Raw genomic sequence first — 57,671 nt, 5'->3', positions numbered from 1 at the left:
CCGTAGCTGGTAGAATACGCCCGCTAATCGTTTTGGCTGAATTAGTGATCGGCTAAGACACCTTTTAAATTTTATTTTTGGAGTTACTATGTCACTAAGCAATCAAGAAAAGATCGATATCATCGCAAAATTCGCACGTGCAGAAGGCGACACTGGTTCACCTGAAGTACAAGTTGCACTTCTTACTTTTGATATCAACAAGCTTCAAGGTCACTTTGCTGATCACAAGCATGACTTCCACTCACGTCGTGGTCTGCTTCGTAAAGTAAGCACTCGCCGTAAACTGCTTGATTACCTTAAAGGTAAAGACATTGCACGTTATACTGCGTTAATCCAAGAACTTGGCCTACGTCGCTAAGAACTAGATTACATAGAAAGGAGCTTTATAGCTCCTTTTTTTGTGCCTGAAATTTCTCACTCTCTCTGTCCACAACAATTAATTCTCTTGAAATATCAAATAAAAGCCACATAGTTAGTGACAGCAAAGCACACTTTTTAGCGCGCCTATTATCACCACTTTTATCTAGGGACTAAGCTCGCAATTTTGCATTACTTTGTTATATACTATGCGCGTAGATAAAAAGGTTTATCTACGCTTATTCACATCATTGCCAATTGTAGTACTTAATTGATTTCCAACTGAATACAATTATGTACTGTAATTGGTACTTTGATGGCAACTTATTAGAACACATTTAAGGAACATTTTAAGTGCAAGCAATTATTAAAGAATTTCAACTAGGTCAACATACAGTTACCCTAGAAACCGGTGCAATCGCTCGTCAAGCAGACGGCGCAGTACTAGCAAGTATTGGCGACACATCAGTATTAGTTACTGTTGTTGGTAAGCGTGAAGCACAACCTGGCCAAGATTTTTTCCCACTAACAGTTAACTACCAAGAGCGTATGTACGCTGCAGGTCGTATCCCTGGTGGTTTCTTAAAGCGTGAAGGTCGTCCTAACGACGGTGAAACACTTATTGCACGTCTTATTGACCGTCCAATTCGTCCACTTTTTCCAAATGGTTTTGTAAACGAAGTACAAGTTATTGCTACTGTTGTTTCTGTTAACCCTGAAATTCAACCTGATATGGTTGCGATGATCGGTACTTCAGCAGCACTTGCTATCTCTGGTATCCCATTCAGTGGTCCAATTGGTGCAGCGCGCGTTGGTTACATCAACGGCGAATACGTACTTAACCCAACGCTAAAAGAGCTTGAAGAAAGCCAACTTGATTTAGTTGTTGCTGGTACTGATAACGCAGTACTTATGGTTGAATCAGAAGCTGACGTACTTGCAGAAGACGTTATGCTAGGTGCGGTTGTATATGGTCATGAGCAATCTCAAGCTATCATCAACGCAATCAACGAATTCAAAGCAGAAGCTGGCAAGCCTACATGGGATTGGGCAGCACCTGAAAAGAACGTTGCTTTAGAAGATAAAGTAGCAGCAATCGCAGCTGATAAAGTAGGCGAAGCTTACCGCATCACTGATAAAGTGGCTCGTAAAGAAGCACTTGGCGTAGCTAAAGACGAAGTTGTTGCTGTATTAACAGCTGAGCTTGCTGAAGGCGAGTCACTAGACAAGCAAGAAGTTGGCAAAGTATTTGGTTCTCTTGAGAAGAAAATCGTACGTGGGCGCATCACTGCTGGCGAAAAACGTATCGATGGTCGTGAACCAGATATGATCCGTGCACTTGACGTAATGACTGGCGTATTGCCACGTACTCACGGTTCTGCAATCTTTACGCGTGGTGAAACACAAGCACTGGTAACAGCTACACTTGGTACAGAACGTGATTCACAGTTAATCGATGATTTAACTGGCACGCACAAAAACCACTTTATGCTTAACTATAACTTCCCTCCGTTCTGCGTAGGTGAAACAGGTTTTGTAGGTTCTCCTAAGCGTCGTGAAATCGGCCACGGTAACCTAGCTAAGCGCGGTATCCAAGCTGTAATGCCTACATTGACTGAGTTCCCTTACTCAATCCGTGTTGTATCTGAGATCACTGAATCAAATGGTTCATCTTCAATGGCATCAGTATGTGGTACTTCACTTGCACTTATGAATGCGGGTGTGCCAATTAAAGCATCTGTTGCGGGTATCGCGATGGGTCTAGTTAAAGAAGACGAAAAATTCGTAGTTCTTTCTGACATCTTAGGTGATGAAGATCACTTAGGTGACATGGACTTTAAAGTAGCTGGTACTGCTGCAGGTATCACTGCACTACAGATGGATATCAAGATTGAAGGTATCACACAAGAAATCATGCAAATTGCGCTTAAACAAGCAAAAGCTGCACGTTTACACATCTTAGGTGTGATGGACGAAGCGATTTCTGCACCATCTGAAGAGCTTTCAATGTTTGCTCCACGTATCTACACTATGAAGATACCACAGAAGAAAATCGCAGAAGTTATCGGTAAAGGCGGCGCAACTATTCGTCAACTTACTGAAGAAACAGGTACTACGATTGAAATCGGTGATGACGGTACAATCAAAATTGCAGCAACAGACGGTGAAAGCGCAGCAAATGCAATTAGCCGCATTGAGCAATTAACAGCTGAACTAGAAGTAGGTACTATCTACGAAGGTAAAGTTGTACGTATCGTTGATTTCGGTGCGTTTGTAAACATTCTTCCTGGTAAAGATGGCCTAGTGCATATCTCTCAGATCAGTACTGAGCGCGTAAATAACGTGACAGATCACCTATCTGAAGGTCAAGAAGTTAAAGTTAAAGTACTAGAAGTAGACCGTCAAGGTCGTGTACGTTTAAGTATCAAAGAAGCAATGGAATCAGCAGCTGCCGCAGCTGATGCACCAACTGACGCTTAATTGTTGATATTTAATCCAGATATTCTCTGGATAATATAAAAAGGGGCTGTATAGCCTCTTTTTTTATGCTTTAATGAAACCTCTTTGGATAGCACTTGTCCTATCAGTTTGCTACTTATCTTGGTATAAAGGATTTTAATGATACTTAAACACATAGCCTTGGCATCGTTTGCTATTCTGTCTTTAAGCGCCTGTCAATCTACTTCGCAAGCACAACCGACTGCGATTGTGAATGTGCCTTTCACTGCGCCTTTAGCGTCTGATTTTCGTAGTGAAATAGCGATAGCTCGTTATTCTGAATTATTAAATCGTGCTGATCTAGCGCCAGATCAACAAGCAAAATTATTTTATGACCGTGGCGTATTATTTGATAGTTTAGGTATGTCTACCTTGGCGCGGATTGATTTTAATCGTGCTGTGCAATTGAAGCCCGATTTAGCCGAAGTGTATAACTTTTTAGGTATTCACCATACCTTGATGCAACAATTTGAAAAAGCCTATGAATTTTTTGATTCAGCGTTAGAACTCAATGAGCAACACGAATATGCCTACTTAAATCGTGGTATTGCTCTTTACTATGGCGATAGAGCAAATCTTGCAGCGGCTGATCTTAAAGAGTTTTTATCACGTTCGCCAAGTGATCCTTACCGGGTATTATGGCTTTATCTAGCGCAAGCAAGCGCTGATCCTGTGCAAGCTATAGCAAACTTAAAAGCCAACGCACAAGGGCTGGATGATAGCCAATGGGCGTATAGTTTAATATCACTTTATTTGGGCGATATGAGCGAGCAGAGCTTTTTAACAAGTCTTGCCGATGGTGTTAAAACTGAACAAGAATATGCGCAGCGGCTATGCGAAGCTTACTTTTATTTAGCTAAAATATATCAAGCTAAAGGGCTTGATTATCAAGCCGCAGATTTCTTTCGTTTAGCACTTGCCACCAATGTGCATGAGTTTGTGGAATATAAATATGCCCGTTTAGAGCTTGAGTTAATGGCTGGTGAAAACGACAGTTAAATTATTTATTAGCGTTGTTGTTATGCTGAGTTTGGGATATTTACCAAGCTCAGTTAATCAGCATCGCGATATTGCCTTTTGGCATGTAAAACATACCCCAGATTCTATTCTTATTAGTTATTATCGTTTTATTGACGATTTTAATGCTCAGCTTAATTCATTGACTGATGCTACCTTATACTTATTAGCTATAAATGCTGTTACAGATGCACAATTTGCTTGGGCACTGCGGTTACTAACAAATGATCAAGCACAATCGGCTTTACCTTTTTGGCGTGTTAGCGTGGCTCAGCAAAGTGTTGATAAGCGCCGCAGACTCAGTGCATTGTTACTGCAATCAGAACGTTGGGATGATTTAACATCACTGGCAGAGCAACACCTGTTGCCTGCAAGTCATGCGGCAGAACAATTAAAATTACACCATGGCGCCACACCGGCGAGTATTGACCAAAGCTTTGCCAGTCATGAGGGATTTTTATTATCCTTTTCACAGCTGCAAGCGCAACCGCAGTGTCAGTTTAATGTGTTGATGATGACAGATCATCGCCAAGGTTTAGCAAAACTTAATGCATTTAAAATTCGTTATCAACAACACCCCCAACCGAGCTCAGGCAGTTTTTGTTTTAGTAAGCCGATTTATTTAGGGGACTCCATAAACTGCCAACAACAGCCGCAACATGCCGCTAAATGTGATTGGCAGCCTTTAGCTCACAATAAAGCTTGGCCAACGGGCTTTGATTTTATAGTGATGATGACCGCAACTGGCTCAGGCAATGTGCAAGGTGGCATAATGCACTTAAACTCGGCGAGTTATTACGGTTTATTTTTACATGAGCTGATGCACTTTAACGGCTTTGAAGATGAGTATCCATTACCCGCAGCGAAGCAGGCGTGGTTATGTAATCAAAAAGGCTTGGTGGCGCCGAACCTTTTTATTGCCAATGATCTTACACCACCGGCTGGCTGGCAGCTAAGTGATAGCTGTCAAACACCAATTAAAGCATATAAACCAAGTCATAACTGGTCAATAATGCAATATCAACAAATCCCTTTGTCAGTGCATTATCAACAATTATGGTTGCAACAAATTACTGATCCGAGCTATCAACCACTACGATTTAGCGACTATTTTCAGCAATTTAAAGCACCTATGAACTTTATAAACAAAATGACAAAAAAAAATATTGAGGGATAAAGTTGTAAATAATATGCTGTCAGCACTAAAATAGTACAAAATAACAGCAGGTAGAAGGGCTTACTATAGACAAAATCGTCGCTGATCAGTATAACTATATACCTATAAAGCGTTTATTGAAGCTAAAATTAAAACCATCCGAAATGACCAGTACTAAACTAAAACTAACTAGCAGTGTATTGATACTCTTATGACTTCAAAAGGTTTCTCTCTATGACTTTGCTCTGGATACCCCTGTTATCCTTAATTGGCAGTGTTATTTCTTCCTGCACCGGCAAATTGACTCGTAATCAATCTACGAGCTTAACTATGCTAGCGCCTTTATGCGCCTTAGCAATTGCGATTTATCACACGCCAGCGGTTTTAGCGGGTGAGACAATTCGCTTTACCACACAATGGATACCAGCGCTGGGTATGGAGCTGGCTTTTCGCCTAGATGGCTTAAGCTTATTGTTTATCTTTATGATCTTAGGGATCGGGTTGCTGGTTATTTTTTATACCCGTTATTACCTAAGTAATAATGACTCGATGCCAAAATTATACTGTTACTTAATGCTGTTTATGACTGCAATGCTAGGTATTGTGATGTCGAATAACGTGATTCAACTATGGCTGTTTTGGGAATTAACCAGTATTAGCTCATTTTTGTTAATCAGTTTTTGGTGGCATAAATCAGAGGCCCGCAAAGGGGCACGTATGGCATTAGCAGTCACTGGAGCCGGCGGATTAGCTCTACTAGGCGGCTTACTACTGCTTGGTGATATTGTTGGTAGCTATGATCTAGACGTTATCTTAGCTAGCAAAACATTGATCCAGTCACATGACTTATACGAAGTTGCATTAGTGTTGGTATTGCTAGGTGCATTTACTAAATCAGCTCAATTCCCATTTCATTTTTGGTTACCGCACGCAATGGCAGCCCCAACGCCAGTGAGTGCCTATTTGCATTCAGCGACTATGGTAAAAGCCGGTATCTTCCTACTTGCACGTTTTTATCCAGCGTTAGCTGGAACAGATATCTGGTTTATTTTGGTTGCCATGACCGGCTTAACAACGTTATTGGTCGGCGCCTACATCGCTTTATTTAAGCATGATTTAAAAGGGCTTCTGGCGTATTCAACCATTAGCCATTTAGGTTTGATCACTTTATTACTTGGGTTAGATACTGAACTTGCCACAGTAGCGGCAATATTTCATATTATCAACCATGCAACGTTTAAAGCGTCATTATTTATGGCCACCGGTATTATTGACCATGAAACTGGTACGCGAGATATGCGTAAGCTCAATGGTATGTGGCGATTTATGCCTTATACAGCGACACTGGCAATGGTTGCTGCAGCGGCAATGGCTGGGGTGCCGCTATTAAATGGTTTCTTGTCAAAAGAAATGTTTTTTGCAGAAACCTTACATCAACAAATACTTGGTTCTATGTCGTGGCTTATTCCTGTATTAGCAACTCTAGCGGCTGCTTTTTCTGTAGCATATTCGGCACGCTTTATTCACGATGTATTCTTTAATGGCGACCCAATCAATTTACCAAAAACACCGCATGAGCCTCCTCGCTATATGCGTGTGCCAATCGAAATACTAGTTGTGTTGTGTTTACTAGTCGGTATGTTTCCAAACTTTGTGGTTGATGGTATTTTGTCAGCGGCGTCGCTAGCAGTTCTTGGGGAAGCGACACCACAGTTTAAACTGTCAATTTGGCATGGTTTTAATTTACCATTGCTTATGAGTGCGATGGCTGTCGTGGGCGGTGTATTTATATATATTCAGCGTAAGCACTTATTTAAGTTTCAAGCATCACTACCTCCATTAAATGCTAAAAAAACCTTTGAGCGGTTTGTCTATGCGATCATTAAGTGGAGTCAAGAAAAAATCAGCAGCACCGAAAATGGTTCTCTGCAACGTTACATTGTTGTGATGTTGGGGGTCGTATTGTTGTGTGCTGGTTGGCCATTGTTTGAAATGAACGCTTTGGCGGGTACTGCGCCACGTACGCCGATCGATTTTCATAATGCCATTGGTGCAGGTTTAATGATCATCGGTGCCATTAGCACTGTGATTTGGCATCGCTCACGGATGGTATCGTTATTGATGATATCAATCGTAGGGTTAATGGTTTCAGTGGCATTTACTCGCTTCTCAGCGCCCGATTTAGCGCTTACACAGTTAACCGTAGAGGTAGTGACAGTCATTTTATTAATGCTGGCATTATTCTTCTTACCGCAACGCACACCTAAAGAGTCGAGTTCATTACGTATTTTACGTGATTTAGGGATTGCCTCAGCAGTGGGGGTGGTTATTGCCAGTATTTGTTATGCATTATTAACGCGTCCGCTTGAGTCAATTTCAGATTTCTTTATCGCCAATGCAAAAACTGGCGGAGGCGGTACCAATGTCGTAAACGTTATTTTGGTTGATTTCAGGGGCTTTGATACCCTAGGGGAAATCACGGTACTGGGGATTGCAGCGTTAGGTATTTATAAAGTATTAACTAATTTACCATTGTTTATGCCAGCCAGCGACAGTGAAGGTCGCCCTTGGGCGCGAGAACGTCATCCACTGTTATTAGCCAGTATTTCACAAAGTTTATTGCCATTGGCGTTATTAGTCTCTGCGTATATCTTTTTGCGCGGTCATAACTTACCTGGTGGGGGCTTTATTGCCGGGTTAGTCACTGCAATTGCCTTTATTTTGCAGTATATGGCTCATGGTTCAATTTGGATCTCTGAGCGCTTTGATGTGAACTATCGAAAGATCATTGCCTCGGGTATCGCCATTGCAATGTTAACAGGGCTAGGAAGTTGGGCATTTGGACGACCGTTTTTAACCACTTGGTTTGAATATTTTGATGTGCCATTTATCGGCAAAGTAGAACTGGCCAGTGCCATCGTATTTGATTTAGGTGTTTACATGACCGTAGTCGGCGCGACCTTAATGATACTCGCAAGCCTAGGTAAGTTAACCGCAGATACACCTAAGAAAGAGGTAAATATTTAATGGAACTGTTATACGCATCATGCGTTGGTGTATTGGTGACTTGTGGGGTGTACTTGATCCTAAGAGCACGGACTTTTCCGGTAGTATTAGGGTTAACGATGCTGTCATACGCAGTGAACTTATTTTTATTCTCTGCGGGGCGCTTAACTATTAATAAAGCCGTCGTGCTTGGTACAGGCACTGACTATGCCGATCCGCTGCCGCAAGCTTTAGTTTTGACTGCCATTGTAATTGGTTTTGCAATGACCGCCTTTGTCGTGATTTTGGCAATTCGTGGTCGTGCTGATTTAGGCAATGATCATGTAGATGGTCACTTAGGTAAAATTGAACACAAGGAGCACAAATGATCCAGCATCTAGCTTCTTGGCCAATTTTATTACCTATGCTTGCCGGCATTATTTTACTGTTACCTCCCTGTGGGAAAAGTATTCCTATTCGTCGTGTTGCCTCTGTAGTCATGGCATTATTAAACACTTTCGTCAGTGCGCTATTATTATGGCAAGTTTTCCAGTCAGGCATTATTGTGTATGCCATCGGCGGCTGGCAAGCCCCATTTGGGATCGTGCTGGTTGCTGATTTAGTGTCAGTCCTACTGGTGTTGCTAACGTCATTTCTAGGTTTGGCTGTTACTGTTTACAGCTGTATGGGAGATGATGAAAAAGGGGGCTTTTTTCATCCTTTAGTACACTTTTTGGTACTGGGTGTTAACGGTGCGTTTTTAACAGGGGATTTATTCAACCTGTTTGTATTTTTTGAAGTGCTGTTAATTGCTTCCTACTCATTACTAATGCATGACGGTGATAAACACAAAACGCGATCAGCCATTCAATACGTGAGTTTAAACCTGATTGGATCGAGTGTTTTTTTGATTGCACTGGGTATTTTATATGGTGTATTAGGCACCTTGAATATTGCCGATATGGCACAAAAAGTGTCGCAGTTACAGGGCGATGACGTCTACCTTGCAAAAATTGGTGGGTTATTACTGCTGGTTGTTTTTGCGCTAAAAGGCGCATTGTTACCACTGCACTTATGGTTACCCAATACTTACGCTAGTGCAATGCCTGTGGTGGCAGCGTTATTCGCAATTATGACTAAAATGGGTGTATACGCAATGCTGCGTGTCTATACCGTTATCTTTGGTGATGAAGCAGGGCAACTTGCACACATGGCACAACCATGGTTGTGGGGCTTGGCCGTTGCAACTATTATAGTTGGCTCCATTGGTGTTGTTGCCGCGCAAGATTTACGTAAGCTCACTGCTAATTTAGTGATTGTATCGGTGGGGACGTTAGTCGCCTTAGTCGCATTACAAAACATTAATGCCACAGCGGCGCTGTTGTATTACTTAGTGCATTCAACCTTAGTGTGCGCGGCCTTATTTTTAGTGGCCGACCTGATTGCTCATCAGCGTGGTAAAGTTGCGGATCGTTTTGCGCCAGGACGCGGCGTAGCGCAACCATACTTATTAGGCACGTGCTTTATTATTGCTGCTTTAGCTGTAGTCGGCATGCCACCACTGTCAGGGTTTATTGGTAAAGTGTGGATTTTAAAAACCACCTTAGATAGCGAAAAAGCATTGCTATTTTGGCCTGTTTACTTGCTTGCCAGCTTTGCATTATTGGTCGCATTATCTCGAGCGGGTACTACCTTGTTTTGGGAACGCAAACACCAAGACTGTGAACCGACTGAAGGAGTAAAAGCGCATCCATTGCAGATCACGGCAATAATTGCTTTATTAGTTTGTTCGCCTTTGTTAGTGATCTTTGGCGGCGCAGTAAGTGAATATATGATTGCTGCTGCTACGCAATTGCATGATATTACCGGTGGTATCAATACGGTACTTGGAGGGGGCTTATAATGCGTTTAGAATCACGTTTTCGTTGGTTACCAACACCTTTTCGTAGTGCATTATTGTTTGTCGTATGGCTGCTACTTAATAACAGCGTATCGGCAGGTCATATAGTGTTGGCTGTGATATTCGCTATTTTAATTCCTTTAGTCAGTTTTCCATTTCGCGAACCGCAACCGCTTATTATTAAGCCCGGTTTAGCGCTAAAGCAGTTAATTATCGTGATGTACGACATTATTACCGCCAATATGCAAGTCGCATTGCTTATTCTTGGGCCAGTTAAAAAACTGCGTCCCGCGTTTGTAAAAGTACCAATAGAGCTCAGCCATGCTATGCCTATAACTATTTTGGCAAGCACAGTATCGCTCACACCGGGCACCGTAAGTGCAGAGGTATATCCGATACCTGAATCTCTCGCTGAGGGTGAGCAACCAACGCAGCGTTATTTGCTTATTCATGTATTAGATTTAGATGACGAACAAGCATTGATCGACACCATTAAACAACGTTACGAAGCACCTCTTAAGGAGATATTTCAATGTTAGAAACGGTCTTTTTAATTGTTTTTGCAATGATTGGTTTATCGTTACTGCTTAACTTATGGCGTTTGGTGGTAGGCCCTTCGGTACCTGACCGCATTTTAGCGCTAGATACTATGTATATTAATACCATAGCGTTAATTATTTTATACGGTATGAGTATGGGCACAGGGTTGTATTTTGAAGCTGCACTGTTAATCGCGATGCTTGGCTTTGTAAGTACAGTAGCTGTATGTAAGTACTTGTTACGTGGCGACATCATCGAATAAAGGGTAATAACATGATCAGTGAATGGATAGTTTCTATATTATTATTAATCGGTGGTGCATTTATATTAATAGGCTCGATAGGCCTTATCAAAATGCCGGACTTTTTTATGCGTCTGCATGGTCCTACAAAAGCTACAACCCTTGGCATGGCTGGAATGCTAATCGCCGCGATGGTATTTTTTAGTAACACGCAAGATGGCGTTAGTGTCAAAGAATTATTGATCTCAATTTTCTTATTGATCACCGCACCGATCAGCGGTTACATGCTAATAAAATCAGCAATACACCATAAACTAAAAGCCAAAGACGGCACCAAAGGTTTGGATAACATCGAAGACGATTAATTTTTTGAAGATTGAAGATTGAAGATTAATATCAGCCCGTTAAGTTACTTTAACGGGCTTTTTATTCACGGTTTTTATTTGTACACTCAAACCTATCATCAACTGCCATCACTTATAAATGCTAAAACATAAAAAACTTATTATCGCGTGCTTGCTGATATTATTGCCGTTGCTAGATAGTTTATTTATACCAACGGCTTTTGGGCTGCAATGGCATAATGCAAAAAGCATGTATTTACTCAGTGCTTATATGATGCCGATTAAATTAATATTGGTGACTATCGGTGGCTTTTTGTTAGCAAGCCACGGTCATCCCCATCATGACGAGCCCCGAGTTTGGTATGCTAAATTATTTGATATCAGCTTTTTTATATTGGCAGGGATCCAATTTATTGTCCTAGCAATCATTAGTGCATTGTATCTAGTGGTTGGCACTCAAGCCGACGACTACCGGCAACAGGGGAATATTAGTGTGTATACCTCGGATGTTGGCGCGTTTGGCAAAGCAACGCATTATTTTTCTTATCAATGCACTGATAAAAATGGCTTTTATACTTTAACACCGATAGCCACCCTCGATTGGTTAGGGTCGTTCACATTTAGTGAAAAAGCGAATACCTTAATCATCAAGCATGACGATCACAGTGGTAAAGGCGAACAAATTAAACCAATAGATATCAGTGGATTTGGCTGTAAATACTGAGTTGTACCCAGCAACTTTGGGAAAAGTTGCTGGATGAAACGGCCTACTAGTTAGAGTTCTGATTATTTTATCTGTATCTCGACATCTTGCCCTGTTTGTAAACGTTCAGCACCACGCACAGCCACGTTATCTCCTGCATTTAAACCGTTATCTGCAATTGGCGAGACTTCGACAAGTGGCCCTTTTCCACTGCCAACGGTTACAGGAATTTTTATCGCTTGACTTTTCGCATCAATTTTAACCACATGTATGCCTTGCTTACGGATGATTAACGCATCTCGATTTACCAATAATACCGGATTTTTGCTGGTCAATGGCACGGTTACATCAACAAGTTGGCCAATTGCCCAAGCGTGTTGTGCATCTGCTTGTAAATTGGCGCGTATTTCAACTGTCTGAGAGCGTGGATCTGTAGATGGAATTACCGCAGTTATTATTGCTGCAGCTGTTTCTGGTTGCGATAAGTCACCCGCTTTAATGGGAAGTTCGATGCCTGTTCGTAAATATTTTAAGTATCTAACGGGTACATATATACGTACTTCTAAATGATGAATATCAAGTAGCGTAAGTAACTCATCAGCACGGTTTATTTCACGACCTGCGCGCTTAAAGCGCTCGCTTACAACGCCAGCAAATGGCGCACGAATAGTTGCTCTTGTTAGTTTGTCATCGATTACTTTAAGTTCGATCTTCGCAAGTGCTATGTCAGAGCGAGCCAGATCGTGCTTATTTTGCACTTCGTCTACTTGGCTTAGTGCGGCGCTGCTAGATTTTTCTAACTCTTTTAAGCGTTTTAGGTCTTGTTGATATAAACGTAAATTAATATTAGCGCGATTGAGCATTTCTTCTTGGCGTGCTTTATCTAATTCTAAAGGTAAGGTATCCATACGAACTAAAATATCATTTTTCTTGATCACGCTGCCAGGCTCGGCAACATAGATAAGACGGCCACTAATACCTGCTGTTAAAGTAACATCGTCTTTGCCAAACAGCGTACCATTAACTTCTATTTCACTGGTTAACGGCGCTTTAGTGACCTGTGCAACAGTCACAGGAATAACGGCAAAAACAGGTGCTATAAATAAACAGTTACATAGGATGAAAGACTGCATGGCTAGTTTAATTCTATTCATGATTAGGTTCTCTATACTCATTGGCTTGTAGCTAAACTTTTTGCTGTATTGTTTACTGATTTATTATTTGACGCAGGCGGTGTGCTTCGGCCTAGCTGTAACAAACTAGGCATTAAAATGAGAGTGAACAACGCACTGATCGCCATACCACCGACTATAACGGTTGCAAGCCCTCTGTAAATTTCAGAGCCTACACCTGGCATTAGCATCAATGGCAGCATGCCAAATAAGCTCGTAAGTGTACTTAAGTAAACAGGCCTTGCCCTTAGTAATATCGCTTGTTTGACCGCCGCCTCACGACTTAAACCTGATGTCATCGCTACCTTAGTTTGATCCACTAATAATATGGCATTGTTAACTACTAACCCTAACAAAATGATAAACCCTATCATGGTGAGCAAATCAAGCGATTGAAAAGTAAATAGGTTTAAAATAAACAGCGCTAATACGCCACCAGCAATGGCTAGAGGCATAACCAGTAAAACCAACGCACTGTCTTTTGCGGATTTAAACAGTGCTGTCATTAATAAAAATAAAATAAACAACGCCAACACAAAATTCAGCGCCATTTCGGTCATCGCCGAATTCATTTTTTGTGCGTTGCCAGCCAATATTGCTCCCGCATTACTTGGCAGGCTAGCTCTGACTTTAGGCATTACCTGTTCGCTTAAAATTGCTTGCGCTTGTTGTAAGCTCATATCAGCAGGTGGAGTTACGACTATGCTCACTGTACGGCGACCATTTACCCGACGTAACTGAGTGGGTCCCACAGTACGTTCAATGTTGGCAAGCTCGCCAAGGCTTTGTATACCTGCTTGTGGGGTAACAATCGGCAGTGCTTTTAGTTCTTCTGGGGTTTGCCAAGGAATGCCTCGTAAAATGACATTCATGCGTTCATTACCATCAAAATATTCATTCACAAATAAACCACCAGTATATGCTTGTACTGCTTGCGATACATCTCGACGAGTCAGGCCTGCTTGGGTAATACGGCGATCATTAGGTGTTAGTCTAAGTTCAGGTTCAGCCATATCAAGACGAGGCTGTGGCTGGGCGGTAGCATCTGGTAGAACTTCATTGACGGCGTTTAGTGCAATTTGTGCTGCATTAACTAAGTCATCCATGTTCGGCCCGGTTAGGTCAATATTGATATCGCGGCCATCACCACCGTTTGCAACTTGGATCATTGAACCACGAAAGAAAAATACTTGCGTGTCGGGTAAATCAATAAAAATCTCTTCTTTGGCTACTTTCATTAACTCTTCGACTCGTTGTGGATCGGCTGAGTAAATAAAGCCACCTGCATTTGAGCCAAAAGCATAAAAATTAAAATCTTTAATGCTAGGTTCTTTTTCGCCATTGAAGTAGGGCATGAGTCGTTTTTTAACTCTGAGTAAGAGCTCTTCTTCCATAAATTGCACATTCCCACCTGGTGGCGTGACCAAATTGAAAAAGAAGCCATCAGTAGGCGCGCGTGGCATAAAATCGGTTTTCGGTAGCATAGTTAATGTTGCTATCACTGAGCCGCCAAGTAATACGATAATCCACATAATTTGCTTAACGCGAGTGTTCGTTAACTTCATAATAAAATTACTGAGCTTTTGCCAATAGTAATGATATGGGTCCGCTTTGATTTGCGCATCGGGCCATAGATGATTCGCTAATGGGATAAGTGTAATTGCGCATATCATTGATGTGATAACCGCTACAGAGAGTGTCAGTGCTAAATCAGAAAACAATTGCCCTTCAATACCAGCCATAAATAAAATAGGTAAAAATATTGCAACACTCGTTGTTGTTGATGCAAATAACGCCCCAGTAACTTGGGCCGCTCCTTTAAGCGCCGCTTTTTTATTATCTAGGCCTTCAGCGCGAAGCCTGGCGATATTTTCTTGTACTATAATAGCCGCATCTAACACTAAGCCAACAGCAAATGCCAGACCCGCGAGTGATATAACATTTAGACTACGGTCAAAAACATTAAGCGCTAAAAATGCCACCATCAATGAGATTGGAATAGTCGCTGCAATCACTAAAGTAGCTTTCAGGCCTCTAAAAAATAACCATAAAATTAAGCAAGACAAAATAACGCCAAGGCCTAAGTTACTTTTAACTAACGACAGTGCATTGCGTATATGCACCGAGGCATCAAAACTAAGCTCAATAGAGAGTCCATTCGCTGCCAGCGGCCCTTCATTTAGCTCTTTTATTGCTAGATTAATATCGTCAAGTAACGCAACCGTATTGGCTTTATTAGCGCGAGAAATACGGATGTAGTAGGCTGGTTTTCCATTACGTCCACTCATACCTAAGCGGTCAGAGTAAGTCCGTTCAACACTGGCTATATCGCCTAAATAAATAGGCCTATCATCTGAGTAACCAACGCGCATTTGTGCCATGCTAGATAAGTCATATTGTCCCGTAAAACGCACTGTATATTGGCGCCTACCTACATTAGCTAAGCCACCTGAAGTATCTCGTGAACTGGCAAGTACGTTACTAATTTTATCTAGGCTTATTCCTAAGGCTGCTGCTTTATGCGGATCAAACGTAATACGCAATTCTTTCGGGCGTTCACTGGCCAGATCCACCCGCGCAACACCTGGAATTTGCGCTAATCGTGGTTCGATAAACTCATCAATTTGTTTTTGAAACTGCGACATATCAAAATCTAAACTATCCGATTGATAATCTTTAGGTGTGATCAGTAAGGTTGCTGCCGCCTCACCATTATTTCCGCCAGCGAATACAACAGGGTCGAATGCGTCTAAAGGTAAAGGGGGAGCTTGATTAAGGCTGGTTAATACATCAAGCATGGCTTGTTGCATATTTTGGCCAACAGCAAAGGTTAGCGTAATAGCGCCATTGCCTCGGTTGATATTGGTATTTACTTCTAATGCGCCAGGTGTATTTTTAACTGCATTTTCAATGGGCTCAATGATAACCGATTCAATCTCTTCGGGTGCAGCTTGTCGCCAACCAGAGAAAATTGTAATTTGCGGTTGTTCAATATCAGGGGTTAATTGAATCGGCAACTTAAAAATGCTTAATATGCCAAACAACATAATTAGCACCAAGATAACAATGACACTCGCAGGGTTTTTTAGCGAACTACGTGTCAGGTTCATTGTGTGTCTTCCAATATTTGTTTTTGTGCATTGTAGTGATATGTAAAAAAAGCGCCACTATCATAAATAGAATGTATGTCAAAAAGTAACCAAGAAACCACTAAATCAGCCAAAAGAGGCAATTTTGTAATAACTTGTAACACTTTAAGTATAAATTCGGTGGCACTTTTTTAAGCGATCATTTTTAAGTTGTTTTGAGTTAGACTTACCAACAATATTTTTAATCGATAAAATGTTGTTTAAAAAGCAAGGAGCTTATTATGAAAAAGCATGAGCTGATTGACCAAGATGGACAAGCCGACTTTGGTATTTTTCCAGATGGAGTAGATGACATCAATTACTTGGATTTTGACCTGCGTAGTACTATGGGTAAATCCAGAAGTACGCTTTTTAAAAAGTTAAGCTTTAATCAATTTCAATTTATTAGTTTGAGTTGTGAGCAGTTAATTATTGGTTTAGCGATCGTTGATTTAAAAATTGCGAGTCACTGTTTTGTATATGTATACGACCCACAAACGACAGAATTCGATGAAGTCAGTTTTATCAGCTTACTGGCTTTAAATACGTGTATTGATAGCACACCAAACACCGGGCAAGCGACTTTTCGAAAAGGGCGTAACAGCGTAACTATTAATACAACCGCTAAGCCGCAAATACGCTCGGTAGAGGTAAATTTAAAGTCCGGGCTGAAAATTAGTGCCTGTATTGATGAATCGATAAATTATAACCCGCTTGCGGTGTGTGTTCGTGCCGGTTTTACAGGCTTTCATTTTACCCAAAAAACTGCCGCATTACCCTGTACTGGAACACTTCAGTGGCGTGGTAACAAATATGTATTTGAAGAGCTTAAAATACTGGCAAGTGTTGATTGGAGCGCGGGTTTCATGCGTCGCGAAACCTTTTGGAACTGGGGGAGTTTAGCCTGCACATTAGCTGATGGCCGCCGCTTAGGTTTAAATTTAAGTGCGGGGGTTATTGAAACAGGTTTTACCGAAAACGCCTTGTGGCTCGATGGCACGCTTTATAAAATTGATATGGTCGATTTTCAATTTGAGCGCTATGGTAATGCTAAAGCAACGAGTAAATGGCGGCTGCGTTCAAACGACGGTATCATCAATTTATACTTCGAACCAATAGGTAAACGCCAAGATAAAACCAACTTAATTATTATCGCGACTAACTTCACTCAACACTTCGGCCGTTACTATGGTGAAATAACTCTTGCAGACGAAGTTATCACACTTAACGGCGAATGGGGATTTACCGAAGACCACTATGCGAAGTGGTAAAGAGTACTTAATACCAATCGACTTAAATATTTAACCACCCTAGCGAGCTAAATAAAGCGCTAACTGCGTTATAATTTTTTCAAGTAGAACAACTGCATGTCAAAATTTATGCCTTGTTATCACTCCATTTATCTGTCGCTATAAATGGTCAGTAACTTTACACGATTGGTATAACCTGACTATCGTTTAAAAATGAACTTAACATCTATCCCAAGATCAGCTCGTTGCCGCGTCACTAAATTCAATCGATTTGTTTAACGACTATAGTGCTTAATGCACTGTGTGATAAACCAAATCGAATCTTGTATTAGGTAAACACCGACAGCACCCAACGTGAGTAAAGTCGCGGCAGCTTGCAACAGCAAATGCTGCGACACATGCTTCGCCAGCAAGCCGTTGTTAAGGTAACTCCCCAGCAGTGAGCCTAGTCCCAAAAAAATCCCACTGTAACCAAATTGCTCAGGCGTGAACCCCAGCGCTGCGAAATTAAATCCGCCCAGTTGGTAATAAGAAAAAAGGGAGATGTTGTAAAGTGCCACCAACAATTACCACTGACACTTTTTAACTAACTCAAACCAAGAACGAGTAAACTTTTTAGGGAGGATTTTCTTTGGTGGTACGATAGGGACTTCGAGCTTTTTAGCAAAGTAACGGTGTACAAAGGTTTTCATTTGATCGCTTTCTAATTGCTCGTAAGCTATTTGCAATTGTGCTATGTCCTTTCGGCTAACATAATTTCCTTTAAGTTTTTTAAAACGCATTTCCAGCCACAGTAATAAAGCTTGTTTAGCCTCATTGGGAAAGGCATGGGTTAAAGTGGATGTGGGTCCGTATAACCTTTCAAAGTTTATTGTTTGATCTTGGATCAAAAATACCATTAACAGATTTAATCCTGCAGAAATTTGTCCCGCTCGCTTGTCAATAATTTGATAACGGCTTAAGGCACTACGAAAATAATGTTCAGCTTCTGGGATTTTATTCTCATCAAGTGCCAAATAGCCCAAGTTACTTTCTATCATGGCGACAACATTAGGGAGGTTTAAACGCACCGTGAAATTATAGCTTTCGGCATATAGGTTACGCGCTTCGTCATTGTTATTTTGTGCCATAGCGACCAGTGCCATACTGTTGGTAAGCGTCAAGCGTTGACGATCATTTTCAGCGTATTTATAACCACATTGAAAACTTAGTTGGGCATCGTCTAAATACTCTGCATAGCGTAGCCAAATACCTAACGCACTCATAATAGACGTTATTCTCTTTTTGAAATAAGGGGCTTGCTGCTGACTAAATATCGCATCTACAGACTGATGAAGGCGGTCAAATTGGCTGGTCGGAACGGCTGCTCGGGCGTTAATAAGATGCCAACGAATAAATAACTCAGGTGAAACTTTATCGATATCGTCAAGATTTTCAAGAATAATAATAGATTGCGCTGGGTTGACCACAAGGTAGTCTTCAGCTTCGTTTAACTTATTTTCAAAAGTGCTTAGTTCAGTAGCAAAAGCTTGCTGAAAACCAAGTAACAGGAACCAACATATAACGAAAAGCCGTAACAACTTGATCTCAATTACTTAATGATGTGATTGATAATTATAGTTGCCGCAGTCATACAAATCAAAGCTAATAAACCAGAATAAGTTCTCAGCTATCAAGTATGTTGTATTTAAAGGTGATATTTATCATAAAAGAGAAAATAACACAGATAGAAAAAGCCCTAGATCTATATAGATTTAGGGCTTTCATTTATTTACTGTTAATGTCAATCAGCTTATTGTTTAGAACTTTTCAGCTCTCTATTATTCGTCTATCGATCTCAATAATGCATTAATCCCTACTTTTTCGCGGGTTTGCTGATCTACTTTTTTCACGATAATTGCAGCGTACAAGCTGTGAGTACCGTCTTTTGATGGCAGTGCGCCTGGAACAACCACTGCACCTGCTGGTACGCGGCCGTAGTGGATCTCGCCAGTTTCGCGGTCGTAAATGCGAGTACTTTGGCTGATGTAAACACCCATTGAAATAACAGCGCCTTCTTCAACGATCACGCCTTCTACAATTTCAGAGCGTGCACCAATAAAACAGTTATCTTCAATGATAGTAGGATTGGCTTGTAATGGCTCTAAAACGCCACCTATGCCAACACCTCCTGACAAGTGTACGTTCTTACCAATTTGTGCACACGAGCCTACAGTGGCCCATGTATCAACCATAGTGCCATCATCAACGTAAGCACCAATGTTTACATATGATGGCATCAATACTACATTTTTACCGACAAAGCTGCCTTTACGGGCAACAGCGTTTGGTACAACGCGCATGCCACCTTGCTGAAATTGCTCCGGTGTATAGTCGCTAAATTTCAGTGGTACTTTGTCATAAAACTGGTTTACGCCGTCGTTCATTGGTTGATTGTCACGAATACGAAACGACAGTAACACGGCTTTTTTTAGCCATTGATGGACAACCCACTCACCACTTATTTTTTCAGCAACGCGTGCGGCACCACTGTCAAGTAGCTCAAGTACATCGATTATGGCTTGTTTTACATCACTAGGTACTGTGCTCGGACTGATGCTATCACGGTTATCCCAGGCGTTTTCAATGGTGGTTTTTAAATCTGACATAAGATCCTCTTATTCGGTTTCTGCGTTGAGTTTTTTACGCAATGCTTGATGAATTTTTGCTTGTTCTTCGTCGGTAAGAGCTTGGTATTCGTTATTCGATACCACGAAGAAATCTTCTGCACGTTCACCTACGGTGGTGATCCGCGCGGCGTGTATATGTAATAAATGGGCTTGAAACACTTCGGCAATTTTGGTTAATAAGCCAGGAATATCTACCGCTTGAATTTCGATTAAGCTGCGGTCTTTACGCGGGTGAGGGCGCAGGATAATTTTTGGTTTAATATTAAAATCTTTAAAGCGTTGTGAGCGATTCTTTTTAAAGCGAATTTTCTTTTTCGGATCAGCAAGCGCTTGATCAAGGCCGCGTTTGATTGACTGCGCTTGAGCGCTGGCAATCGGGTCGCCACTGACTTCAAGTACTACAAAGCTAAACAGCACATAGCCGTCGCGAGTGGTGAGCACTTGAGCATGTTGAATTTGCGCTTTTTTAGAGCCGATCACACTTACTAAACGGGCAAATAAACCGCCGGAGTAGGGGCTATAAACAAAAATCTGTGTACCGCCGTGCATGGCTGTATTTGATACCGCAACACTGGGTTGGCTTAAATCAACGCAGTTTAGTAAATGTTCGGTGTGCCATGATAGTTGTTGTTCACTAAAGGCCGTAAAGTAATTTGCTTTAAAACGGCTCCAAATTAAATCAATCTGATTTTCATCATAGCCATTGTTGATTAACCGTTGTTTGGCTTGATGCTTTTTATCGCGAATTTGGTCGCGCTGATCCATAGGATTTTCAAGGCCTAACCGTAACGCCCTTTGAGTATGCAGGTAAAGCTCACGCAACAAGGTGTTTTTCCAATCATTCCACAAGTTGTCGTTAGTGGCGCGAATATCTGCGACGGTTAAGCAGTATAGATAATCAAGTTGTCGTTCGGTTTTAACTCGAGTAGCAAAGTCTTTGATCACATCTGGGTCATTAATATCTTTACGCTGTGCAGTTACAGACATAAGTAAATGGTTACTAACTAGCCAAGCAATCAATTTGCCATCGGAAGTTGAAAAACGGTGTAATTTGGCAAAAGCAATGGCATCAACAGCACCGAGTTCTGAGTGATCGCCGCCACGGCCTTTGGCAATGTCATGGAAGATGCCCGCTAAATACAGTAGCTCGGGCTTGTCCATGCGGGTGACTATTTCACAACAAATAGGAAACTCACTGACGTTTGCTTTATCAAAATATTGATAAATGTTATTGATCAACTTATGAGTATGTTCATCCACAGTATAAGCGTGAAATAAGTCAAATTGCATCTGTCCAAAAATGTTTCGCCACTGGGGTAAATAAGCGGCAAGCATGCCGTGTTTGTGCATTAAAGTAAATGCACGGCCCATGCCGTTAGGGTGTTTAATTAGCCGTAAAAAGGCTTCACGACAGGCGGCATAATCTTGCAAATCTCCTAACAGACGACGGCGCACTTGGCGGATGGTACGGATAGTACTTGGGTAAATATGGGTAATTTCAGGGTTATCGGCAATATGTTCGAACAATACAAATAGTTGATCACGGCGAAAGAACACGGACGGATTTTTTACCCTAATTTGATGGCCAACACGTTCGAAATTACGATCGAGTTCAACCACTGCTTGTTCGTTACTTTCCGGTAAAATGCTTTGTTCAAAATATGATAACAACATTTGATTTAGCTCACGGACCCGGCTCATGATCCTAAATAATCGCTTCATCATCCGCTCAACTGAGGCTTTACCATCGCTACCAAAGCCAAGTAAATCAGCGGCCAGTGGTTGATGATCAAATAACAACCGGTTCTCAGAGCGTCCAGCCGCTAAATGCAGCGCAAAACGGATATTCCAGAGATTTTCTAAACACTCTAGGAGCTCTTGGTATTCTTCATGAGTGAGATAGCCGTGGCTAATAAGCTCTTGTAAGGTTTCGGCTCTAAAATGTTTTTTAGCAACCCAAATGATGGTTTGCAGATCTCGCAGGCCTCCGGGATTTTCTTTGATATTTGGTTCGAGGTTGTATGCTGTACCGTGACATTTTTTATGACGCAGTTGTTGCTCATGTACTTTTGCTAAAAAGAATTCGTCAGAGTGCCATACAGGCGTATCAAGAATATGCTCTTTGAGTTTTTCATATTCAATGTGATTACCGAACAGTAGTCGACTTTCAAGCAAGCTAGTGGCAAAAGTTACGTCGGCACGTTTTTGCTCAATCGCTTGCTCAATGGTACGCACACTGTGGCCAATTTCTAAATTAAGATCCCATAGCATGGTCACAAATTGGCCGATTTTTTCACACACGGCATCACTAGGTTGCTCAGTAACTAGCAGTAAAAAATCGATATCTGAATAGGGATGCAGCTCACCGCGACCGTAACCGCCAACGGCGATCAAGGCTAAATCTGGCTCATGGGCTAAATCATAAACATGAAACAGTTTAATCAGTAAGCGGTCGATAAACTCAGCCCGGGCATTAATCAAATTACCGACTGGCTGTTTTGAAAACTCGTTTTGTAACCATTTATAAAAATAATTAGAACAATCGCGATAATCGGTTAATTGCTCAGCATCGCTGAGCAATTTTTTAACTTTATTGGGTAATGCCACGTGGGCTGGCTCCTTAGCATACTAATTTCACCCTAAGTCGGGTGAGTCAGTATTTAATGTTCAATGATCCGGTCAATCGTATCATCTGATCGAAGCGTTAAAATTTCAACACCATTTTCAGTTACTAATAAGGTGTGTTCCCACTGCGCAGACAAGCTACGGTCTTTAGTAACCACAGTCCAGTCATCTTTTAGTAGTTTACACTGGCGTTTACCCGCGTTAACCATTGGCTCAATAGTCAAACACATACCTGCTTTTAGGGCTTCGCCAGTTCCAGCGCGGCCATAATGCATTATTTGTGGTTCTTCATGAAACTCTGCACCAATACCATGGCCGCAATATTCACGAACAATTGAGTAGTTAAAGCTCTCTGCATATTTTTGAATCGCTTCGCCGATATCACCTAAACGCACGCCTGGTTTAACCATTTTTATTGCTAAATAAAGGCTTTCTTGCGTTACTTCAGCAAGACGCTTGCCTTGGATGTTTGGCGTGCCAACATGAAACATTTTTGATGTGTCGCCGTGGTAGCCATCTTTGATAACCGTGATATCGATATTGACACTGTCGCCATCTTTTAATGCTTTGTCGTTAGGAATACCATGGCAAATTACATGGTTTACTGAGGTGCAAATTGATTTAGGAAAACCATGGTAATTTAGTGGGGCAGGAATTGCCTTTTGCACATCGACAATATAATTATGACAAATTGTATTTAGTTCATCAGTGGTTACACCGGGAACTACATGTGACTCTATCATTTCCAGGACATCTGCCGCTAAGCGCCCGGCTACACGCATTTTCTCTATTTCTTCAGGGGTCTTGATCACAGCACTCATGGAGGCTCCATTGTCGAGTTTTACACATTTATCGTCGCACAAATTTTGCACGCGACGTTGAATATTTGTTTTTAATATGGTATAAAGCGCGCCGTCTTTTTACAAATAAATTCTTAAATGATTTTTTGTATTTAAGGCAAACACAATTTTATTTTAACACACACACGTATCGTCACATACACTTGGGTGCATTTCAGTTTCATTTAACTGCGGTGTTGGTGCTATGGGGTATGTGGAGGCCTAACCCTAAACTAAACAGAGGAAATACAAAATGGCAAACGTTTCAATGCGCGACATGCTTCAAGCTGGTGTTCACTTCGGTCACCAAGCACGTTACTGGAATCCTAAGATGAAGCCTTTCATCTTCGGCGCACGTAACCGTGTTCATATCATCAACCTTGAGCAAACTGTTCCAATGTTCAACAACGCACTTAAGTTTTTAACTGGTGCTGCGTCAAACAAAGGTAAAGTTCTTTTCGTTGGTACTAAGCGCGCAGCAAGCGAGTCGGTTAAAGAAGCCGCTATCGCTAGTGATCAGTATTACGTAAATCACCGTTGGTTAGGTGGTATGTTGACTAACTGGAAAACAGTTCGTCAATCAATCAAGCGTCTTAAAGACCTTGAGATCCAAAGCCAAGACGGTACTTTCGAGAAGTTAACTAAGAAAGAAACGTTAATGCTTAACCGCGAAATGGAAAAGCTTGAAAAGAGCCTTGGCGGTATCAAAAACATGGGTGGTCTTCCTGACGCACTTTTCGTTATCGATGCAGACCACGAGCACATCGCTATCCGTGAAGCTAACAACCTAGGTATTCCAGTTGTTGCGATCGTTGATACTAACTCTAACCCAGACGGTGTTGATTTCATCGTACCTGGTAATGATGATGCTATCCGTGCAATCAACCTTTACACAGGCGCAGTTGCAGCAGCAATCACTGAAGGTCGTGAGAGCAATATCGTTGCTCAAGCTGAGAAAGACGACTTCGTAGAAGCTGAGTAATTAGCTGTCATCAAGTCTTCATCTAATTTTAGATGAAGACTTGCTATTCTTGTAGAGCGGGTAACCCGCTTATCTAAACCTGAATTCAGATTTGAGGATTTACTAATGGCTGTAACTACTGCCCTAGTTAAAGAATTACGCGAGCGTACCGGCGCTGGCATGATGGATTGTAAAAAAGCGTTAACTGAAACAGATGGTGACATCGAGTTAGCGATTGAAAATATGCGTAAAAGTGGCGCTGCAAAAGCTGCTAAAAAAGCAGGTAACATTGCTGCTGAAGGTACTATCATCATCAAGCAAAATGCAGGTGTTGCAGTACTAGTTGAAGTTAACTGTCAAACTGACTTCGTAGCAAAAGACGTAAGTTTCTTAGCATTTGCTAACAAAGTTGCTGATGCTGCTATTGCAGAAACGATTTCTATCGAAGACTTACAAGCTAAGTTCGAAGAAGATCGTGTTGAACTAGTTACTAAAATTGGCGAAAACATCAACGTACGTCGTTTACAGTACATTGCTGGTGAGCAACTAGTTGAGTACCGTCACGGTGAGCGTATTGGTGTTGTTGTTGCGGGTGTTGCTGATGAAGAAACACTTAAGCACGTTGCAATGCACGTTGCTGCTTCAAACCCAGAGTACCTAGCACCTGAAGATGTACCTGCTGACGTTGTTGAAAAAGAAAAGCAAGTACAAATCGAAATCGCGATGAACGAAGGCAAGCCTGCTGAAATCGCTGAGAAGATGGTTGTTGGTCGCATGAAAAAATTCACTGGTGAGGTTTCTCTTACTGGTCAAGCTTTCATCATGGAACCTAAAAAATCTGTTGGCGAAATTCTTAAAGAGAAAAACGCAACAGTTACTGGCTTCGTACGTGTAGAAGTTGGTGAAGGTATCGAGAAGAAAACTGAAGATTTTGCTGCTGAAGTTGCTGCACAGATTGCTGCTGCTAAAGGTCAATAAAATCGATTTCCTTTGACGAAAAAGTGAGTTAGATGAAATTATTCTGTTATTTGCTTTTGCGTCATCGCTGAAAATTCTTTAAAATAACCGCGCTCTTTATGTGAAAATCATAAGCGCGGTTATTTTTTATCCTTTTTTTATAAAGTTGGCCCAAATACTATGACAATCAATCGTAAACCTATTTTTAGACGCGTTCTTCTCAAATTAAGCGGTGAAGCACTGATGGGAGACGAAGGCTTCGGCATCGACCCAAAAGTATTAGACCGTATGGCGCAAGAAATCAAAGAGCTTGTAGAACTCGACGTAGAAGTGGGTTTAGTTATCGGTGGCGGTAACTTTTTACGTGGCGGCTCACTTGCTGAAGCAGGCATGAATCGCGTAGTTGGCGATCATATGGGGATGCTAGCAACTGTCATGAATGGTCTTGCAATGCGTGATGCGTTGCACCGTGCATTTGTAAATTGTCGTTTAATGTCAGCTATCCCACTTAACGGTGTGTGTGATGCATACAATTGGGCTGAGGCAATTAGCTTATTAAAAACGGGCCGTGTAGTTATTTTTGCAGCCGGTACTGGTAATCCATTCTTTACAACGGATTCGGCCGCGTGTTTACGTGGTATTGAAATTGAAGCCGATACCGTGATTAAAGCCACCAAGGTTGACGGTGTTTACAGTGATGATCCGGTAAAAAATCCAGAGGCGACACTTTACCGTCACTTGAGCTACAATGAAATCATTGAAAAAGAATTAAAAGTAATGGATCTTGCGGCATTCACTCTTGCGCGTGATCACAAGATGCCGTTGAGCGTATTTAATATGAATAAATCAGGCGCTTTAAAGCGTGTAATTATGGGCGAAGAAGAAGGCACTCTTATCTCTTCACAAGCCTCAGATGAAGTTATTAACTAGATTAGGATTGAACCGTGATAAACGATATTCAAAAAGATGCTGCAGAACGTATGCAGAAAAGTGTAACGGCACTTAGCAGTCAACTATCTAAAATCCGTACTGGCCGTGCTCATCCGGCAATATTAGATGGCATTATGGTGCCATACTACGGCGCACCAACGCCATTGAACCAAGTTGCCAATGTAACAATTGAAGATTCACGTACACTTGCGTTAAGTGTATTTGATAAATCGCTTGCACAAGCGGTAGAGAAAGCAATCATGGCATCTGACTTAGGTTTAAACCCAATGTCAGCAGGTTCTGTGATCCGTGTACCACTTCCTCCGCTAACTGAGGAACGTCGTAAAAACTTAATTAAAATCGTTCGTGGTGAAGTTGAAAGCGGCCGTGTTGCAATCCGTAATATTCGTCGTGATGCTAACGGTGACGTTAAAAACTTATTGAAAGATAAAGATATTTCTGAAGATGAAGCGCGTCAATCTGATGATGCAATTCAAAAGCTTACGGACAAATTCATTAAAGAGATGGACACTCAATTAGCGGCGAAAGAAGCCGAGTTGATGGAAATCTAAGCTAGTAAATTTATTAGTTTTGAAACGCCGTCTGGGGTATACTAGGCGGCGTTTTTTTATGGAATACTCGATATTTATGGTTCTTAACGCTGATAAAATTTCCCAGCAATGTTTACCCAAGCATGTCGCTATAATCATGGATGGCAATGGTCGTTGGGCACAAGCCAAGAATAGGCCACGTGTGTACGGTCATAAAAAAGGCGTGGATGCGGTTCGTCAGTCTGTGCAGTTTTGTACTAAATTAGGAGTAGAGTCATTGACTCTATTCGCTTTTAGTAGTGAAAACTGGCATCGCCCCGAAGATGAAGTCAGTACCTTGATGGAGCTGTTTTTGTTTGTGCTGAGTAAGGAAGTTAAAAAGCTACACAAAAATAATGTTAAGTTAACCATTATTGGTGACTTATCTCGTTTTTCAGATACTTTGCGCAGCAAGGTTGATGCAGCACATGAATTAACGGCTAATAATACTGGTTTGCAACTGAATGTAGCGGCAAATTATGGTGGTCGATGGGATATAACAAATGCTGCAAAGCAATTAGGTAAGCTGATTGCTGCAGGGACGTTAAACCCTGATGATATTACAGAGCACGATTTAGCCGCCCATATGAGTATGCAAGATCAGGCTGAACCTGACTTGTTGATCCGTACTGGTGGCGATTTACGCATAAGCAACTTTTTATTGTGGCAAGCTGCTTATGCTGAACTTTACTTTACCGATACGCTTTGGCCTGACTTCAATGAAGCAGCTTTTGCTGATGCTATCGCTTGTTACGTTGCCAGAGAGCGACGGTTTGGTTGTACTGGCGAACAAATAAAACAATTACTCGCTGAAACCTAATTAAAAAGGGTAACACTTTGCTAAAACAACGAATTTTAACCTCTTTAGTGCTAGCGCCTTTGGCACTGGTGTTGGTTTTTTATACACCTCTTACATTGTTTAGTTACATTGCTGGCGCGATTGTTTTATTAGGCGCGTGGGAATGGTCGGCATTTATGGGGTTATGCGATAAAGTTAAACGTTTTTCGTTTGTGACGTTTATTGGCTTGTTACTGGTACTGCTTAATTGGCATTGGCCAATTGATGGACTGTGGGTCGACGGCCAGCTCGTAGGAGACGCAAATTATATATTCACACTGTCATTTTCGTGGTGGATTGTAGCCACCTACCTAGTGTGGCGCTACCCAGCAATGGCTAAAGCATGGAACGAAGGAGTGGTTATGCGCGCTATTGCCGGTATTCTCACCTTAGTACCGCTGTGGCTTGCGCTTAATACACTGCGCAGTGCTAACTATGAGCAATCAACGCACTTTGGTTCGATGCTTATTTTAGTGGTACTGGGGATCGTATGGAGTGCTGACATTGGTGCATACTTTACGGGTAAAAACTTTGGCAAGCATAAGTTAATGCCAAAAGTGAGCCCTAATAAAACCATTGAAGGTTTAGCTGGTGGCTTAGTTGCTGCGGTAATTTTTGTTTTAGCGTTTTGTCATTTTACCAATGTAGATATGTCTGTTTGGCCAATTTACGCGATTATGACTGTATTCATCGCGTTATTCTCAGCTATTGGCGACTTACTCGAAAGTATGTTTAAACGCGAAGCTGGTCTTAAAGATAGTGGCTCATGTTTGCCTGGCCATGGGGGTATTTTAGATCGTCTTGACAGCCTAACTGCTGCAGCCCCCATTTTTGTGTTGTGCTATGCATGGACACTTAGTTTATGAGTTGTAGACAACAACTCGTCATTCTCGGCGCGACAGGTTCCATTGGTTTAAGTACCTTAGATGTTGTTGCGCGTAATCAAGAACAGTTTGCTGTATTTGCACTTGCGGCAGGTAATAATAGTGAATTGATGGCGCAATTGTGTATTGCTCATCAACCACGCTTTGCAGTGATGGCAGATGACAGCGCTGCAGCTAAGTTAAGCCAACACTTATCGGGAAGTGGCTGCAAAACAGTGATCCGCAGTGGCATTGCCGCCATGAGTGAACTGGCCGCTCACCCAGACGTTGACGCGGTAATGTCGGCGATTGTTGGTGCAGCAGGGCTCATACCTACACTCAGTGCGGTAGAAGCAGGTAAAAAAGTATTACTGGCGAATAAAGAATCTTTAGTCATGTCAGGTCAGTTGTTTATTGATAAAGTAAAACAACATAAAGCCACTTTACTACCGATTGACAGTGAACATAATGCCATATTCCAGTGCCTGCCAAGTGCACTGCAAGGCTCTAAAACTAATGCACAGTTACATGAGCATGGGGTAAGTAAAATTTTACTTACCGGTTCTGGTGGGCCTTTTTTAACGTGTGATATTGCCTCTTTAAAAGACGTTACTGTGGCACAAGCCGTGGCGCATCCAAATTGGTCGATGGGACAAAAGATATCTGTTGATTCAGCCACTATGATGAATAAAGGCCTTGAGTTTATTGAGGCTAAATGGCTATTTAACTGCCAGGCAAACGATATTGAAGTGGTCATTCACCCGCAAAGTATTATTCATTCAATGGTGCAATACCAAGATGGCTCGGTGCTAGCGCAAATGGGGAATCCAGATATGCGTACACCGATTGCTCATGCTTTAGCATACCCACAGCGTATTGATGCTGGAGTAACACCACTGGATTTTTCACAGCTTGCTGATTTTACTTTTACGAAACCAGATTTTGCCCGCTATCCCAATTTACAATTAGCTATTGCTGCGTGTAATGCTGGACAAGGTGCTACAACGACAGTTAATGCTGCCAATGAAATTGCTGTGCAGGCATTTTTACAAGGGCAGATAGGCTTTACTGATATATACCGCATTAATGCACAAACATTAGACACAACGGTTGATGTAAACGTACACACGCTCGATGAAATTCTTGAATGTGACCGTTTAGCTCGACTTCAAGCGACGCAACTCATTGCAAAGGTAGTACGCTAATATGTTCGATTTTCTGTGGAATTTAGGTTCTTTTATTCTAGCGCTGGGAATTTTAGTAACAGTGCATGAATATGGCCATTTTTGGGTTGCCCGCAAAGCGGGTGTGAAGGTGTTAAGGTTTTCTATTGGCTTTGGTAAACCGCTAATAAAATGGCACGATAAACACGACACTGAATATGTCATTGCAGCAATTCCTTTAGGTGGCTACGTGAAAATGCTTGATGAACGTGTTGATGAGGTGTCAGCTGAACAACGTCACTTATCATTTAATGCCAAGTCAGTACAAGCGCGTATCGCGATTGTAGCGGCAGGCCCGCTGGCTAACTTTATATTTGCTATCTTTGCTTTAGCTGCGATGTACATGGTTGGGGTTCAATCGGTGAAGCCGGTGGTTGGCTCAGTAAATGAGGGTAGCCGCGCTGAGCAAGCCGGTATTATGCCAAGTCAGCAAATTATAAAAATTGGCGATGATGATATTGCTACCTGGCAAGATGCTACGTTTGCGTTAATGGCCAGCCTAGGTGATAAAAGCGTTGCAGTTACCGTGCGTGACGAGCAATTTCAAGAACAGGTTAAAATGCTTGATATTGATGGTTGGAAACTTGATCAACAAGATGTGCCACCATTAGCTTCATTAGGTATTGTACCGTTTCGTCCGCAGGCGACTTTAACCGTTGCCACAATTTCGCCAAACTCTGCTGCAGCAGACGCTAATTTACAAGCAGGCGATGAAATTATCGCAGTAAATGGTGAAACAATAACCAGTTGGACGCAGTTAGTTAATGTTATTCAGCAATCCGCTAACAAATCATTACAATTTAGTGTAAAAAGACAAGATAGTATAGAGCTGCTAAATGTTACGCCGAAAGGACAACGTAATAGTGATGGCTTGCTACAAGGCTTTTTAGGTGTAGCGCCGGTGGTTGAAACATGGCCAGATGGTTACATTGAAACTAGACATTATGGTCCACTCGATAGTATGGTGCTGGGCGTAAGTGAAACATGGCGCTTGATCAGCCTAAGTTTTGATATGATTGGTAACTTAATTACTGGTCAAGTATCAGTGAAGAATTTAAGTGGTCCAGTTGGTATTGCTGTTGGAGCGGGAACTAGCGTAAGCTATGGCTTAGTAGCGTTTTTAGGCTTCTTAGCATTGATAAGTGTAAACCTGGGCGTATTTAATTTATTGCCCTTACCAGTGCTTGATGGTGGGCACTTAATGTATTACATAATTGAACTTTTTCGTAAAAAGCCGGTCTCTGAAAAGACACAAGAATTTGGTTTTAAAGTGGGTGCCTTGCTACTCATTTTTCTTACATGTTTCGCTTTGTTCAATGATGTATCGCGATTGTAAGCAATTGCGACAGTCTCGAATTAAAACACGATTGTAAAACACCGCTAAAGTATAATTTTAAGGTGTTGAGCGGTAATACCGTTGTAAAGGATAAAGATAATAAAATGGCTATAAAAAAACATTTGGCAGTAACAAGTTTATTAGGTGCTAGCTTTGCAGCCCTAGGCCAAAACTCCTTTATTGTTGACGATTTAAAAGTTGAAGGCTTACAGCGCGTTGCGTTGGGAGCGGCATTAACACATATTCCTATTAATGTGGGTGATAATGTTGATGACTACACAATTTCAAAAACGATTAAGTCTTTGTATAACTCAGGTCACTTCGACAACATCAAGGCACTACGTGATGGCAATAATGTTATTTTTAAAGTAACAGAGCGCCCAACAATTAGTGTTATTGAGTTTGAAGGTAATAAAGACATTAAAGACGAGCAGCTTACTCAGTCGCTTGATCAGCAAGATATTCGCCAAGGTGAACCACTGGATAAAACTGTGGTGGATAACATCGAGAAAGGCTTAATAGAGTTTTTCCACAGTATTGGTAAATACAACGCTAAAATTGATGTCAGTATCACTAAGTTACCGCGTAACCGCGTTAAGCTAAAACTTGAGTTTGATGAAGGCGATGCCGCATCTATTCGTCAGATCAACTTAGTTGGTAATGAATTATTTAGTGATGAAGACTTGTTAGCACTTGCTGAGTCACAACAAGATTTACCTTGGTGGCAGTTTATGGGCAGCGATCGCTACCAGAAACAAACCATTGAAGGCGATCTCGAGAAAATTCGTAGTTATTATTTAGACCGTGGTTACTTACGTTTTAATATTGACTCAACACAAGTATCAGTTAGTCCTGAGCGTGAATCTGTGTATGTAACAGCTAACATCACCGAAGGCGTTAAATACAAAGTGAAAGGCTTTGACTTCATTGGTGATTTACTTGGCCGTGAAGAACTGATCAAAAGCGTTATTCCACTTCGTGCCGGTGAACTTTATAATGGCTCAGTGGTTACCTCATCTGAAGAATTTATCAAAAGTTATTTAGCGCGTTTCGGTTATGCGAATGCGGAAGTTCGCACCATTCCTGAAATTGACGATGAAAACAAAGAAGTTCAGTTAACACTCTCAGTTAATCCTGGTCAGCGTGTTTATGTTCGTCGTATTATCGTTGGTGGTAACCAAAATACCGCAGATGAAGTATTACGTCGTGAAATGACCCAGCTGGAAGGCGCCTGGTTATCGAATCAGAATCTTGAGCGTTCAAAGCTACAAATTCAACGTCTTCCTTACATGGAAAGTGTTGATTTTAATGTTGTGCCAGTCCCTGGTATAGATGACCAAGTTGATGTCGATTTTACTGTTAAAGAGCAATCAGCAGGTAGCTTTAATGCAGGTCTTGCTTATGGTTCTTACTTAGGTCTGCAATTTAATATCGGTGTTACTGAGTCTAACTTCTTAGGCACGGGTAACCAGATTGGCTTTAACATCAATACCTCGCGTGGTTCAGAACGTGTTAGTTTATCGTATACCGACCCTTACTTCACCCCAGATGGTGTGTCGCAAGGCAGTAGTATTTTCTACAGTAATTACGATGCAAGTAAGTTTAGCCTCATCGATTACAAATCGAAAAGCTACGGGATTGGTACTAATATAGGATTCCCGATTGATGCGGTAAACCGTATCAACTTTGGTGTACGTTGGATCCAAGAAGAATTATCTGAAATTGCTGAATATGAGCAAACTCGTGTTATGCGTGAGACCTTCTTAGACCCGAATAATCCAGATAAAGGATTTGATTTTACTAAGTACGAACTCAGCGTTGGCTGGTCTCGTGTGACAGTAAACCGTGGCTTATTCCCAACTGCAGGTTCGCGTCAAACATTAAACTTAACAGGTACTACGCCAAACTCTGATTTAACTTACTTTAAGTTAAACTATGACTCGCGTTTTTATTGGCCGCTTTCGAATAACCATCGTTGGGTATTCTCAACCCGTGCTGCGCTTGGTTATGGTAACGGTTATGGCACAACCAATGGTTACGACCAAACATTGCCATTCCAAGAGTACTTTCGTATAACAGAAATGGAATTACGCGGTTTTGACCGTAATACTATATTGCCGCGCGCAATATCACGTACGCCACAGTTAATTCCGGGCACTTCGTTGCCAGATGGTGGCCTAACAGGCAATATAGGCGGTTCGCCAGAGTTTGATGTGTTAACACCACAAGGGCGTATTGGTGGTAATGCTAAAGCGGTTGCTGGCATGGAGTTAATTGTGCCAACTCCATTCTTGGATGAAGATAATACCAGTTCTGTACGTACCAGCTTCTTTATTGATGCTGCAAACGTATGGGATACTGAATTTAACGTTGATCGTTATAAAAATTTAGGGCCGGATGAACGCGCTAAGCTTGAGGATTATTCAGATCCGCTGCGCTTTAGGGTATCAACCGGTTTATCACTACAATGGATCTCACCTATGGGTCCTATGTTGATTAGTTTTGCGTATCCATTGCAACAAGAAGAAGATGACGATACGAAGACCATCAGCTTTAACATTAGTAATACATTCTAAAGGAGTTTTTTGTGAAAAAATCATTTAAATCATCGGCAATTGCCATTTTAGCTACACTTATGATGGGTACTTCTGCAAGTGCTTTTGCACATAAAGTAGGTATCGTAGATATGCAAGAAATCTACAAACAAATCCCACAAATGGCAAAAGTTGAGCAAACATTACAAGCTGAATTTGCTGAGCGTCGTCAAGAGCTTGAGAAGTTGCAGGGCGATATCCGCTTTGAAGCAGAAAAATTCAAGCGTGAAAGCACTACGATGAGCCAAGCGCAAAAAGATGCCTTACGTGAAAAAGTGGAAGGTATGCAAAAAAATCTTGCTGAAAAAGGTCGTCCTTTAGAGCAAGAAATTAAAGTTCGTCAAAATCAAGAATTAGCTAAAGTTCAAGGTCTTATCATCAAAGCAATCGAAGATATTGCCAAAGATGGTAAATATGATGAAGTTAAAGTTAAAGATACTACTATCTACTTTAACCCTAAAACGGTAGTTGATTTATCAAGTAAAGTTGTTGATCAAGTAAGTAAGCAATAGAACTTATTATATGCATAATTATACGCTTTCGCAGATTGCGGAACTTCTAGGCGCCGAGCTTGACGGTGACGGCGCTTGGGAAATCTCAAAAATTGCTACACTTGCAAATGCCCAATCTGGGCATATTGCATTTTTAGCGAATAAGAAATATCGCTCACAACTTAGTGATACTCAAGCGGGGGCAGTGATCTTATCTGCCGCAGATGCAGAGTATTATCAAGGTAATAAGCTCATCGTTGCTAACCCCTATGTTTGCTACGCGAAATTAGCTCAGTTACTCGATACCACGCCACGTTCAGCGTCATCAGGTATACACCCAAGTGCGGTGATCCACCCTGATGCCACGGTTGCAAGCACAGCCGCTGTTGCCGCTAATGCGGTGATTGAAGCCGGAGCGGTAATTGGTGATAACGTGCAAATAGGTGCTAATTGCTTTATTGGTGAAAACACAAAAATTGGCAATGGCACAAAACTGTGGGCAAATGTCAGTGTTTATCATGATGTAGAGATTGGCAATGATTGTTTATTTCAATCAAGTAGCGTAATCGGCAGTGATGGCTTTGGCTATGCAAACGATAAAGGACAATGGATAAAAATCCCTCAGCTTGGTCGCGTTATTATTAGTGACAAGGTTGAAATTGGTGCAGGTACTACGGTTGATCGCGGCGCAATAGACGACACAATCATTCACAGCAATGTGATTATCGATAACCAATGTCAAATTGCTCATAATGTTGAAATTGGTTCAGGCACAGCAATTGCTGGCTGTACCGTGATAGCTGGTAGTACAACTATTGGTAAAAATTGCCAGATTGCGGGGCTTGTAGGCATAAATGGTCACATAGATATCTGTGATGGTGTTATACTTACGGGTATGAGCATGGTGACTAAAGCGATTACGGAACCTGGTGTTTATTCCTCAGGGCTTCCACACTCTTCAAATAAAGAGTGGCGCAGAAACATTGCCCATTTACGTAATCTGCCAGAGATGAAAGTTCGCCTTAAAGCGCTAGAGACTCTGACTAAGTCATTAAACGTTGATCATTAATAAGGATGCTATTTTGGCAAACGAATTAAATAGCCTTGATATACAAGAAATTTTAAGCTTACTTCCGCATCGTTACCCGATGCTACTAGTTGACCGTGTGCTTGATTACACCCCTGGTGAATCATTACATGCAATTAAGAACGTAACTTTTAATGAACCGATTTTTACCGGCCATTTCCCTAACCAGCCAATTTTTCCTGGTGTATTAATTTTAGAAGCCATGGCACAGGCAACCGGTTTATTGGGTTTTAAAACTGTCGAAAATCGCAGTGAAAATGAACTATATTTATTTGCAGCGATAGATAATGCGCGCTTTAAACAACCAGTAACGCCTGGTGACACCATGCATTTACACGTTCAATTTTTAAAAGAGCGTCGTAATATTTGGAAGTTTGCAGCAGAAGCAAAAGTTGATGGCAAAATAGTATGTAGTGCCGAAATCATGTGTGCGAGAAGAGAGCTTTAATTGTGATCCATCCTACAGCGATAATCGAACCAGGTGCAAAGTTAGGTAATAATGTATCAGTTGGCCCTTACAGCTACATTGGCAACGATGTGGTTATTGGTGACAACTGCATTATCGAATCCCATGTTGTGGTCAAAGGTCCGTCAACAATAGGTTCAGGCAATCATATATTTCAATTTGCGTCTGTAGGTGAAGCCTGCCAAGACAAAAAATATAATAATGAGCCAACCACACTTATCATTGGCGATAACAATGTTATTCGTGAATGCGCGACTATCCACCGAGGTACAATTCAAGACCAAGGTGTGACTAAGATTGGCAGCAATAATTTATTTATGGCTTACACTCACGTAGCTCATGATGCAGTGATTGGCGATAACGTTATTTTTGCTAATAATGCATCTGTTGCAGGCCATGTACATATTGGTGACTGGGTTATCTTAGCGGGTAATTCAGGTATTCATCAATTCTGTAAAGTGGGGGCACATGCCTTTGTAGGTATGTACTCTGGCGTCAACAAAGATGTGCCGCCGTTTGTAACAACTATAGGTACGCCAGCAGGTCCTGTTGCAATTAATACTGAAGGCATGAAGCGCCGTGGTTTTGAAAGCGATGAAGTAATGGCAACACGTCGTGCTTATAAAACATTATACCGCAAGAGCTTAGGTGTTGAAGAGGCACTTGCAGCGCTTGCTGATGATGCCGCTAAGTACCCAGCAGTACAGTTAATGGTTGATTTTGTGAAAAATTCTGAACGCGGTATTATTCGTTAATTCGTTTATGCTGTGTATAAAAGCCACCAGTTATTAAGTTAACTTGGTGGCTTTTTTGTATTCACTGTTTTGTATTTACTTTAATTCAGTTGCAGCTCAGTTGATACCTGCTACCTTTATGCATTCTAAGGGAGCGTTGAATTTTGATTAAAGCACTTTTAATTAGCTTATCACTGGCTATTTTAGCTGGCTGTAGTAGCTCGCCGACAAACTATTCTGCAACAAGCTTAGGTATTCGTGAGCAGGGAAATGCTAGCTTTTATGCCGATAAATACCATGGTCGGCTGACCGCTAGTGGTGAAAAGTTTGACCAACAAGCCATGACTGCGGCGCACAAACAGCTCCCTTTTAACAGCAAAGTTAAAGTCACAAACACAGCAAATAACCGTTCAGTGGTCGTTAGAGTGAATGATCGCGGTCCTTTTATTCGCGGCCGTATCATCGATTTAACAAAGCATGCGTTTGAGCAACTCGCAGAGCCAAGCTCGGGCGTTATTAACGTAACCGTTGAAGTAATTGATTAAAAGCGTGTGATCAAGTTCACGTACTCAGGTTGCTCTGCTAATAGTTGCTGATGCGTTGCAATCGCTTTTATTTGCCCTTGCTCTAACCAAATTACGTTATCCATATTGGCAAGTAAGGCAGGGTCGTGAGTTATGCTGATCACAGTACAGTGCTGCATGCTGGTTAATATCGCATCCATAACTTGATGCTTCGATTGATTGTCGAGGCCTTCGGTTGGCTCATCAAGCACTAAAATAGCTGGTGCTCTGAGTAAGGCTTGCGCTAACGCTAAACGCCGCGATTGCCCACGCGACAAACTTCTGCCACCTGTGCCTAAGCGGGTGTCTAATCCTAGTTTTAACTCGCTAAGCCAATCATCTAACTGTGCTTGTTGACAGGCTGTGCGCATTTGTTGTTTAGTTGCTGAGGGCGCCGCATAGTGTAAGTTTTTAGCAATGGTGCCATCAAAAATATGATGTTGTTGTGCGACTATGTTAATCAGTTCGCAGCGATTTTGTTGACTGATCGTGTTAATTGCTATGGTTTTGTCTGCTGAAGTTAGATTTATCTCACCATTTTGCTGTGGCCATAAACCACTGAGTAAATTAACCAGCGTACTTTTCCCACTGCCGCTTTGCCCCACAATCGCGACTTTTTGCAGTGGCTCAATCGCAAAACTTAAGTTGTTAAGCGCAAAAGTATCACTGTGGTAACAATAACTAAGATCTTTAAATTCAAGCCCTAAAGGTTGCACTGATAACGACTCCTGAACGCTTGTAGTTTCAGGGCGCAGTTTATCTTCTAAATCAAAAATACGCTTTGCAGCGCTTAGCGCTACGGGCAATTGAATAAACGCATTTGGCAGCGTTAGCACCGTTTCAAAACTAGCAAGCACAAATAAACTAAGCATTGCCAGTTCAACATTGGCCATAGCTCCGCTGTAAACTAGCGGTGCAATTATCACAATGGCACCGAGCATACTCAGTTGTACTATTAATAGTGATATGCCATTACTATGTGCTTCGGCGCTATGGCGAACAAATAGTTGCCGATTATAGCGTTCACTGGCTGCCCGACATTGCTCAATTTGTTGCTCGGTGGCTTGATAGATAGCCAACTCTCGTAAGCCACTTAGGGTATCTGATAATTCAGCACGTAAAGTCGCCGAATAGTGAGTTTCGAGGTCGGCAGTTTGCTGAAGTTGTTTACTCAGTATGATCGGCAGGGCAACGCCTACTATTAAGAGTGCAGTAAAGCATAGTAACGCTACATTACTGTTGTAGGCTGCCATAATTGCAACCACAATTGGCACGCTGATTAGCGCAACAATCATCGGTAATAATACGTTTAAGTAAAATTTATCGAGCGCTTCAACGTCATTTTGCATGCGGTTAAATAGATCGGCGCTGCGGCTCATGGCTAAATCAACATTGCTTAGCTGGCTTAGCGTGTTAAAAACACTGACACGAATTTCACTTAATAATAAAAAGGTGGCGTTGTGGGTTACCAATCGCTCGCCGTAACGAGAGGCGGTTCTTACGATTGCCAAAAATCTAATTGTGCCGGCTGGTGTGAAGTAATTCATTTGCGTGCCAGCCAAGCCAGCTGCAGCCATGGCGGCTAAAAACCAACCAGAAATAGCCAATAAGCCAACGTTTGCCAGTACTGTTAAGGTTGCTAAAAATGCCCCTAACAGCATTGCACCTAGGTGCGGTCTACACAGTTTTAATAAACGTAAAAAATTAGTCATGCTGTTTACTCCTTGCATGCACTAAATCAAACAGCGCGCCTTGGTTATCGATGAGGGTTTTAAAGCTACCTTGTTCAATAACAGCACCATCTTTCATTACAATAACTTGTTTAGCTTGTGCAATGGTATTTAAGCGATGGGCTATCACCACAACGAGATGTTGCTGTGCATAATGATTGATAGCCGCTTGCACCTGTTGCTCAGTTTGGCTATCGAGGTGTGCGGTTGGCTCATCAAGGATCAAAATTGGCGCTTGTTTTAAAAATGCCCGAGCTAAAGCGATCCGCTGCTTTTGCCCGCCTGAGAGTCCTTCGCCTTGTTCACCAATTTGAGTGTCAAAGCCCTCTGGTAATTGATTGATAAACTCAAGTGCACCAGCTTGCTCTGCTGCAGTTTCTAGCTGCGTGAGTGTGGCATCCGGTTTGGCCAATAGTAAGTTAGCTTTGATACTGTTAAACAATAAAGTAGGTTGTTGTGGGATCCAGGCAATATGTTGCTGCCATTGCTTAATGTGTGATGCGGCTAATTGTTGTTGATTTACCGTAACAGCACCGATCACCTGAGGATGAAACCCTAATAAACAATCGAGTAAGGTGCTTTTACCAGCACCACTTTGACCAACGATGGCATACAGGCCTGTGCCTGCAAATGTTAGGTTTATATTGTTAACGCCTTCATTACTTTGTGGGTAATGAAAATTTAAATTATCAATATTTAGTTGTTCGATACTTGGTAAGTTTAAGCTATTTTGAGTATTTGGTTGTATGTTCTCAAGAGCCTTAGCAGGGAGTGGCTCATTCAATATTTTTAGCATATCAGCGGCGGCACTAATCCCTTCTAATCGGGCATGGTAATGGCTGCCGAGTTGGCGCAGCGGTAAATAAAACTCCGGGGCAAGTAACAGTACAACAAAGCCGGTCGAAAAATCTAAGGTACCAAAAAACAACCGAAAACCGATTATCACCGCTACTAACGCGACACTAATGGTCGCTAAAAACTCGAGTGCGAAAGATGATAAAAATGCGATTTTTAATACGTTTAAAGTCGCATGGCGAAAGTCATCGGAAATTTTGGCAATTTGTTTTAGTTCGCGCGTAGTCGCATTAAATAACTTTAGTTGGGTTAAGCCTTGTAAGCGGTCAAAAAAGTAATTACCCAACACAGCTAGTTGTTGCCAACGTTGTTGATTCAGTTGTTCTGCTTTGTGGCCAACCAAAATCATAAAAAACGGAATTAGGGGGGCGGTGAATAAAAAAATCAACCCAGCTTTCCAATCGGTAGGAAAAATCACCATCAGGATAGCCAAAGGAATAAGCGCACTGTAAGCCACGCTCGGTAAATAATTAGCATAATAATCGTGCAGTGCTTCAACACCATTGTGTAGGGTGTTTAAAGTCGCGCCATGACCTTGTTGTTCAATATAACTTGGCCCAAGTAAGGTGAGTTTCTCGAGTAAAGCATGGCGCATTGCAGTTTTAATTTTAAGTGCGGCTTGGGCACTTATGCGCTGCGAAAATCCAAGCAATATTCCGCGCCCTAAAATCAATGCTGCTAATGGCCAAAGTAAAGGGGTAATAGTGGCTAAATTGGCGTGTTCAAACATCACTAAATGAATTGATCGTGCCACTAAATAAGCACTGGCAATCATCAATAATGCGTTAAATGTTCCTAGCGCAATACTGATTTTTAAAAGACTGCCAGCGTGATTGGAATGCGTTTTTAAAAACGCGCGTAGCGTAGTTTGCTGCGCGCGATTTGGTCGGGGGTTAGTCGTCATTTTGGCGATTAAGCCTATCGTGTAATTCTTGTTCGTCGTCAGCGATACTGTCTTTGTTCTGGCCAAATTCGTACCACATAACGTTGATCACACCTAACGTACAGGCTAATAAAACACCGAGTATCCAAGCAAAATACCACATAGATCAAATCTCCTTAGTAACTGCCATGGCTGTTATTTTCAATTTCTTCTACGGTTACTTTGCGCCACATTTTCACATAACACCATGTGGTGTAAAGTAAAATAAGTGGCACAAAAATACTTACTGCAATAAACATTACATTCAATGTTCTATGGCTAGAAACCGCATCCCATATTGTTAAACTAATATCAGGGTGATTACTTGATGGCATAATAAATGGGAATAAAGACATTCCAGCCGTCATGATCACACCGCCAAGCATTAAGCTTGTTGCTATTAATGCCAGCCCCGGTCTATTAATTTTTGAACATATCCACGCTAATGCAGCCATTAAAAAAGCGACCGCAGGGAACAGCATAGTTAAAGGCATTTGTTGATAATTGTTTAACCAAGCACCTGCAGAGGTGGTTACTGTTTTATCTAGTGGGTTTGCAAAGCCTTGCGTATCACCCATCGAGATTATTTGGTAACCATCAAGATTAGCAATCCAAATACCTGCAACAGCAAATAACACGATGAATGCTAACAGTGCATAACGACCATATTGCGCTGAGCGACGAGCAACATCACTGTCTGTACGCAGCTGTAACCACATACCGCCATGGGCAAGTAACATAGTTACGCTGATCAAGCCGGCTAATAAGGCAAATGGATTTAATAATGCAAAGAAAGATCCTTGGTAGCTGGTTCTAAGGTATTCATCAATACTAAATGGCACACCTAAAAACAGATTGCCAAAGGCCACGCCAAATACCAGAGCAGGAATGGCACTGCCAGCAAATAAGCCCCAATCCCAATTGTTACGCCAGCGTGGAGAGTCAATTTTGCTACGATAGTCAAAACCCAAAGGTCTAAAAAATAAAGCAAACAATACCAACATCATAGCAAAGTAAAAGCCCGAAAATGCAGCCGCATAAACCATCGGCCACGCTGCAAATAAGGCACCACCTGCGGTGATAAACCATACTTGGTTACCATCCCAGTGTGGACCTACCGTATTGATCACCACACGGCGTTCACTGTCGCTCTTACCAACTAACTTGATAAGCATAGCCACGCCCATGTCCATACCATCGGTGATTGCAAAACCAATTAACAATACGCCGATGATAACCCACCAAAGTAACTTTAACGTTTCATAATCGAAAATCATGATTTTGCTCCTTGCTCGTCAGTTATTTGGTCGCCATTAGTATGGTCATCTAAATGTTCAAAGTGATATTTACCAGTGTGCAATGAACTTGGTCCTATTTTTACAAATCGCAGCATCAGCCAGCCTTCGACAATAGCAAGGCCGGTGTAGAATACGATAAAGCCGGTTAAGCTTATTAAAATATCATTGACAGTCAGTGACGAGGTCGCTAAAAAGGTTGGCAGTATTTCAGAGATTGCCCACGGCTGACGGCCATACTCGGCAACTATCCAGCCAAATTCAATTGCTATCCAAGGTAGAGGGATACTCCACACCGCAGCCCACAATAACCAACGTTTTTGTTCAATCACACGATGTGCATTGTAATAAAAAGACAATACAAATACGCCCAGCATAATCACACCACAGCCAACCATGATCCTAAATGACCAAAACATCGGGCCTACTTGAGGGAACGAATCTTTAACGGCTTGCTGAATTTGTGCTTCAGTTGCATCCACTACATTTGGTGTATAACGCTTTAACAATAAGCCGTAGCCTAAATCAGCTTTGAGGGTGTCAAACTTAGCAATATTCTCAGCTGAGTCATCACCACTGCGCAGTTTTTCAAGGTATTTATAAGCGATCATACCGTTACGAATACGCACTTCGTGTTGTTTTTCTAAATCATTAATGCCGGTAACTTGCTCATCTAACGAGCGGGTCGCTATTAAGCCTAGCGCATACGGGATTTTAACGGCGGCATGGGTCACCTGTTTATCGGAATCAGGGATCCCCACTAACGTAAACGCAGCGGGTGCTTCCTCGGTGTGCCATTCAGCTTCAATGGTTGCCAGTTTTACTTTTTGTACTTCACCGACTTCATAGCCTGATTCATCGCCAAGTAAAATAACACACAATACTGAGGCTAAACCAAAGCCGCTAGCGACTGAAAAAGAGCGTTTTGCAAAAGCGAGATCACGGCCCTTAAGGATATACCAACTACTGATCCCCAATACGAACATGGATGCGGCAACATAGCCCGCAGACACAGTATGAATAAACTTAACTTGTGCGACAGGGTTAAACACAAGCTCGGCAAAACTCGTCATTTCCATGCGCATAGTTTGATAGTTAAATTCAGCACCGACAGGGTTTTGCATCCAACCATTAGCGACTAATATCCACAGCGCAGACATATTAGTACCAATAGCCATTAAAAAGGTTGCACCTAAATGCTGGCGTTTACTGAGCCGCTCCCAGCCTAAAAAGAACATACCCACAAAGGTCGATTCTAAAAAGAATGCCATTAACCCTTCTATCGCAAGGGGAGCGCCAAATACATCGCCCACATAATGAGAGTAATAAGACCAGTTAGTACCAAATTCAAACTCCATGGTAAGGCCTGTGGCTACACCAATGGCGAAGTTAATGCCAAATAGTTTACCCCAAAACTTGGTCATATCACGGTAGATTTCTCGGCCGGTCATTACATAAACCGACTCCATGATCACTAAAATCCAGGTCATACCTAGAGTCAGTGGTACAAATAAAAAGTGAAACAGGGCGGTGACAGCAAACTGTAATCGCGATAGATCCACAAAGGTTTCATCTATCATTTTTTATAGCTCCTTGTATGTGCGGGCGAGTCACAAAACAAATAAAGTAAGCAAAAGTTAGTTAATGAAGTTTCAGTAATTATTGAAACTTTATGCATTATTCTCTTTTGGTTAATTATTGTCAATCACAACATGGATAAATATTACCCCATTATGATTAATGCGACGCTTTTTAATCAGCTTTAGTTAGTGGAACACAGAGCTTAACTATTTACCAATATATGTTTGAAAAACAGGCAAATAGTTCTGGTTGTATCAGTAAAGGTACGTTGGTGAAGGTTTCTCTAATTTATTCAGGGTGTGTCATTTAATCGCGCAGTAAAACAAGCTAGACTACTGCCTATGACCGTCTTGTTGACTTGTGAATAAAAAACAGCCATGAATAAAGATAAACAGCCACTACGTATAGCGATTGTAGTTGGAGAGCTCTCTGGTGATATTTTAGGTGAAGGCCTAATTAAAGCATTGAAACAGCGCTACCCTGATGCCATTTTTGAAGGTATTGCAGGGCCGAAAATGCAGGCGCAAGGCTGTAGTAGCTTATTTGATATGGAAGAGTTAGCTGTAATGGGCTTAGTGGAAGTGCTAGGCCGATTACCGCGGTTATTAAAAATTCGCAAGCAACTAGTCCAACACTTTATTGATAACCCGCCAGACGTTTATATCGGTATTGATGCACCTGACTTTAATTTACGGGTTGAAAAGCCGTTAAAAGATGCTGGTATTAAAACGATTCAATATGTAAGTCCATCAGTGTGGGCATGGCGAGAAAAACGTATTCACAAAATCAGCGCTGCAACCAATATGGTGCTAGCTTTATTACCGTTTGAAAAAGCATTTTACGATAAACATAATGTGCCATGTACTTTTGTTGGCCATACACTGGCTGATGATATTGCCCTTGAGCATGACGACAGCGCAGCGCGTCAACAATTGGGTTTAAGCCTTGATGATAAAGTACTGGCATTATTGCCAGGTAGTCGAGGCTCAGAAGTAGGGTTGCTTAGTGAAACTTATCTTAAAACAGCGGCCGGGCTACAAGCTAAAAATCCTGATTTAAAAATAGTGGTGCCATTAGTAAATGAGCAACGCAAAGCACAATTTAGTGCTATTTTGGCAGCTACAGCGCCACAACTAAATATTCAGTTGTTGGATGGACAATCGAACCTTGCTATGCAAGCGGCAGATGTGATTTTAATTGCATCAGGTACCGCGACCCTGGAAGGGATGCTTTATAAAAAACCTATGGTGGTTGGCTATAAAATAAAAGCCCTAAGTTATTGGATTTTTAAAAGTTTATTCACTTTTAATATTAAATACTTTTCGTTACCAAACTTATTAGCTGACGAAGAGCTAGTGCCTGAATTTATGCAGCATGATTGCAGCGTTGAAAACCTAACGAACGCCCTTGAACCAATGCTAAATAGTGATAATCGCGAATTAAAAGCGCGTTTTTTAGCCATTCACCAGCAAATACGCTTAAATGCTAGTGAGCAAGCAGCCACTGCTGTTGCGGAGATTATAGATGCAAATTGAACGACCTAACCTCAGCTTTATCGCTGGCGTTGACGAAGTCGGCCGTGGGCCATTAGTTGGCGATGTAGTGACCGCTGCGGTGATCCTCGATCCAGCTAAACCGATAGCTGGTCTTGCGGATTCAAAAAAGTTAACCGATAAAAAACGCCAAGCACTAGCAATTGAGATCAAAGAAAAAGCGCTGTGTTGGTCCATTGGCCGATGTAGCCCCACAGAAATCGACGAGTTAAATATTCTCCATGCCACTATGCTGGCAATGACTCGTGCGGTTGAAGGCTTAAGCACCACCCCTGAGTTTGTATTTGTTGATGGCAATCGCCTACCTGCGCTCAGTATGCCGGCACAAGCCGTAATAAAAGGCGACAGTCTAGTGGCAGAGATCTCAGCAGCATCCATTATTGCTAAAGTTGCCCGTGATGATGAAATGATTGAGCTTGATAAACGCTATCCAGAATATGGTTTTGCAGGTCATAAAGGCTACCCAACCAAGGCACATTTTGCTGCTCTTGAGCAGTACGGCGCCATTAGTGAACATCGTAAAAGCTTTAAACCAGTACAACGTGTACTGGCGATGCAGGAGAAGTAATGGCAGCTCCAGATTTTGTGCATTTACGGGTACATTCAGACTTTTCAATGGTCGATGGTTTAGCGAAAACTAAACCGATTGTCGCTAAAGCGCAGGAATTACAATTACCGGCATTGGCCATTACCGACCAAATGAACTTATGTGGTTTAGTGCGCTTTTATGACACCGCTCATAATGCGGGTATTAAACCAATTGTTGGTGCTGATTTTTGGTTACACAGCCCAGAGTTTCCAGAAGGGCCTTGTCGGTTAGTTATTTTAGCTAAAGATAATGTCGGTTATAAAAATCTTACCCTTTTAATCTCTAAAGCGTATCAACGTGGGCATTTATTTCATCGCCCTGTTATTGAACGAGATTGGTTAGTTGAGCACAAAGAAGGGCTTATTTTACTCTCTGGTGCCAAAGATGGCGATTTAGGTAAAGCGCTATTAAAAGGCAACCCAGCCACAGTTGAGTCGGTGGTTAGTTTTTATAAACAGCATTTTAGTGATAACTACTATATTGAGTTGATACGTACTAAGCGTACACAAGAAGAAGACTATTTACACTTAGCGGTTGAGCTCGCAACCGTTGAGCAACTGCCAGTGGTGGCTACCAACGAAGTGGTATTTTTGAAGCCTGAAAACTTCGAGGCCCACGAAATACGCGTAGCAATATTTGACGGCTATACGCTTGATGATAAACGCCGACCAAAGCGCTTCTCTGAAGAGCAGTACTTAAAAACCCCAGCACAAATGGCTGAGCTGTTTAGTGATATCCCAGAAGCGCTGCAAAACAGTGTGGAAATCGCCAAACGCTGTAATGTGACGGTGCAGCTTGGTACGTATTTCTTACCAGATTACCCAACCGGCTCATTAAAAATTGAAGACTTCTTGGTGAAAGTATCCCGAGACGGTCTTGAAGAGCGCCTACAGTTTTTATTCCCTGATGAAGCTGACCGAGCAGAAAAACGTGTTGAATACGACGAGCGTTTACAAATCGAGCTCGATGTAATTAACCAAATGGGTTTCCCTGGTTACTTCTTGATCGTAATGGAGTTCATCCAGTGGAGTAAAGATAACAATATTCCAGTTGGGCCAGGGCGTGGTTCAGGTGCGGGTTCGTTAGTGGCGTACGCGCTGAAAATTACCGATCTTGATCCGCTTGAATTTGATTTACTTTTCGAGCGCTTCTTGAACCCTGAACGTGTATCAATGCCGGATTTCGACGTCGATTTTTGTATGGATAGACGCGATGAAGTAATCGATCACGTATCGGCTCTATATGGACGAGACGCGGTATCACAGATCATTACTTTTGGTACTATGGCAGCAAAAGCGGTAATACGCGATGTTGGCCGAGTACTTGGCCACCCGTACGGATTTGTTGACCGTATATCAAAACTGATCCCAGGCGATCCCGGCATGACGTTGGCTAAAGCGTTTGATGTTGAGCCACGCCTGCAAGAAGCTTACGATGGCGATACAGAAGTAAAAGACTTAATCGATATGTGTCGCATCCTTGAAGGCTGTACACGTAACGCTGGTAAACATGCCGGCGGTGTGGTTATTTCACCGACTACAATTACTGATTTTGCCGCCCTGTATTGTGACGATGAAGGTAAGTTTCCGGTTACTCAGTTTGATAAAAATGACGTAGAGACCGCCGGATTAGTAAAGTTTGACTTCTTAGGTCTACGAACCCTGACCATTTTGCAATGGGCAGTTGATATGACTAATGAGCGCTTAACCCGAGAGGGCAAAGAGTCAATAGATATCAACACCATTCCACTGAATGATAAAAAGAGTATAGAGCTGCTATTAAGAGCAGAAACTACCGCGGTATTCCAACTTGAATCCCGGGGTATGAAAGACTTAGTAAGGCGCTTAAAGCCCGATTGCTTTGAAGATATGATCGCCTTGGTAGCCTTGTTTCGTCCCGGGCCATTGCAGTCAGGCATGGTAGATAACTTTATCGACCGAAAACTTGGTCGCGAAGAAATTTCTTATCCAGATGCACAATATCAACACGAAAGCTTAAAGCCTATTTTGGAGCCGACTTACGGCATTATCTTGTATCAAGAACAAGTAATGCAAATTGCTCAGGTACTGGCAGGTTACACCCTAGGTGGCGCCGATATGTTACGTCGTGCAATGGGTAAGAAAAAGCCAGAAGAGATGGCAAAACAGCGTTCAACATTTGAAGATGGTGCGCGAAATAACGGCATTGACGGCGAACTGGCGATTAAGATCTTCGACTTGGTAGAGAAGTTCGCAGGCTACGGTTTCAATAAATCGCACTCCGCAGCCTATGCGTTAGTATCTTACCAAACGCTGTGGATGAAAACCCATTATCCTGCTGAATTTATGGCGGCGGTGATGTCGGCTGATATGGATAATACTGAAAAAATCGTCACCTTGGTTGATGAATGTGAGAACATGAAACTCACTTTATTACCGCCTGATGTAAATGCCGGTGCCTATAAGTTTACAGTAAACCTCAAGGGTGAAATTGTTTATGGTATTGGTGCTATCAAAGGCGTGGGTGAAGCACCTGTAGATGCAATTTTAGAAGCGCGAAGTAACGGTGGGCCATTTAAAGACCTATTCGATTTTTGTGCGCGGGTAGATTTAAAACGTATCAATAAACGCGTAACCGAAAAACTTATTTACGCCGGTGCGCTTGATCAACTCGGTCCCGAGAAAACGCAACCAGCGCGTGCTACGTTATTGGCAAGCTTAAAAGATGCGATGAAAGCGGCTGATCAGCATCATAAAGCAGAGTCGTTAGGGCAAACTGATTTATTTGGTTTATTAGCGACAGAGCCGGATGAAGTCGAGCAAGCATTTATAAAAGCCACGCCACTGACTGATAACCAATGGCTTGATGGGGAAAAAGAAACCTTAGGCTTATATTTAACCGGGCACCCAATAAATCAGTATCGTAAAGAGCTGAAATATTACACCAGTGGTAAATTAGTGGATTTACAGCCAACTAATCGTGATGTGCAATCAACCGCTGCAGGCCTTGTTATAGCTGCACGTACACTAGTAAATAAAAAGGGAAATCGTTGGGGGCTTGTAACTTTAGATGACAAGAGTGCCCGTATTGATGTACGCTTATTCCCAGAACAGTTTGAAATGTACCAAGATATGCTGCAAATCAACAATATCTTGGTAATATCTGGACAGGTCAGCTTTGATAACTTCTCCGGTGGTATTACAATGACCGCCAGAGACATATGCACCATCGCGCAAGCGCGCGAAAAACGTATTAAAGCGATTAAAATGACGCTAAATATGGTGCAAATCGAAGCCAACTTCTTCGATAAATTACAAAAAGTACTCGAACCTTATAAGTTTGGTACTTGTCCGATTAAGGTTTACTATCAGCGTCCAGATGCGTTGGCACAGTTAACCCTCGGGACAGAATGGTGTGTTACGCCTAGTGATGACTTAATTCATAAGTTATCGTTAATGGCGGCGCAAGATGTAGAACTAGAATTTAACTAATTAGGTAGTTTAGAGCATGAGCCTCAATTATCTTGATTTTGAGCTTCCAATCGCAGAGTTAGAAGCAAAAATTGAAGAGTTACAAAATATAAGCCGCGCTGGCGATTTAGACCTTGAGTTAGAAGAGGAAGTCAGTCGATTAAAAGAGAAAAGCGCTAAAATGAAAGAGGAAATATTCTCTAAATTAGGTGCTTGGCAGGTTTCTCAGTTAGCCCGTCATCCGTTGCGTCCTTATACTCGAGATTATATCGAGCGTATTTTCACGGAATTTGACGAGTTTGCTGGCGATCGTACTTTTGCGAATGATCCGGCAATTTTAGGCGGTGTTGCACGCTTTGAAGGTCAACCAGTGATGGTTATTGGCCAACAAAAAGGCCGTGACACAGCTGAAAAAATTAAACGCAACTTTGGTATGCCAAAGCCTGAAGGTTACCGTAAAGCATTACGCTTAATGGAAATGGCAGAGCGTTTTAAAATGCCAATTATGACCTTTATCGACACCCCAGGTGCATACCCTGGTGTTGGCGCTGAAGAGCGAGGCCAATCTGAAGCAATCGCACGTAACCTTAAAGTGATGGCAGCATTAAAAGTGCCAACAATTTGTACGGTTATTGGTGAAGGTGGCTCAGGTGGTGCTCTAGCCATTGGTGTAGGTGATCGCGTTAACATGTTGCAGTACAGTACTTACTCGGTGATTTCACCAGAAGGTTGTGCATCAATTTTGTGGAAGAGCGCTGATAAAGCCCCTCTTGCTGCAGAAGCGATGGGTGTAACCGCTGAGCGTGTTAAAGAGCTTGATTTGATCAACAGCTTAGTTGAAGAGCCATTAGGTGGCGCACACCGTAACTACGAAGGTATGGCGCGTAACCTGAAAAATCAACTTAAGCGCGATTTAGCTGATTTACAAGCTCTGTCACTGGATGAGATGCTTGATCAACGCTATAAACGTTTAATGTCGTTTGGCTATTGTTAAGATAAACAAAACAACCAAATTGATGAAAAAAAGCCGCTATTGCGGCTTTTTTGTTTTAGAATGCTTTGGAGCTTGGAGCACTACTAAATTTAAGTTGATGGTTACTCATGCAAACAACATCGTTATACCAACAAGTAAAAAATGCCATTACGCCTTATACCGATGAGCACAAAACCGCATTTACGGTAGCGCTCTCTGGTGGTGTGGATTCGGTGGTATTACTGCATATAATGAATGCGCTAAAAGCTGAAATACCGCAACTGCAATTAAGCGCAGTTTATGTTAATCATGGTTTAAGTCAGTATGGCGACGATTGGCAGCATTTTTGCGAAAAACTATGTGCAATAGTAAAAGTTCCTTTTTACTCGGCTCAGGTAAAAATCACCAATAAATCACGCACGAGTCTAGAAGAGCTCGCCCGCGATGCTCGGTATCAGGCACTTGATCAGCATAGCCCAAGCGGCAGTATTATTTTGCTAGGGCAGCACTTAAATGATCAACTAGAAACGTTCTTATTGAGACTAAAACGGGGCTCAGGATTACAAGGCTTAGCATCGATGCGGCAAACTCGCACCTTGAGTTCTGGGCGAGAATGTTTAAGGCCACTGCTGAACACCACACGACACAGTATTGAACAATTTGCTACCGAGTTTAAGCTTGAGCATATTACCGATGATTCAAATACGGATGAGCGCTTTGATCGCAACTTTATTCGTCAGCAAATAGTGCCTCTATTAAGTGAACGATTTACCGGCTTTGAGAAAAGCGCAGCGCGCAGTGTTAACCTTCTTCAACAGCAGCAAGATGTACTTGATGAATACACTCAGTTAGATTTAAGGCAATGCCAAAACACCCAGCAAGGGTTAAGTTGTTTACAGCTAGCAAATTTTAGCGCTGCGCGCCAAGCAAATGTTTTGCGTTGTTGGCTTGGACAATTTACGACGCTTATGCCATCACAACAACAAACTCAGCAAATACTTACACAAGGTTTAACAGCAAAAGCTGATGCGCAGCTACTTATTCAGTTAACGGATGGGCAAGTTCGCCGGCATCAAAAATTTTTATATTTTGTACGTGAAACAACCGTTCCTGACAGCCAATCACTAACTGCTCAAAACCAGTTACTTTCAGATGGTCGTACCCTAATACAATTATCAGGTATAGGAGTTAGAAAACCATTGCTTGATGAACACGTTTCTGTCCAGTTTAATTGTCCACAGGCGCGTATTAAACCGCTTAAAAAACCGGGTCACAACAGCATTAAACATTGGTTTAAAGATGCAAAAGTAGCGCCATGGTTACGTGCTAATGTGCCACTTATTTTTTATAATGAGCAATTAGTTTATGTCGTAGGGCATTTTATAAGTGCAGAACACGCCGATGAAAAAGGTATATTTTGGGAGATAAAAACATGACAACGTCACAGCCACACGTTGGTTTATCACTAGTCAATAAAGCACCGTTAGGGCTAATAGTTACAGCCGTTATAGCGGGCATTGCCACGGTAATGTTTGAGCTTGAGCTATTAACGTTAGCGTATTCGGTTTTAGGTGGTTTGGTGTGTGCAATTATTTTAATTGCGTACTGGTTAGGTAAAGGTGGACTATTTTTTATTGTTGGGGTGAGTATTCCATTATTAATGGTCATTGTTGTACCACTAACCAGCATGGCTGCTTTGTTATACCTAATTAGTGGTTTCTTTTTTGGTTTTTGCTTAGCACTATTAGGTTATAAGTTATTAGCCAAGTCAGATAATTAGTATAATTATAAAAGAAAGCCTAGTGGGGGAACTAGGCTTACCTTTAATTAATACGCTTTAGCGCAGTTACGCCCTGATGCTTTGGCCTTGTATAAACCTTTATCGGCGCGGGCAAAAATCTCATTCTCACAATCTTTGCTGTTTGCCAAAGTAAATCCAATGCTGGTGGTGACTTCATATTGTTTCATTAAACTTGACTGAGTCACTAACTGCATTACTCGCTGAGCAATCACTTTATTTGTGGTAAATTCAGGATCATCGATTAATACTGCAAACTCATCACCACCAAAACGAAATACAGAATCAGTCCCGCGAATACTACTGCATAAAACGTTGGCAAACTCTTGTAATACGTCATCGCCAATTTTATGACCGTAGCTATCATTAACTTGTTTAAAGTTATCTAAATCTAACAACATTAGACTAAATGGACGATGATGGCGGCGAAAACGCTCTAATTTCTGAGCCAAAATAGCATCAAACTGACTACGATTATTAAGTCCTGTTAAAGTGTCTTTAGTAGCTAGCTTTAGCACGCGGCTATACATTAATGCATTACGTAATGGATAAACCAATACGCTGTGTAAGCCAACTAACTTTTGCTTGATACTTCCCGAAAGCGGGTATTGGCAAAAATAGATAAGCTGCCCTAAATGTTCATTATTTATGTCTAAATTAAATGAATATGGCGGTTTACTATTATCACTATTAGGGATTTGTGCCACTCCAAGAGACGACTGAAACTGCAAGCCTGAAAAATTTATGATTTGTTTTGCATGCTCAGCATAAATCGTTAATAGCTCTTCTATATTTAACGTTGTTTGCAGTTTTTCGAGCAAACTATGAATAGCAGCAGGTTCATTATTACGGTAATGCTCTGCCGAAAACGGCAGAAACTCGCCACGTGCCGAGATGCGCTGCGTCAAAATATGGACATTTTCCATGGTTTTCTCCCCCTAGGAGTTTGTTATTACTTTTCTAAGCGATTTTTGTGCCACTATTCCAAACTGGCTGAAAAACAGATAGTTGCTATAGTTAACTCTTAAGTAGCTAAAATTTTGACGGTATGGCAACAGTATAAATAGGAGGTTTATTTGCAAAGTGTATTGGCTCAAATATTTGGCTTATTACTGGCTGCTGTGGTGCTGGTATGGTTATTTAAGCGCATTGGCTTACCGCCGATCCTTGCCTACCTTGCTACTGGCTTATTAGCGGGTAGTCATGGCATTGGCTGGATGGCGCAAAGTCATGAAATACATTTTGTAGCTGAGCTTGGTATTGTATTTTTATTATTTAGTTTAGGGCTGGAGTTTTCTGTTGGCCGCTTAATGGCAATGCGCAATATTGTATTTGGCTTGGGCACGTTGCAAGTAATTGTCACAAGTATTGTGTTTATGCTGATTTTATTGTTGATGGATTTGTCTTTGTTGAGCAGTTTCACTATTGCGACATTAATGGCGCTGTCATCAACAGCGGTGGTGGTTAAATTACTTAAAGAAACCGGCGAACTTAAACAGCGGCGAGGGCAGCTCGCTATCGGAATGTTATTATTTCAAGATATTGCGGTGGTGCCGTTACTGATTACTTTACCTTTACTGGTCCAAAGCAGTGATACTGAAGGCATTGCCTGGGCCCTGACTTTCGCTTTAACTAAAGGCGCATTTGTATGTTTGTTGTTATGGATGATAGGCAAGTGGGTATTGCCAAAAGTCTTTAGCGAAGTTGCATTAATGCGCACCGATGAATTGTTTGTTTTGACCACCTTAGTGGTTGCCTTATTTGCCGCAGGCTTAACGTATTTATTTGGCTTATCGATGGCGCTGGGCGCATTTTTAGCAGGAATGATGCTCGGCGAAAGCCAGTACAGACATCAATTAGAAGCTGATATTCGACCATTTCGCGATATTTTAATGGGCCTATTTTTTGTCACTGTCGGTATGCAGCTCGATATTTTATATGTGTTTGGCGTATGGTATTGGATAGTGGCTGCATTAGCGCTAATGCTAGTATTAAAAATTGGTGTTATTACTTTTTTAGCGCAACTGATGGGCGAGCGAAAACAAGATGCAATTGCAGCAGGCATCATGCTATGGCAAATGGGCGAGTTTGGTTTTGTATTAATTGCGCTTGCTACTAAACACCAATTATTAGCTTTAGATCACGCCTCATTTTTAATTGCTATTGCAGTCATGTCGATGGGCTTAACGCCTTATTTAATAGAATCGACGCCTTGGTTATTAAAACAACTTGGGGTATTAAAAAATCCCAACGGTGAGTGGCAGCAACAGCCTAATAGTAGCACCTTGTATCAAAACCATGTAGTGATCTGTGGGTTCTCTCGGGTTGGGCAAACTATTGCGCGGTTTTTAAAGCCAGAAGCAATAGAGTACGTTGCTGTTGAAAGTAACCCAATACTAGTTCAAGAGGCCAAAGCAGCTGGAGAGCCCGTTATTTTTGGTCATGTAAAACAAAAAGATATTTTAAAATCAGCAGGAGTCGAACGAGCTCGACTAGTGATCATTACTTTCACCGATTTTGAACATGCGCAAATCGTGATCGATGCGATAAAGCAAATAGCTCCTGACGTGAAAATACTGGTACGCATGCGCGATGATAGTCATCTCGAAGCACTCAAAGAGCTTGGCGTGACTGAGGTGGTGCCAGAAACACTGGAAGCGAGCTTAATGTTAGTGTCGCACGTGTTGTCTATGTCGGGCGTGCCGATGTCGCGTATTGTCAGGCGGGTTAGCAAAGAGCGGCGTAATCGTTACCAATTTTTACATGGTTTTTTTGCTGGAGATCAATTTGATAGTGAAGAAAACAACGCCGAGCGGCTTGAGTATTTACACGTTATGGCACTGCCAGAAAACGCCTTTGCGGTTGCTAAAAATATTAATGAATTAAATCTCGAAAAACGTAAAGTATCAGTGCGAGCATTACGACGCAAAGACCGTGAAATTGATAGTCCATCGCTGCACACTGTTTTACTCGCCGGAGATATTCTTGTACTTCAAGGTAAACCTCGACGAGTAGAGCGGGTAGAGTGCTATTTACTCGATGGTACGGATTAGTGAATAGTTAACTGTTAATCGAGCTCTAAAAATTCGCGTATCTGTGGCAGTTTCTCTAAACCATCTTTATAACCAATTTCAATCAAATGCTGGGTATAGCGTTTTTCAAACAATAAGTAACTGGTTAAACTCGATTGAGAACGTTTTTTAACCCCGATCATGCGCAGTAATATTTTAATGGCTAAAGGCATATCACTGTAATAGTTTGCAGCAATGGCATTAAAGTTTTCTGATGGATTGATCACAAAACTTTGTATTTGCTTTAATTCTTGGTGTTTATCACGCCCAGGTAATAAACCTAAAGTTCGGTTAATTCGTTCAAGGCGCTCAAGATCTGACTGTAAGGTGTCGGTAAACACACTGTCTAGCAAATGGCCCGCAATCGAGGATAACCCTGGGAAGTGAGGTAGATAACCCGGCGGATGAGCTTCTTTGGGCTGATCAACACCAATAATAAATATTTTTTCAGCGCCTAAATGGACACATGGACTCAGTGGCGATAATTGGTGAATAGAGCCATCACCAAAGTAGTGGTTGTATACATTTACGCTCGGAAACACCATAGGAATTGCACTGGACGCCATTAAATGTTCAACGTTAATACGTGCCGCTTGGCCTTCGCGTTTAGCGCGCCGCCAAGGTGACTGTGTATTAGATTGAAAAAACGCCACAGAATCACCCGTGGTATAGCTTGATGCGGTGATTGACAGCGCATCTAAATAATTACGGTGTAAATTACGCTCAATGCGAGTTAAATCTAAAATTTCATTAAGTAAATTACGTAAAGGCTGATTATTCAACAAGCTCGCTGGTGGATGATTAATATGTTCAGATTGAAAACTAGTCAGCATGTTACGCATTAAATGGCCAAACACGCTGATAAAATCACTTTTATATACCATTGAGGTAGAAAAGCTTTTCCAAACAGATTCCAGTTTACGTACCGCCAAATGGGTGCATGAAGCATAGCTTGCTAGCGCAGCTGAATTGATCGCTCCGGCAGATGTACCATTAATAATAGTAAATGGCAGCGGGGCGGTACGCGGCATACTTTGCGCGAGCGCTTTAAGAACCCCAACTTGGTAAGCGGCACGTGCACCACCACCGGTCAGTAACAGAGCAACTTTAGGTTTGTTTTTATCGATTTGCTTGATTTTCATAGTTGAGTTTCGTCGTTGCAATTAAGCGGTTAAGCGTCTTTACTTTATTTATTAACTGTAAGTCTTTAAGCTAGAAGAATCAAAGGATACCTTAGCTACGTTAATAATTATTAGTGTAGGCTATGAATTAAATCCATTTAGGGTACTCTTACTGTTATCGCATTTTAATATTTATGGAGTTCGTATGTCAGATCAACCATCAGCGTCAGATGTTCAAAAACGTCCACCGAATAATAACCTTTTATTTGCAGGCATCATTTTAATTATTATCATTATTGCTGCAGCGTTTGTGTTATTAAACTCAAGTGATGAGTCACAAACAGCAACTGAAGTTGAGCAACCCGTAGCAGAGCGCCCCATGATGGAGCTAAAACCAGAGAACGATCCGGTTGTTAATGCCCCATCTGTTAATCCTGAAAAGCCTGCTGATTTAGCCGTGCCAACACCACGCCCAGTAGAGCCTGAGCCGCAAGTAGAACCACTACCTACTCTTGATGAAAGCGATCCTGTCGTTGTTGCTAAGTTAGACGAATACTTAGGTGATGCAGCTATGAGTTTGGTTATAAACGACGATGTTATTCGTCGCGGTGTGGTATTTATAGATAATCTTGCCAAAGGTAAAATTGCGCAAAAACACACTCCCGTTATTAAGTTAGAAGAAGGCTTTAGTGTAGTAGAGGGTGATATTCTTACCATTGATCCAAACAGCTATGAGCGTTATACCCCTTATGTAAAAATCTTTACTAGCATGAGTGCAGCACAAATCGTACGTTTATACGATGAGTACAAACCACTTATCAATGATGCGTATACAGAAATTGGCTATCAAGGTGATGCGTTTAATCAAACACTTACTGACGCCATAGAATTGCTGCTAGATACCCCAGAGCCAAAAGGGGATATGCCACTGTTACGTGATTCAGTAACTTATCAATATGCTTACTCAGAATGGGAACGCCTACCGGCTGCACAAAAACAACTGCTACGCATGGGCCCTGAAAACATGAAAAAAATAAAAGCTGTACTACGTAACGTAAAAAAAGAGTTAGATAATCAATAATCTTACTTAAATCGTTTAAAAAACAGTGCGATTGTATGTTTAACATGCAATCGCACTTTCTTTTTGTGTTTCCCCTTGAATAACACAGCAAAAGTAGAGATAATCCCTCCCGCGCCAACCAAGGCCCTCAATGGTAGTCTTATTGGTCCTCTCGCAACACTAGCAGGCGAACCTGGTCAGGCCCGGAAGGGAGCAGCCACAGTTTGTGACGTGTGTGCCGAGATGTGGCTGGTAAGACTGCCACCCAAATTCCTCATTTGGGTGTTGTTTGAAGTATAAGTTGACATATTTGTACTAAAAGATGGCATAAATTGGAAGTATAAGGTGGCATAGTTTAGTATTTAACCAAATGGTTAGGTGGTTGACTCACATGTACAGAAGAAAACTCAAACACCCCGTGTTAAAAACCTCCATAAATTTGCTAGTCAAAAAAATAAATCTACCTGTTTAGTTGAATCCTCTTGAATATCCCAACGTAACTCAAGACTAAACTTCTCAACATTGTTAATACCTAAACCACGATGAATTAATTCAATTTCATCTAAAGGGCTTGAGCTTAAATTAACTTTTCCATTGCTGAGCATCTCTACAAATT

49 protein-coding genes and 1 other RNA gene (1 of these 50 cut by a window edge) are annotated in these 57,671 nt (G+C 41.7%); 35 read left to right on the top strand and 15 right to left on the bottom strand.

All coding sequences use genetic code 11. From position 1 onward, the window contains the following. The first annotated feature begins 88 nt into the window (after positions 1–88). The 11 genes from rpsO (at position 89) to H5163_RS09275 (ending at position 11,763) form a co-directional block, all read left to right on the top strand. Positions 89–358, top strand: coding sequence for a 30S ribosomal protein S15 (gene rpsO, locus H5163_RS09325; protein ID WP_016707659.1), 270 nt, complete (start codon positions 89–91; stop codon positions 356–358). Between the two features lie 353 nt (positions 359–711). Next, entirely contained in the window at positions 712–2,838 is a 2,127-nt protein-coding gene (gene pnp / locus H5163_RS09320) for a polyribonucleotide nucleotidyltransferase (RefSeq protein ID WP_145240442.1), read from the top strand. A 138-nt stretch (positions 2,839–2,976) separates the two neighbouring features. Further along, positions 2,977–3,855 (top strand): lipoprotein NlpI, encoded by an 879-nt coding sequence (nlpI, locus tag H5163_RS09315; RefSeq protein ID WP_182731379.1) that lies wholly within the window; start codon positions 2,977–2,979, stop codon positions 3,853–3,855. Further along, entirely contained in the window at positions 3,839–5,050 is a 1,212-nt protein-coding gene (locus tag H5163_RS09310) for a hypothetical protein (protein WP_182718694.1), read from the top strand. The genes nlpI and H5163_RS09310 overlap by 17 nt, the downstream gene beginning before the upstream one ends. Before the next feature lie 213 nt (positions 5,051–5,263). Further along, entirely contained in the window at positions 5,264–8,056 is a 2,793-nt protein-coding gene (locus tag H5163_RS09305; protein WP_149983002.1) for a monovalent cation/H+ antiporter subunit A, read from the top strand. Beyond that, positions 8,056–8,403, top strand: a complete 348-nt coding sequence (locus H5163_RS09300) for a Na+/H+ antiporter subunit C (protein WP_145240450.1) — start codon at positions 8,056–8,058, stop codon at positions 8,401–8,403. The genes H5163_RS09305 and H5163_RS09300 overlap by 1 nt, the downstream gene beginning before the upstream one ends. Next, positions 8,400–9,917, top strand: coding sequence for a monovalent cation/H+ antiporter subunit D (locus H5163_RS09295; protein WP_182734975.1), 1,518 nt, complete (start codon positions 8,400–8,402; stop codon positions 9,915–9,917). The genes H5163_RS09300 and H5163_RS09295 overlap by 4 nt, the downstream gene beginning before the upstream one ends. After that, positions 9,917–10,453 (top strand): Na+/H+ antiporter subunit E, encoded by a 537-nt coding sequence (locus H5163_RS09290; RefSeq protein ID WP_145240454.1) that lies wholly within the window; start codon positions 9,917–9,919, stop codon positions 10,451–10,453. Before H5163_RS09295 ends, H5163_RS09290 begins: the two co-directional genes overlap by 1 nt. Then, positions 10,447–10,716, top strand: a complete 270-nt coding sequence (locus H5163_RS09285) for a K+/H+ antiporter subunit F (protein ID WP_016707651.1) — start codon at positions 10,447–10,449, stop codon at positions 10,714–10,716. Before H5163_RS09290 ends, H5163_RS09285 begins: the two co-directional genes overlap by 7 nt. Positions 10,717–10,727: 11 nt before the next feature. Further along, on the top strand, positions 10,728–11,060 hold the full coding sequence (locus H5163_RS09280) for a Na+/H+ antiporter subunit G (protein ID WP_145240456.1): 333 nt from the start codon (positions 10,728–10,730) through the stop codon (positions 11,058–11,060). 118 nt (positions 11,061–11,178) lie between these two features. Further along, complete coding sequence (locus H5163_RS09275; protein WP_145240458.1) at positions 11,179–11,763, top strand: hypothetical protein; 585 nt, start codon at positions 11,179–11,181, stop codon at positions 11,761–11,763. Between the two features lie 62 nt (positions 11,764–11,825). Here the strand turns inward: H5163_RS09275 and H5163_RS09270 are convergent, their stop codons facing one another. Together H5163_RS09270 and H5163_RS09265 are read right to left on the bottom strand one after the other, a co-directional pair. After that, the gene (locus H5163_RS09270) at positions 11,826–12,896 is read right to left on the bottom strand and encodes an efflux RND transporter periplasmic adaptor subunit (RefSeq protein WP_257326219.1); all 1,071 of its coding nucleotides are present in this window, start codon (positions 12,894–12,896) and stop codon (positions 11,826–11,828) included. Positions 12,897–12,913: 17 nt separating this feature from the next. Next, a complete protein-coding gene (locus H5163_RS09265; RefSeq protein ID WP_182734974.1) occupies positions 12,914–16,024 on the bottom strand; it encodes an efflux RND transporter permease subunit in 3,111 nt (1,036 codons plus the stop codon). 260 nt (positions 16,025–16,284) lie between these two features. On the opposite strand from H5163_RS09265, the gene H5163_RS09260 reads away from it, so the two are divergent. Next, positions 16,285–17,313: a DUF2804 domain-containing protein gene (locus H5163_RS09260; protein WP_220494562.1), complete on the top strand. Its 1,029-nt coding sequence runs from the start codon at positions 16,285–16,287 to the stop codon at positions 17,311–17,313. A 254-nt stretch (positions 17,314–17,567) separates the two neighbouring features. Here H5163_RS09260 and H5163_RS09255 read toward each other — a convergent pair whose 3' ends face one another. From H5163_RS09255 to map, 5 genes are all read right to left on the bottom strand, one after another. Beyond that, positions 17,568–17,852, bottom strand: coding sequence for a hypothetical protein (locus tag H5163_RS09255; RefSeq protein WP_182734973.1), 285 nt, complete (start codon positions 17,850–17,852; stop codon positions 17,568–17,570). Between the two features lie 6 nt (positions 17,853–17,858). Continuing rightward, entirely contained in the window at positions 17,859–18,872 is a 1,014-nt protein-coding gene (locus tag H5163_RS09250; RefSeq protein ID WP_259398305.1) for a tetratricopeptide repeat protein, read from the bottom strand. Positions 18,873–19,112: 240 nt separating this feature from the next. Further along, a complete protein-coding gene (dapD, locus tag H5163_RS09245; protein ID WP_145240464.1) occupies positions 19,113–19,940 on the bottom strand; it encodes a 2,3,4,5-tetrahydropyridine-2,6-dicarboxylate N-succinyltransferase in 828 nt (275 codons plus the stop codon). Between the two features lie 9 nt (positions 19,941–19,949). Further along, positions 19,950–22,568 (bottom strand): [protein-PII] uridylyltransferase, encoded by a 2,619-nt coding sequence (gene glnD / locus H5163_RS09240; RefSeq protein ID WP_145240466.1) that lies wholly within the window; start codon positions 22,566–22,568, stop codon positions 19,950–19,952. Positions 22,569–22,621: 53 nt separating this feature from the next. Continuing rightward, a complete protein-coding gene (gene map / locus H5163_RS09235) occupies positions 22,622–23,407 on the bottom strand; it encodes a type I methionyl aminopeptidase (protein ID WP_145240468.1) in 786 nt (261 codons plus the stop codon). A gap of 271 nt (positions 23,408–23,678) precedes the next feature. Between map and rpsB the strand changes: the two genes are divergently transcribed. The 14 genes from rpsB (at position 23,679) to H5163_RS09165 (ending at position 37,040) form a co-directional block, all read left to right on the top strand. Further along, positions 23,679–24,407 carry a 30S ribosomal protein S2 gene (gene rpsB / locus H5163_RS09230; protein ID WP_145240470.1) on the top strand — a complete coding sequence of 243 codons (729 nt, stop codon included), beginning with the start codon at positions 23,679–23,681 and terminating at the stop codon, positions 24,405–24,407. 105 nt (positions 24,408–24,512) lie between these two features. After that, on the top strand, positions 24,513–25,364 hold the full coding sequence (gene tsf / locus H5163_RS09225) for a translation elongation factor Ts (RefSeq protein ID WP_145240472.1): 852 nt from the start codon (positions 24,513–24,515) through the stop codon (positions 25,362–25,364). 159 nt (positions 25,365–25,523) lie between these two features. Next, on the top strand, positions 25,524–26,273 hold the full coding sequence (pyrH, locus tag H5163_RS09220) for a UMP kinase (RefSeq protein ID WP_145240474.1): 750 nt from the start codon (positions 25,524–25,526) through the stop codon (positions 26,271–26,273). Between the two features lie 50 nt (positions 26,274–26,323). Continuing rightward, the gene (frr, locus tag H5163_RS09215) at positions 26,324–26,845 is read left to right on the top strand and encodes a ribosome recycling factor (protein WP_215909106.1); all 522 of its coding nucleotides are present in this window, start codon (positions 26,324–26,326) and stop codon (positions 26,843–26,845) included. A 58-nt stretch (positions 26,846–26,903) separates the two neighbouring features. Further along, entirely contained in the window at positions 26,904–27,683 is a 780-nt protein-coding gene (locus H5163_RS09210; protein WP_145240478.1) for an isoprenyl transferase, read from the top strand. A gap of 17 nt (positions 27,684–27,700) precedes the next feature. Then, the gene (locus H5163_RS09205) at positions 27,701–28,567 is read left to right on the top strand and encodes a phosphatidate cytidylyltransferase (protein WP_145240480.1); all 867 of its coding nucleotides are present in this window, start codon (positions 27,701–27,703) and stop codon (positions 28,565–28,567) included. Beyond that, positions 28,564–29,769 carry a 1-deoxy-D-xylulose-5-phosphate reductoisomerase gene (ispC, locus tag H5163_RS09200; protein ID WP_145240482.1) on the top strand — a complete coding sequence of 402 codons (1,206 nt, stop codon included), beginning with the start codon at positions 28,564–28,566 and terminating at the stop codon, positions 29,767–29,769. Before H5163_RS09205 ends, ispC begins: the two co-directional genes overlap by 4 nt. 1 nt (position 29,770) lies before the next feature. Beyond that, positions 29,771–31,123 (top strand): sigma E protease regulator RseP, encoded by a 1,353-nt coding sequence (gene rseP, locus H5163_RS09195; protein WP_145240483.1) that lies wholly within the window; start codon positions 29,771–29,773, stop codon positions 31,121–31,123. Between the two features lie 104 nt (positions 31,124–31,227). Next, positions 31,228–33,699 carry an outer membrane protein assembly factor BamA gene (bamA, locus tag H5163_RS09190; RefSeq protein WP_182731381.1) on the top strand — a complete coding sequence of 824 codons (2,472 nt, stop codon included), beginning with the start codon at positions 31,228–31,230 and terminating at the stop codon, positions 33,697–33,699. A gap of 11 nt (positions 33,700–33,710) precedes the next feature. Next, the gene (locus tag H5163_RS09185; RefSeq protein ID WP_145240487.1) at positions 33,711–34,229 is read left to right on the top strand and encodes an OmpH family outer membrane protein; all 519 of its coding nucleotides are present in this window, start codon (positions 33,711–33,713) and stop codon (positions 34,227–34,229) included. A 10-nt stretch (positions 34,230–34,239) separates the two neighbouring features. Further along, positions 34,240–35,277 (top strand): UDP-3-O-(3-hydroxymyristoyl)glucosamine N-acyltransferase, encoded by a 1,038-nt coding sequence (gene lpxD, locus H5163_RS09180; RefSeq protein WP_182731382.1) that lies wholly within the window; start codon positions 34,240–34,242, stop codon positions 35,275–35,277. A gap of 13 nt (positions 35,278–35,290) precedes the next feature. Continuing rightward, positions 35,291–35,743, top strand: a complete 453-nt coding sequence (gene fabZ, locus H5163_RS09175; protein ID WP_145240491.1) for a 3-hydroxyacyl-ACP dehydratase FabZ — start codon at positions 35,291–35,293, stop codon at positions 35,741–35,743. A 2-nt stretch (positions 35,744–35,745) separates the two neighbouring features. Continuing rightward, positions 35,746–36,516: an acyl-ACP--UDP-N-acetylglucosamine O-acyltransferase gene (gene lpxA, locus H5163_RS09170; protein WP_182731383.1), complete on the top strand. Its 771-nt coding sequence runs from the start codon at positions 35,746–35,748 to the stop codon at positions 36,514–36,516. A 140-nt stretch (positions 36,517–36,656) separates the two neighbouring features. Continuing rightward, positions 36,657–37,040 carry a septal ring lytic transglycosylase RlpA family protein gene (locus H5163_RS09165; protein ID WP_182734979.1) on the top strand — a complete coding sequence of 128 codons (384 nt, stop codon included), beginning with the start codon at positions 36,657–36,659 and terminating at the stop codon, positions 37,038–37,040. Here the strand turns inward: H5163_RS09165 and cydC are convergent. Genes cydC through H5163_RS09140 form a run of 5 tightly spaced genes read right to left on the bottom strand, consistent with a single transcriptional unit; the run spans position 37,037 to position 43,440 of the window. Then, positions 37,037–38,770, bottom strand: a complete 1,734-nt coding sequence (cydC, locus tag H5163_RS09160) for a thiol reductant ABC exporter subunit CydC (RefSeq protein ID WP_182734972.1) — start codon at positions 38,768–38,770, stop codon at positions 37,037–37,039. The genes H5163_RS09165 and cydC overlap by 4 nt on opposite strands. Continuing rightward, the gene (gene cydD, locus H5163_RS09155) at positions 38,763–40,547 is read right to left on the bottom strand and encodes a thiol reductant ABC exporter subunit CydD (RefSeq protein WP_145240497.1); all 1,785 of its coding nucleotides are present in this window, start codon (positions 40,545–40,547) and stop codon (positions 38,763–38,765) included. The genes cydC and cydD overlap by 8 nt, the downstream gene beginning before the upstream one ends. Further along, positions 40,537–40,689: a cytochrome bd-I oxidase subunit CydX gene (gene cydX, locus H5163_RS09150; protein ID WP_064667585.1), complete on the bottom strand. Its 153-nt coding sequence runs from the start codon at positions 40,687–40,689 to the stop codon at positions 40,537–40,539. Before cydX ends, cydD begins: the two co-directional genes overlap by 11 nt. A gap of 13 nt (positions 40,690–40,702) precedes the next feature. After that, positions 40,703–41,842, bottom strand: coding sequence for a cytochrome d ubiquinol oxidase subunit II (gene cydB, locus H5163_RS09145; protein ID WP_182734971.1), 1,140 nt, complete (start codon positions 41,840–41,842; stop codon positions 40,703–40,705). After that, entirely contained in the window at positions 41,839–43,440 is a 1,602-nt protein-coding gene (locus tag H5163_RS09140) for a cytochrome ubiquinol oxidase subunit I (RefSeq protein WP_182731386.1), read from the bottom strand. The genes cydB and H5163_RS09140 overlap by 4 nt, the downstream gene beginning before the upstream one ends. A gap of 378 nt (positions 43,441–43,818) precedes the next feature. Between H5163_RS09140 and lpxB the strand changes: the two genes are divergently transcribed. From lpxB to H5163_RS09110, 6 genes are all read left to right on the top strand, one after another. Then, a complete protein-coding gene (gene lpxB, locus H5163_RS09135) occupies positions 43,819–44,976 on the top strand; it encodes a lipid-A-disaccharide synthase (RefSeq protein WP_145240502.1) in 1,158 nt (385 codons plus the stop codon). Next, complete coding sequence (gene rnhB / locus H5163_RS09130) at positions 44,966–45,562, top strand: ribonuclease HII (protein WP_145240504.1); 597 nt, start codon at positions 44,966–44,968, stop codon at positions 45,560–45,562. Before lpxB ends, rnhB begins: the two co-directional genes overlap by 11 nt. Then, the gene (dnaE, locus tag H5163_RS09125) at positions 45,562–49,053 is read left to right on the top strand and encodes a DNA polymerase III subunit alpha (RefSeq protein ID WP_145240506.1); all 3,492 of its coding nucleotides are present in this window, start codon (positions 45,562–45,564) and stop codon (positions 49,051–49,053) included. The genes rnhB and dnaE overlap by 1 nt, the downstream gene beginning before the upstream one ends. Before the next feature lie 16 nt (positions 49,054–49,069). After that, positions 49,070–50,026 (top strand): acetyl-CoA carboxylase carboxyl transferase subunit alpha, encoded by a 957-nt coding sequence (gene accA / locus H5163_RS09120; protein WP_145240508.1) that lies wholly within the window; start codon positions 49,070–49,072, stop codon positions 50,024–50,026. A 107-nt stretch (positions 50,027–50,133) separates the two neighbouring features. After that, positions 50,134–51,441, top strand: a complete 1,308-nt coding sequence (tilS, locus tag H5163_RS09115) for a tRNA lysidine(34) synthetase TilS (protein ID WP_182734970.1) — start codon at positions 50,134–50,136, stop codon at positions 51,439–51,441. Next, positions 51,438–51,785: a hypothetical protein gene (locus H5163_RS09110; RefSeq protein WP_182734969.1), complete on the top strand. Its 348-nt coding sequence runs from the start codon at positions 51,438–51,440 to the stop codon at positions 51,783–51,785. Before tilS ends, H5163_RS09110 begins: the two co-directional genes overlap by 4 nt. Positions 51,786–51,832: 47 nt before the next feature. On the opposite strand, the gene H5163_RS09105 is transcribed toward H5163_RS09110, so the two are convergent. Then, positions 51,833–52,729: a GGDEF domain-containing protein gene (locus H5163_RS09105; protein ID WP_145240514.1), complete on the bottom strand. Its 897-nt coding sequence runs from the start codon at positions 52,727–52,729 to the stop codon at positions 51,833–51,835. 150 nt (positions 52,730–52,879) lie between these two features. Here H5163_RS09105 and H5163_RS09100 point away from each other — a divergent pair, with 150 nt between their 5' ends. Next, complete coding sequence (locus tag H5163_RS09100; protein ID WP_182734968.1) at positions 52,880–54,856, top strand: cation:proton antiporter; 1,977 nt, start codon at positions 52,880–52,882, stop codon at positions 54,854–54,856. A gap of 14 nt (positions 54,857–54,870) precedes the next feature. Here the strand turns inward: H5163_RS09100 and H5163_RS09095 are convergent, their stop codons facing one another. Then, positions 54,871–56,016: a patatin-like phospholipase family protein gene (locus H5163_RS09095; RefSeq protein ID WP_182734967.1), complete on the bottom strand. Its 1,146-nt coding sequence runs from the start codon at positions 56,014–56,016 to the stop codon at positions 54,871–54,873. 184 nt (positions 56,017–56,200) lie between these two features. Here H5163_RS09095 and H5163_RS09090 point away from each other — a divergent pair, with 184 nt between their 5' ends. After that, positions 56,201–57,076 (top strand): DUF3014 domain-containing protein, encoded by an 876-nt coding sequence (locus H5163_RS09090; protein ID WP_145240520.1) that lies wholly within the window; start codon positions 56,201–56,203, stop codon positions 57,074–57,076. A gap of 140 nt (positions 57,077–57,216) precedes the next feature. After that, positions 57,217–57,313: signal recognition particle sRNA small type (gene ffs / locus H5163_RS09085), an RNA gene on the top strand. Positions 57,314–57,501: 188 nt separating this feature from the next. Here ffs and H5163_RS09080 read toward each other — a convergent pair. Continuing rightward, a protein-coding gene (locus tag H5163_RS09080) for a hypothetical protein (RefSeq protein ID WP_182734982.1) crosses the window boundary here: on the bottom strand, positions 57,502–57,671 show its 3' portion. The gene runs 34 nt beyond the window's last position; 170 of the gene's 204 nt are visible here — the last part of the coding sequence; its start codon lies off the right edge, out of view — the gene reads right to left on this strand; the stop codon is at positions 57,502–57,504.

Source organism: Pseudoalteromonas sp. SG44-8 (genome assembly GCF_014164125.1).
GTDB classification, from domain to species: Bacteria; Pseudomonadota; Gammaproteobacteria; order Enterobacterales; family Alteromonadaceae; genus Pseudoalteromonas; species Pseudoalteromonas rhizosphaerae.
Note: the sequence above shows the minus strand (reverse complement) of the source record. Positions and strands in the feature narration are given on the sequence as shown.

Excerpts from the sequence above, each read along its gene's own strand:
- map (WP_145240468.1), bottom strand. The coding sequence starts at position 23,407 with ATGAGTGCTGTGATCAAGACCCCTGAAGAAATAGAGAAAATGCGTGTA.
- frr (WP_215909106.1), top strand. The coding sequence starts at position 26,324 with ATGCAGAAAAGTGTAACGGCACTTAGCAGTCAACTATCTAAAATCCGT.
- tsf (WP_145240472.1), top strand. The coding sequence starts at position 24,513 with ATGGCTGTAACTACTGCCCTAGTTAAAGAATTACGCGAGCGTACCGGC.
- H5163_RS09305 (WP_149983002.1), top strand. The coding sequence starts at position 5,264 with ATGACTTTGCTCTGGATACCCCTGTTATCCTTAATTGGCAGTGTTATT.
- H5163_RS09210 (WP_145240478.1), top strand. The coding sequence starts at position 26,904 with ATGGAATACTCGATATTTATGGTTCTTAACGCTGATAAAATTTCCCAG.
- rpsB (WP_145240470.1), top strand. The coding sequence starts at position 23,679 with ATGGCAAACGTTTCAATGCGCGACATGCTTCAAGCTGGTGTTCACTTC.
- H5163_RS09290 (WP_145240454.1), top strand. The coding sequence starts at position 9,917 with ATGCGTTTAGAATCACGTTTTCGTTGGTTACCAACACCTTTTCGTAGT.
- H5163_RS09285 (WP_016707651.1), top strand. The coding sequence starts at position 10,447 with ATGTTAGAAACGGTCTTTTTAATTGTTTTTGCAATGATTGGTTTATCG.
- H5163_RS09110 (WP_182734969.1), top strand. The coding sequence starts at position 51,438 with ATGACAACGTCACAGCCACACGTTGGTTTATCACTAGTCAATAAAGCA.
- H5163_RS09105 (WP_145240514.1), bottom strand. The coding sequence starts at position 52,729 with ATGGAAAATGTCCATATTTTGACGCAGCGCATCTCGGCACGTGGCGAG.
- H5163_RS09140 (WP_182731386.1), bottom strand. The coding sequence starts at position 43,440 with ATGATAGATGAAACCTTTGTGGATCTATCGCGATTACAGTTTGCTGTC.
- cydC (WP_182734972.1), bottom strand. The coding sequence starts at position 38,770 with ATGACTAATTTTTTACGTTTATTAAAACTGTGTAGACCGCACCTAGGT.
- H5163_RS09260 (WP_220494562.1), top strand. The coding sequence starts at position 16,285 with ATGAAAAAGCATGAGCTGATTGACCAAGATGGACAAGCCGACTTTGGT.
- accA (WP_145240508.1), top strand. The coding sequence starts at position 49,070 with ATGAGCCTCAATTATCTTGATTTTGAGCTTCCAATCGCAGAGTTAGAA.
- H5163_RS09280 (WP_145240456.1), top strand. The coding sequence starts at position 10,728 with ATGATCAGTGAATGGATAGTTTCTATATTATTATTAATCGGTGGTGCA.
- H5163_RS09295 (WP_182734975.1), top strand. The coding sequence starts at position 8,400 with ATGATCCAGCATCTAGCTTCTTGGCCAATTTTATTACCTATGCTTGCC.
- cydB (WP_182734971.1), bottom strand. The coding sequence starts at position 41,842 with ATGATTTTCGATTATGAAACGTTAAAGTTACTTTGGTGGGTTATCATC.
- rpsO (WP_016707659.1), top strand. The coding sequence starts at position 89 with ATGTCACTAAGCAATCAAGAAAAGATCGATATCATCGCAAAATTCGCA.
- H5163_RS09090 (WP_145240520.1), top strand. The coding sequence starts at position 56,201 with ATGTCAGATCAACCATCAGCGTCAGATGTTCAAAAACGTCCACCGAAT.
- bamA (WP_182731381.1), top strand. The coding sequence starts at position 31,228 with ATGGCTATAAAAAAACATTTGGCAGTAACAAGTTTATTAGGTGCTAGC.
- lpxD (WP_182731382.1), top strand. The coding sequence starts at position 34,240 with ATGCATAATTATACGCTTTCGCAGATTGCGGAACTTCTAGGCGCCGAG.
- tilS (WP_182734970.1), top strand. The coding sequence starts at position 50,134 with ATGCAAACAACATCGTTATACCAACAAGTAAAAAATGCCATTACGCCT.
- H5163_RS09275 (WP_145240458.1), top strand. The coding sequence starts at position 11,179 with ATGCTAAAACATAAAAAACTTATTATCGCGTGCTTGCTGATATTATTG.
- H5163_RS09265 (WP_182734974.1), bottom strand. The coding sequence starts at position 16,024 with ATGAACCTGACACGTAGTTCGCTAAAAAACCCTGCGAGTGTCATTGTT.
- pyrH (WP_145240474.1), top strand. The coding sequence starts at position 25,524 with ATGACAATCAATCGTAAACCTATTTTTAGACGCGTTCTTCTCAAATTA.
- cydX (WP_064667585.1), bottom strand. The coding sequence starts at position 40,689 with ATGTGGTATTTTGCTTGGATACTCGGTGTTTTATTAGCCTGTACGTTA.
- lpxB (WP_145240502.1), top strand. The coding sequence starts at position 43,819 with ATGAATAAAGATAAACAGCCACTACGTATAGCGATTGTAGTTGGAGAG.
- H5163_RS09270 (WP_257326219.1), bottom strand. The coding sequence starts at position 12,896 with ATGAATAGAATTAAACTAGCCATGCAGTCTTTCATCCTATGTAACTGT.
- rnhB (WP_145240504.1), top strand. The coding sequence starts at position 44,966 with ATGCAAATTGAACGACCTAACCTCAGCTTTATCGCTGGCGTTGACGAA.
- nlpI (WP_182731379.1), top strand. The coding sequence starts at position 2,977 with ATGATACTTAAACACATAGCCTTGGCATCGTTTGCTATTCTGTCTTTA.
- dnaE (WP_145240506.1), top strand. The coding sequence starts at position 45,562 with ATGGCAGCTCCAGATTTTGTGCATTTACGGGTACATTCAGACTTTTCA.
- cydD (WP_145240497.1), bottom strand. The coding sequence starts at position 40,547 with ATGACGACTAACCCCCGACCAAATCGCGCGCAGCAAACTACGCTACGC.
- ispC (WP_145240482.1), top strand. The coding sequence starts at position 28,564 with ATGAGTTGTAGACAACAACTCGTCATTCTCGGCGCGACAGGTTCCATT.
- dapD (WP_145240464.1), bottom strand. The coding sequence starts at position 19,940 with ATGTCAGATTTAAAAACCACCATTGAAAACGCCTGGGATAACCGTGAT.
- H5163_RS09095 (WP_182734967.1), bottom strand. The coding sequence starts at position 56,016 with ATGAAAATCAAGCAAATCGATAAAAACAAACCTAAAGTTGCTCTGTTA.
- rseP (WP_145240483.1), top strand. The coding sequence starts at position 29,771 with ATGTTCGATTTTCTGTGGAATTTAGGTTCTTTTATTCTAGCGCTGGGA.
- H5163_RS09300 (WP_145240450.1), top strand. The coding sequence starts at position 8,056 with ATGGAACTGTTATACGCATCATGCGTTGGTGTATTGGTGACTTGTGGG.